The sequence below is a fragment of the Sinomicrobium halophytocola genome (genome assembly GCF_052983395.1).
The window spans coordinates 57672-115342 of record NZ_JBRKIT010000023.1 but is presented as its reverse complement, the minus strand read 5'-3'; the positions used below and the strand labels follow the sequence as shown (position 1 = coordinate 115342).

49 protein-coding genes (2 of these 49 cut by a window edge) are annotated in these 57671 nt (G+C 43.2%); 37 read left to right on the top strand and 12 right to left on the bottom strand.

Features of this window, described 5'->3' with window-relative positions; all coding sequences use genetic code 11:
• The 3 genes from ACVBDY_RS07805 to ACVBDY_RS07795 form a co-directional block, all read right to left on the bottom strand.
• Window positions 1–1597 carry the 5' portion of an ABC transporter ATP-binding protein gene (locus ACVBDY_RS07805; RefSeq protein WP_447174907.1) on the bottom strand. It extends 242 nt beyond the left edge of the window, so 1597 of the gene's 1839 nt are visible here — the first part of the coding sequence; it begins with the start codon at window positions 1595–1597; its stop codon lies beyond the left edge, outside the window.
• An 86-nt stretch (window positions 1598–1683) separates the two neighbouring features.
• Window positions 1684–1974, bottom strand: a complete 291-nt coding sequence (locus ACVBDY_RS07800) for a hypothetical protein (protein ID WP_447174906.1) — start codon at window positions 1972–1974, stop codon at window positions 1684–1686.
• 99 nt (window positions 1975–2073) lie between these two features.
• Window positions 2074–2661, bottom strand: a complete 588-nt coding sequence (locus ACVBDY_RS07795; RefSeq protein WP_447174905.1) for an NUDIX hydrolase — start codon at window positions 2659–2661, stop codon at window positions 2074–2076.
• An 8-nt stretch (window positions 2662–2669) separates the two neighbouring features.
• On the opposite strand from ACVBDY_RS07795, the gene pyrE reads away from it, so the two are divergent.
• Both pyrE and ACVBDY_RS07785 read left to right on the top strand, forming a co-directional pair.
• A complete protein-coding gene (gene pyrE, locus ACVBDY_RS07790) occupies window positions 2670–3323 on the top strand; it encodes an orotate phosphoribosyltransferase (RefSeq protein WP_447174904.1) in 654 nt (217 codons plus the stop codon).
• 81 nt (window positions 3324–3404) lie between these two features.
• On the top strand, window positions 3405–3797 hold the full coding sequence (locus tag ACVBDY_RS07785) for an SRPBCC family protein (protein ID WP_447174903.1): 393 nt from the start codon (window positions 3405–3407) through the stop codon (window positions 3795–3797).
• Window positions 3798–3884: 87 nt separating this feature from the next.
• Here ACVBDY_RS07785 and ACVBDY_RS07780 read toward each other — a convergent pair whose 3' ends face one another.
• Complete coding sequence (locus ACVBDY_RS07780; RefSeq protein ID WP_447174902.1) at window positions 3885–4616, bottom strand: biotin--[acetyl-CoA-carboxylase] ligase; 732 nt, start codon at window positions 4614–4616, stop codon at window positions 3885–3887.
• A 179-nt stretch (window positions 4617–4795) separates the two neighbouring features.
• On the opposite strand from ACVBDY_RS07780, the gene rsfS reads away from it, so the two are divergent.
• From rsfS to ACVBDY_RS07750, 6 genes are all read left to right on the top strand, one after another.
• Window positions 4796–5167, top strand: a complete 372-nt coding sequence (gene rsfS / locus ACVBDY_RS07775; protein ID WP_447174901.1) for a ribosome silencing factor — start codon at window positions 4796–4798, stop codon at window positions 5165–5167.
• A 30-nt stretch (window positions 5168–5197) separates the two neighbouring features.
• Window positions 5198–7138, top strand: coding sequence for an ATP-dependent zinc metalloprotease FtsH (ftsH, locus tag ACVBDY_RS07770; RefSeq protein ID WP_447174900.1), 1941 nt, complete (start codon window positions 5198–5200; stop codon window positions 7136–7138).
• A 147-nt stretch (window positions 7139–7285) separates the two neighbouring features.
• Window positions 7286–7894 (top strand): LUD domain-containing protein, encoded by a 609-nt coding sequence (locus ACVBDY_RS07765; protein ID WP_447174899.1) that lies wholly within the window; start codon window positions 7286–7288, stop codon window positions 7892–7894.
• 1 nt (window position 7895) lies between these two features.
• Entirely contained in the window at window positions 7896–8708 is an 813-nt protein-coding gene (locus ACVBDY_RS07760; protein ID WP_447174898.1) for a phosphatidate cytidylyltransferase, read from the top strand.
• Window positions 8698–9363 (top strand): phosphatidylserine decarboxylase family protein, encoded by a 666-nt coding sequence (locus ACVBDY_RS07755; protein WP_447174897.1) that lies wholly within the window; start codon window positions 8698–8700, stop codon window positions 9361–9363. The genes ACVBDY_RS07760 and ACVBDY_RS07755 overlap by 11 nt, the downstream gene beginning before the upstream one ends.
• A 111-nt stretch (window positions 9364–9474) precedes the next feature.
• Window positions 9475–9738, top strand: coding sequence for an acyl-CoA-binding protein (locus tag ACVBDY_RS07750; RefSeq protein WP_447174917.1), 264 nt, complete (start codon window positions 9475–9477; stop codon window positions 9736–9738).
• Window positions 9739–10316: 578 nt separating this feature from the next.
• Here ACVBDY_RS07750 and ACVBDY_RS07745 read toward each other — a convergent pair.
• Both ACVBDY_RS07745 and ACVBDY_RS07740 read right to left on the bottom strand, forming a co-directional pair.
• The gene (locus ACVBDY_RS07745) at window positions 10317–11612 is read right to left on the bottom strand and encodes an OmpA family protein (RefSeq protein ID WP_447174896.1); all 1296 of its coding nucleotides are present in this window, start codon (window positions 11610–11612) and stop codon (window positions 10317–10319) included.
• A 266-nt stretch (window positions 11613–11878) separates the two neighbouring features.
• Entirely contained in the window at window positions 11879–14518 is a 2640-nt protein-coding gene (locus ACVBDY_RS07740; RefSeq protein ID WP_447174895.1) for a valine--tRNA ligase, read from the bottom strand.
• A gap of 228 nt (window positions 14519–14746) precedes the next feature.
• Between ACVBDY_RS07740 and ACVBDY_RS07735 the strand changes: the two genes are divergently transcribed.
• Complete coding sequence (locus ACVBDY_RS07735) at window positions 14747–15133, top strand: DUF1573 domain-containing protein (RefSeq protein WP_447174894.1); 387 nt, start codon at window positions 14747–14749, stop codon at window positions 15131–15133.
• Window positions 15134–15206: 73 nt separating this feature from the next.
• On the opposite strand, the gene ACVBDY_RS07730 is transcribed toward ACVBDY_RS07735, so the two are convergent.
• Window positions 15207–16526 (bottom strand): aspartyl protease family protein, encoded by a 1320-nt coding sequence (locus ACVBDY_RS07730; RefSeq protein WP_447174893.1) that lies wholly within the window; start codon window positions 16524–16526, stop codon window positions 15207–15209.
• Between the two features lie 264 nt (window positions 16527–16790).
• Here ACVBDY_RS07730 and ACVBDY_RS07725 point away from each other — a divergent pair, with 264 nt between their 5' ends.
• The 11 genes from ACVBDY_RS07725 (at window position 16791) to ACVBDY_RS07675 (ending at window position 28585) form a co-directional block, all read left to right on the top strand.
• Complete coding sequence (locus tag ACVBDY_RS07725; protein WP_447174892.1) at window positions 16791–17987, top strand: pyridoxal phosphate-dependent aminotransferase; 1197 nt, start codon at window positions 16791–16793, stop codon at window positions 17985–17987.
• A 93-nt stretch (window positions 17988–18080) separates the two neighbouring features.
• Window positions 18081–19094, top strand: coding sequence for a UDP-N-acetylmuramate dehydrogenase (gene murB, locus ACVBDY_RS07720; RefSeq protein ID WP_447174891.1), 1014 nt, complete (start codon window positions 18081–18083; stop codon window positions 19092–19094).
• A gap of 301 nt (window positions 19095–19395) precedes the next feature.
• Window positions 19396–19932 (top strand): RNA polymerase sigma factor, encoded by a 537-nt coding sequence (locus ACVBDY_RS07715; RefSeq protein WP_447174890.1) that lies wholly within the window; start codon window positions 19396–19398, stop codon window positions 19930–19932.
• An 84-nt stretch (window positions 19933–20016) separates the two neighbouring features.
• Complete coding sequence (locus ACVBDY_RS07710) at window positions 20017–20778, top strand: anti-sigma factor domain-containing protein (RefSeq protein WP_447174889.1); 762 nt, start codon at window positions 20017–20019, stop codon at window positions 20776–20778.
• A 146-nt stretch (window positions 20779–20924) separates the two neighbouring features.
• Window positions 20925–21131, top strand: a complete 207-nt coding sequence (locus ACVBDY_RS07705) for a membrane or secreted protein (protein WP_447174888.1) — start codon at window positions 20925–20927, stop codon at window positions 21129–21131.
• A gap of 24 nt (window positions 21132–21155) precedes the next feature.
• The gene (locus ACVBDY_RS07700) at window positions 21156–22256 is read left to right on the top strand and encodes a glycosyltransferase (protein WP_447174887.1); all 1101 of its coding nucleotides are present in this window, start codon (window positions 21156–21158) and stop codon (window positions 22254–22256) included.
• A complete protein-coding gene (locus ACVBDY_RS07695) occupies window positions 22247–22816 on the top strand; it encodes an RNA polymerase sigma factor (protein WP_447174886.1) in 570 nt (189 codons plus the stop codon). The genes ACVBDY_RS07700 and ACVBDY_RS07695 overlap by 10 nt, the downstream gene beginning before the upstream one ends.
• Window positions 22809–24026, top strand: a complete 1218-nt coding sequence (locus tag ACVBDY_RS07690; protein ID WP_447174885.1) for an Nramp family divalent metal transporter — start codon at window positions 22809–22811, stop codon at window positions 24024–24026. Before ACVBDY_RS07695 ends, ACVBDY_RS07690 begins: the two co-directional genes overlap by 8 nt.
• Window positions 24027–24174: 148 nt before the next feature.
• Window positions 24175–25050, top strand: coding sequence for a lipoyl synthase (gene lipA / locus ACVBDY_RS07685; RefSeq protein ID WP_447174884.1), 876 nt, complete (start codon window positions 24175–24177; stop codon window positions 25048–25050).
• A 155-nt stretch (window positions 25051–25205) separates the two neighbouring features.
• Window positions 25206–26237 (top strand): type I glyceraldehyde-3-phosphate dehydrogenase, encoded by a 1032-nt coding sequence (gap, locus tag ACVBDY_RS07680; protein WP_447174883.1) that lies wholly within the window; start codon window positions 25206–25208, stop codon window positions 26235–26237.
• 119 nt (window positions 26238–26356) lie between these two features.
• Complete coding sequence (locus ACVBDY_RS07675; protein WP_447174882.1) at window positions 26357–28585, top strand: ATP-binding protein; 2229 nt, start codon at window positions 26357–26359, stop codon at window positions 28583–28585.
• A 26-nt stretch (window positions 28586–28611) separates the two neighbouring features.
• On the opposite strand, the gene lpxK is transcribed toward ACVBDY_RS07675, so the two are convergent.
• Complete coding sequence (gene lpxK, locus ACVBDY_RS07670) at window positions 28612–29619, bottom strand: tetraacyldisaccharide 4'-kinase (protein ID WP_447174881.1); 1008 nt, start codon at window positions 29617–29619, stop codon at window positions 28612–28614.
• Between the two features lie 195 nt (window positions 29620–29814).
• On the opposite strand from lpxK, the gene ACVBDY_RS07665 reads away from it, so the two are divergent.
• The 3 genes from ACVBDY_RS07665 to ACVBDY_RS07655 all read left to right on the top strand — a co-directional run bounded on the left by ACVBDY_RS07665 (window position 29815) and on the right by ACVBDY_RS07655 (window position 32322).
• Window positions 29815–30930, top strand: coding sequence for a Nif3-like dinuclear metal center hexameric protein (locus tag ACVBDY_RS07665; protein WP_447174880.1), 1116 nt, complete (start codon window positions 29815–29817; stop codon window positions 30928–30930).
• Window positions 30931–30933: 3 nt separating this feature from the next.
• Window positions 30934–31713, top strand: coding sequence for a zinc ribbon domain-containing protein (locus ACVBDY_RS07660; RefSeq protein WP_447174879.1), 780 nt, complete (start codon window positions 30934–30936; stop codon window positions 31711–31713).
• A gap of 228 nt (window positions 31714–31941) precedes the next feature.
• Window positions 31942–32322, top strand: coding sequence for a VOC family protein (locus ACVBDY_RS07655; RefSeq protein WP_447174916.1), 381 nt, complete (start codon window positions 31942–31944; stop codon window positions 32320–32322).
• A 78-nt stretch (window positions 32323–32400) separates the two neighbouring features.
• On the opposite strand, the gene ACVBDY_RS07650 is transcribed toward ACVBDY_RS07655, so the two are convergent.
• Both ACVBDY_RS07650 and ACVBDY_RS07645 read right to left on the bottom strand, forming a co-directional pair.
• Complete coding sequence (locus ACVBDY_RS07650) at window positions 32401–37269, bottom strand: endonuclease (RefSeq protein WP_447174878.1); 4869 nt, start codon at window positions 37267–37269, stop codon at window positions 32401–32403.
• A gap of 317 nt (window positions 37270–37586) precedes the next feature.
• Window positions 37587–38561 (bottom strand): GlxA family transcriptional regulator, encoded by a 975-nt coding sequence (locus ACVBDY_RS07645; protein ID WP_447174877.1) that lies wholly within the window; start codon window positions 38559–38561, stop codon window positions 37587–37589.
• A 326-nt stretch (window positions 38562–38887) separates the two neighbouring features.
• Here ACVBDY_RS07645 and ACVBDY_RS07640 point away from each other — a divergent pair, with 326 nt between their 5' ends.
• The 6 genes from ACVBDY_RS07640 to ACVBDY_RS07615 all read left to right on the top strand — a co-directional run bounded on the left by ACVBDY_RS07640 (window position 38888) and on the right by ACVBDY_RS07615 (window position 43617).
• Window positions 38888–39346, top strand: coding sequence for an SRPBCC family protein (locus ACVBDY_RS07640; protein WP_447174876.1), 459 nt, complete (start codon window positions 38888–38890; stop codon window positions 39344–39346).
• Between the two features lie 13 nt (window positions 39347–39359).
• On the top strand, window positions 39360–39695 hold the full coding sequence (locus ACVBDY_RS07635; RefSeq protein ID WP_447174875.1) for a hypothetical protein: 336 nt from the start codon (window positions 39360–39362) through the stop codon (window positions 39693–39695).
• Between the two features lie 59 nt (window positions 39696–39754).
• On the top strand, window positions 39755–39988 hold the full coding sequence (locus tag ACVBDY_RS07630) for a hypothetical protein (protein WP_447174874.1): 234 nt from the start codon (window positions 39755–39757) through the stop codon (window positions 39986–39988).
• Window positions 39989–40160: 172 nt separating this feature from the next.
• A complete protein-coding gene (locus ACVBDY_RS07625; RefSeq protein WP_447174873.1) occupies window positions 40161–41300 on the top strand; it encodes a M23 family metallopeptidase in 1140 nt (379 codons plus the stop codon).
• Between the two features lie 75 nt (window positions 41301–41375).
• A complete protein-coding gene (locus ACVBDY_RS07620; protein WP_447174872.1) occupies window positions 41376–42074 on the top strand; it encodes a lycopene cyclase domain-containing protein in 699 nt (232 codons plus the stop codon).
• 238 nt (window positions 42075–42312) lie between these two features.
• Window positions 42313–43617, top strand: a complete 1305-nt coding sequence (locus ACVBDY_RS07615; protein ID WP_447174871.1) for a retropepsin-like aspartic protease — start codon at window positions 42313–42315, stop codon at window positions 43615–43617.
• 25 nt (window positions 43618–43642) lie between these two features.
• Here ACVBDY_RS07615 and ACVBDY_RS07610 read toward each other — a convergent pair whose 3' ends face one another.
• The gene (locus ACVBDY_RS07610; protein ID WP_447174870.1) at window positions 43643–44383 is read right to left on the bottom strand and encodes a tetratricopeptide repeat protein; all 741 of its coding nucleotides are present in this window, start codon (window positions 44381–44383) and stop codon (window positions 43643–43645) included.
• A gap of 2 nt (window positions 44384–44385) precedes the next feature.
• Window positions 44386–44970, bottom strand: a complete 585-nt coding sequence (locus tag ACVBDY_RS07605) for an RNA polymerase sigma factor (protein ID WP_447174869.1) — start codon at window positions 44968–44970, stop codon at window positions 44386–44388.
• Between the two features lie 139 nt (window positions 44971–45109).
• Between ACVBDY_RS07605 and ACVBDY_RS07600 the strand changes: the two genes are divergently transcribed.
• The 8 genes from ACVBDY_RS07600 to ACVBDY_RS07565 all read left to right on the top strand — a co-directional run.
• Window positions 45110–45553: a hypothetical protein gene (locus ACVBDY_RS07600; protein WP_447174868.1), complete on the top strand. Its 444-nt coding sequence runs from the start codon at window positions 45110–45112 to the stop codon at window positions 45551–45553.
• Between the two features lie 67 nt (window positions 45554–45620).
• Window positions 45621–46613: a hypothetical protein gene (locus tag ACVBDY_RS07595; protein WP_447174867.1), complete on the top strand. Its 993-nt coding sequence runs from the start codon at window positions 45621–45623 to the stop codon at window positions 46611–46613.
• A 195-nt stretch (window positions 46614–46808) separates the two neighbouring features.
• Window positions 46809–47774, top strand: a complete 966-nt coding sequence (locus tag ACVBDY_RS07590; RefSeq protein WP_447174866.1) for a hypothetical protein — start codon at window positions 46809–46811, stop codon at window positions 47772–47774.
• 164 nt (window positions 47775–47938) lie between these two features.
• On the top strand, window positions 47939–49906 hold the full coding sequence (locus ACVBDY_RS07585) for a PKD domain-containing protein (protein ID WP_447174865.1): 1968 nt from the start codon (window positions 47939–47941) through the stop codon (window positions 49904–49906).
• 49 nt (window positions 49907–49955) lie between these two features.
• Window positions 49956–52559 (top strand): CHAT domain-containing protein, encoded by a 2604-nt coding sequence (locus tag ACVBDY_RS07580; protein ID WP_447174864.1) that lies wholly within the window; start codon window positions 49956–49958, stop codon window positions 52557–52559.
• 308 nt (window positions 52560–52867) lie between these two features.
• Window positions 52868–54289, top strand: coding sequence for an AraC family transcriptional regulator (locus ACVBDY_RS07575; protein WP_447174863.1), 1422 nt, complete (start codon window positions 52868–52870; stop codon window positions 54287–54289).
• A 437-nt stretch (window positions 54290–54726) separates the two neighbouring features.
• Window positions 54727–56082 (top strand): sugar porter family MFS transporter, encoded by a 1356-nt coding sequence (locus ACVBDY_RS07570; protein ID WP_447174862.1) that lies wholly within the window; start codon window positions 54727–54729, stop codon window positions 56080–56082.
• A 65-nt stretch (window positions 56083–56147) separates the two neighbouring features.
• Window positions 56148–57671, top strand: partial view of a glycoside hydrolase family 32 protein gene (locus ACVBDY_RS07565; protein WP_447174861.1) — the 5' portion only. It continues 84 nt past the right edge of the window; only the first 1524 of its 1608 coding nucleotides appear in the window; it begins with the start codon at window positions 56148–56150; its stop codon lies off the right edge, out of view.

The following is a 57671-nucleotide window of genomic DNA, read 5'->3' as shown; positions in this document are numbered from 1 at the left end:
CCAGGATAGCAATTTTAGCATCTTTCATATATGCCCTGGCCAGCGCTATTTTTTGCCATTGTCCACCGGAGAGGTCCAGTCCGTCCGTAAACCTGCGTCCTAGTTTCTGATCGTATTTTCCGGGAAGGGAAGCGATAACCTGGTCGGCCAGGCTTTGCTCGGCAGCGTTAAATATCCGGTCATGATTATGTACTTCTTCTATATTACCCACAGCTATATTTTCTCCTGCCGAAAAATTATACTTTACAAAATCCTGGAAGATCACTCCGAAAAGTCCCTGGTATGCTTCTTTGGAAAATTCCCGGACATCGGTTCCGTCCAGTAATATTTGTCCTTTTACCGGCTCGTAAAACCGGAGGGCAAGTTTTATGAGCGTGGTCTTCCCTGCGCCGTTCTCCCCTACAAAGGCCAGTTTCCGGTTCGCGGGAACTTTAAAACTCACTCCTTTCAGCACATATTCTTCCCTTCCCGGGTATTTAAACCACACATCCACAAACTCCAGCCCCTGGTGAATAACATCCGGAACGGGGATCGTTGTTCCCGGATCATCGGAAGCAGTTTCCAGATCCAGAAAATCAAAATAGTCTTTTAAGTACAGGGAGCTTTCCGTAATCTGGCTGAACCGAAAAAAAATGTTCTGCAACTGGCTTCGCAACCGGTTAAAGGACCCGGAAAGGAAGGTGAGATCACCAACCGTAAGCACACCTGCAACCACACGGATAATGATCAGTACGAAGGCACCGTAATAAGAGAATACCCCCAGCATATTAAAAGCCCCTCCCCACAGGTTCCTCCGGATGGCAAGCCTACGGGTTACTTTATAATAAGCGTCCGAAAGTTTCTTAAAACGGTCTGCTATATACGCCGTAAGACCGAACAACTTTACCTCTTTGGCCGTAATGTCACTGGCACCTACATAACGCAGGTCATCCAGTTCCCGCCGTTCGGTCGTCCAGCCACGTGCAAGGGAATAGCTTTTCTGGCTGAACTTTATTTCGTTGAGGAAGGCCGGTATAACCGCGAGGATGAGAAGTGCTATAAGCCAAGGCTCGAATACGGTAAGGGCTGTTATCAGGGAAATCACCGTGATACTGTCCTGCAACTGGGCCATAATATTGGACATCAGCGATACTCTTCCCACAGTTTGCCGGCGTGCTCTTTCGAGTTTATCATAAAAGTCGGCATCTTCCAATTGACTCAGTTCAATTTCCGCGGTTTTATTGATGATTTCTACGGATGATTTATTGGAATAAAGGTCTCCTATTAACGTATCTGTCAGGTTTGTAGCCCTGCTGATCAGGTCGGAAATCACTGCCAGCCCCAGTTCTATGGCAACCAATACCCAAAGTCTCCCGAAATCCTTATCGGTAGCATCGATTTGCAGAACAACTTCATCCAATATTAACTTGCCGACCCACAAGAGAAGCACCGGAATGGCCGAATTGACAATACGGGCCAGTATATTGGCATAAAAAAACCCGGGAGACACCTCACGTATCTTCCCGAAAAATCTCGGAAGATACTGGAGGGAACCCAGGCGTTCTTTCCACCCTATTTTAGATGTACCGGAATCGGTAATGGACTTTTTCTGAGGCATGCTTTTATGTTTTACCCGATAAATTTAGGGTTTTTGACCATCTTGCCTTCGACATCCGTTACTTTTTATCCGGCAAACCGGATCATCTATTGTTTTTTCCAGGGTTTTCTGTTCTTGTATTTAGGACCGGTGAGGTCGTCCCTCTTCTTTCGTGTAACCACTTTTTGGGTCGTCTCTTCCTTTTGCCATATTTTACTGTTTTTGGCTTTGGGCCCCGTTACAGTCTCTCTTTCGGGAGTATGGTACACTTTTATGTCCTTAAACTCTTTGTTCCACACTTTTTTATTCTTGACTTTTGGTCCGGTGTCAGCACTCTGCTGACCGTAAGAAACAGACATAACAAGTGCCGCACACATTAAAATTAATGTATTTTTCATGATTTCTGTTTTTTGTGTATACTGCAAAAATAAATATTAAAAAACAGGTTTTTACTAAAAAATACATAAAATTTAACCCTGAAAATGAGAATATGCCTATTAAATAGAAAACAAGGACTTTATGTTTGCATACGAATTTTGAAGTGCTTCGGATACCTCTTCAGGGCTCTTCCATTCGACCTTTTCGATACCCTCTTCGCATTGCGCTTTAAACTTTCCTGTAAAGGTACTGCTCATAGCATACCAATAGGTCTCTTTTAGCTTATAAACACCATTTCTTTTGAAAATATGGTAAGTCTTTTGTAATAAAGGTCCGAGCTTTAATTTTTTGATACCGGTTTCCTCTTCCACTTCTCTTATTGCCGCTTCCTCAATAGACTCTTTTTTTTCCAGCTTGCCTTTAGGCAGGTCCCATTTTCCATTTCTGTAAATAAACAGTACTTCGTTTTTCGCATTGGTCACCAACCCTCCGGCAGCTACCACAAGTGGCAGTTTTTCCAGGAGTTTCTGCAGCAACTGTTCCTCTTGCGGATAGTATAAATGGGCTGATTCCATTTCCCCTTTATTGAGTTGCCTTATAACTTCTTCTATACTTACACTTTCCAGTAAAAACGATTTATGTTTTACCTCTTTCGTAAGTATATTTGTTAAAATAATTGGATAATCATTTACAAAAACTTCATACATTTGTCACCATGGTTTTAGACAAAAATACCGCTAAGAAAACAGCAGAACTTTTGTTGCAAATTAATGCAATAAAATTGAATCCTAAAAATCCTTTTACATGGGCTTCGGGATGGAAATCACCTATTTATTGTGACAACAGGATCTCCTTATCTTTTCCACCTATCCGCAACTTCATCCGCGAAAACATGGCAAAGCAGATCGAGGAACATTACGGTAGGCCCGATGTTATTGCCGGAGTAGCTACCGGAGCCATTGGGATAGGCATACTGGTAGCGGAATCCCTGGGACTCCCTTTCGTATATGTGAGACCGGAGCCAAAAAATCACGGGAGACAAAACCAGATAGAGGGATTTCTGGATCATGCCCAAAACGTTGTGGTGGTGGAAGACCTTATCAGCACCGGAAAAAGTAGTCTCAATGCGGTAGAAGCACTCAGGGAACAGGGTGCGAATGTTAAAGGCATGATCGCTATTTTCTCTTACGGATTTGATATTGCCGTCAAGAATTTCGAAGAAAAACAGGTGCACCTCACCACCTTGAGCAACTATGAATACCTGCTGGAACAAGCGAAGGAAACCAACTATATCAGTGAAAGCGAACACCATACCCTGAAGGAATGGCGGACCAATCCGGCAGAATGGAAATCGACAGCGGTAAAATAGTTTTTTTCGGGAAAACACTATAATCGTAAGGACGGCACATAATTTGCATACAAAACATATTTACACTAACACAACTTGCACATGCATATAGAAAGTCCGAAAACAACAGTAAATAAATCTCAGGAAGAACTTTTTTATTTCCTCTCCGACGTAAAAAATTTTGAAACACTGATGCCGGAAAACACCAGTATGTTTGAAGTACTGACCGAAAAAAAATTCGCTTTCGCACTCAAAGGAATGCCGGAAATAACTCTGGACATAAAAGAGAAGAACGAGTTTGACCGTATAGTTCTCGGATCCGGCAGTAGTAAACTATCTTTTACATTAACGGCAGACATCCAGACGATAGAAACCGACAAAAGTGAAGTAACCCTTATCTTCGAAGGCGAATTCAATGCTATGATGGGAATGATGATAAAAGGCCCTATAACCAACTTTATCGGCACCCTTACGGAGAATATGGGGAAGTTGTGAAAAAGCTGGAAGCCGGAAGCACGGAGTACGAAGTTGTATATCCGGAGAATTATTTTACTCCATGCTTCGTGCTCCGTGCTTCCGGCTTCAATACAACAGCTTCACTTCTTTCAGGTCATATTCCTTTTGTATTTCATCTTCCTGCCTTATAATCAGCTTCCCTGTTTCCGAGATACCTTTGATAAACCCCATAAACAATACGCCTTCGCTATCGGTAAAAGTTGACGGCTTGTCCCGGCGAAAAAGACTTCCCTCATACTGAGATTTTAATTCCTCAAGATTGCGGTCTACCAAAAATTTCTCGCTGATCTGCAACTCCTTTACTATTTGATGCATCAGTTCGTCGAGATTGTATGTAACTCCTGTAATAAGCTTTAACGAACCGGCATTGGGCAACCCGTTGAAATTTGTCTGGTTGACATTGAGCCCCATACCTATGACAGCCGCATTCAGCTCCCCCTTTTTTATAATACTTTCAATAAGAACCCCGCACACCTTCTGGTTAGCTGACAAAATGTCGTTAGGCCATTTAATTTTCAGTCGCGGTACACCGAATTTTTTCAGGGCACGGACAATAGCCAGCGATGTGGCCATACTCAGGCAGAATATTTCTTCTTTACGGATACAGGATATCTTCTTGTATACACTAAATGTCAGGTTTTTACCGGACTCCGAGCTCCACGATGTTCCCATCTGCCCCCTCCCCATGGTTTGCTCTCGTGTAACAACCACCGTATAATCCTGTAAAATCCCCGAAGTACTTAATTCTTTTAAATAAGAATTCGTAGAATCAATGGCATTAAGTTTGATAATATGCATACGGAATACAAATGTTCTGTTAAATAGAATAGTTAAAGAAACAAAAAAGTAATAACTTTGCGAAAATAACCAATATCCGAAGGCCTCGCCTCTGGCAATTAGGCAAAACGGGCGGGATAGCTTACATCATATGTAAGACAGTATGAGGCCCGGATGCAAATTTAAACACATGAAAGTTAATGGCAAAAAAGAATAGTAGCGCAGATCAACTCATTGCAATAATCTTGAAAGGGATAGAGGATGTTAAAGGAAAGGATATAAATATACTGGATTTAAGAGAGATTGAGAACACGGTTTGTGACTACTTCATCATCTGCAACGGTACTTCCAATACCCAGGTAAATGCCATCGTAAATTCCATCCAGAAAACAGTAAGTAAGGAAATCAAAGATAAGCCATGGCATGTAGAAGGTACGGACAATGCCGAATGGGTACTCATGGACTACGTAAACGTAGTAGTACATGTTTTCCAGAAGCACATTCGCGAATACTACGACATTGAAGGTCTTTGGGGTGATGCAAAAGTGACCGCCGTTCCAACCGATTATTAATGAATATTTTTAGACAAAGACAAATAATTAATGGCAAAAGACAACCCGAATAATAAAAAACCGAGATTCAGTTCGTACTGGATTTATGCAATCATTTTGTTTGTGATTATCGGAGTTAACCTGTTTTCAGGGGGAAGTAGCTGGCAAAAACTTACAGCCACCACCCCTTCCGAATTACAGGAATTTCTCAAAAACGGTGACGTAGAAAAAGTACTTATTATTACCAATACAAGACAGGCCAAGGTATTTCTTAACAAAGATGCTATGGCCAAGGAAGTGCATAAAGACGTAGGAGACAACTCCCTGCTTCCTGCTTCCGGATCTTCTCCTCAATACGAGGTGAAATTCGGTGATCTTCAGAATTTTGAGAACGAAATAAAAAAGACTATAAAGGACAACAACCTGCCAACCGTCATCGGTTATGACCAGGAGTCCAACCTTTTCGGAGATTTTATCATTACCCTGCTGCCTTTCATTCTTATCATAGGGATATGGATATTCCTGATGCGCAGAATGGCGGGAGGCGGCGCCGGAGGTGCCGGCGGACAGATCTTCAATATAGGTAAATCCAAAGCAAGACTTTTCGACGAAAAGACAGAGACCAAAGTAACTTTCAAAGATGTTGCCGGTCTCGAAGGAGCTAAAGAAGAAGTCCAGGAAATTGTGGAATTCCTTAGAAATCCTGACAAATACACCTCTCTCGGAGGAAAAATCCCTAAAGGAGCTCTGCTCGTCGGGTCACCTGGTACTGGTAAAACCCTTCTTGCCAAAGCTGTTGCAGGAGAGGCTAAAGTACCTTTCTTCTCCCTTTCCGGTTCCGATTTTGTGGAAATGTTCGTCGGCGTGGGTGCATCCAGGGTAAGAGACCTGTTTAAACAGGCTAAGGACAAATCGCCTGCTATCATCTTTATCGATGAGATCGATGCCATCGGAAGGGCCAGGGGGAAAAATAATTTCACCGGTTCCAACGACGAACGCGAAAATACCCTGAACCAACTGTTAACGGAAATGGACGGTTTTGACACCAACACAAATGTTATTGTCCTTGCCGCTACCAACCGTGCTGATGTTCTGGATAAAGCGCTTATGCGCGCAGGAAGGTTTGACAGACAGATTTTCGTGGACCTTCCGGACATCAGGGAACGAAAAGAAATTTTTGAAGTCCACCTCAGACCTATAAAAACATCAGAGGCTCTTGACCTGGAATTCCTGGCCAAGCAAACCCCCGGTTTTTCCGGAGCGGATATCGCCAATGTGTGTAACGAAGCGGCCCTTATTGCTGCACGAAAAGGCAAAAAAGCGGTAGACAAACAAGACTTCCTGGATGCCGTAGATCGTATCATAGGTGGTCTGGAGAAGAAAAACAAGATCATAACCCCGGAAGAGAAAAAAACCATAGCCTTCCACGAAGCCGGTCATGCCACCGTAAGCTGGATGCTGGAACATGCCGCTCCTCTGGTAAAAGTAACTATTGTTCCAAGAGGTCAGTCCCTCGGTGCTGCCTGGTATCTCCCCGAAGAACGTCTGATCGTTCGTCCGGAGCAAATGCTGGATGAAATGTGTGCTGCATTAGGAGGACGGGCTGCAGAAAAAGTAATATTCGGTAAGATCTCCACAGGCGCTCTCAGCGACCTGGAAAAGGTAACCAAACAAGCTAAAGCCATGGTGACCATCTACGGACTTAACGACAAGATAGGAAACCTGACTTATTACGATTCCAGCGGACAGAGCGAATATGGTTTTACCAAACCCTATAGTGAAGAGACCGCCATAGTCATAGACCAGGAGATCTCCAACATCATAGAAGAGCAATATACAAGAGCCGTAAAGTTGCTGTCCGAAAACAAGGACAAGCTAACGGAACTCGCGGATAGACTGCTTGAAAAAGAGGTTATCTTTAAAGATGATCTTGAGAGAATTTTCGGCAGACGTCCTTATCAAAAAGAGGAAGAAGGAATTATAGAAAAGTAATCTTCAACCAAAATATTTCTACCCCTGCCGGCTTGAGAACAACAAGCCGGCAATGTTGTTTTAAATAACAGGTAAAGCAAGGATTTCTCAAAGAATATTTTTAACTTTACATAAAAATAAAAGGCACTTTTTTCCGTTGAATATTGAATGAAGCTATTTAAGAAGATTTTAGACATTATAAACAAACCGCATCCTGACGACGATCCTATTGCGGAAAGAGGTAAGTTTATGCCTAATATTGATCTTCCCGTAGACGAAAAATTCACCATTAACTTTAAAAAGAACGGAGGTAAATTTATTTATTGCGACTCTATCGAAGAAATTTACGAAAGTTTTCAAAGTATACTTACAGAGAATAACTGGAATGATAAAAAAATATTCTGTATAAACGCCAAACTAAAAGAAAAGTTTGAAAAACTCGGGGGGGAGTTTTCCTCCAGCTTTCAGGGAAGTTCCGCTTTTATAACTACTTGCGAAAACCTCGTTGCTGATAATGGGGCTATACTCATCAGTTCCAATCAAATAGGAGAGCTCAAACTGCACGACCTTCCGGATAATTTAATACTTTTCGCCACCACCAGCCAACTCGTAAATACTATAGGAGAAGGCCTGAGGGGCATTAAAAATAAAAACAAGGACCATATACCAACCAACATCACTACAATAAAACACTTCAATATACAGGGAGAAAAGAACTTTCTTAACTACGGAAGTAATTCAAAAAACCTATATTTGCTCCTTCTCGAAGATTTGTAGAATGAAAGACCTTCTCACTCGTTCCATTACGGGAATCCTTTATGTATTCCTGTTGTTGTCGGCAGTGTTTTTAAGCAGTGATGCCTTTGATTTCCTCTTCCTGTCTTTCGGGTTGATATGCATCTATGAATTTAAAAAACTCATTAAGCTAAGCGGTTATTATATTTTCATTGCCTTCCTGTTACTATGGTGGCTGTTTGTACACCTCGTACAAAGGGAAGCAGCGATCTTTTTTCTGCTCTCCATTACCCTTGTGGTGAACTTTTTTTTAATTGCCTTCCTTTATTCCGGTAAGCAATTGAAGAATATACAGGAGCTACATAAATTTATCATCACGCTCTTTTATATAGGGGCCGGATGTATTTTCCTGACCATGATCCCCTATCACAATCACAATAATCCTTTTGCCAAGTTCGTAATAATTGGTATTTTTATATTAATATGGATAAATGATACCTTTGCATATCTGGTAGGAAGAAGTATAGGACGAACGAAGCTATTTCCCAGCATATCCCCTAACAAAACCATAGAGGGTTTCATTGGGGGAATGATTTTCTCTCTGGTAGCGGCATATATAATTGCGCTGTACAACAAGGATCTCAGTACTGTACAATGGATCATTCTTTCGCTGGTAGTGGTAACCACAGGGACCCTGGGGGATCTTATAGAATCCAAATTCAAACGGCTTGCAGGAGTAAAAGACAGCGGAGCCATACTACCGGGGCACGGAGGCCTGCTTGATCGGTTAGACAGCATTATATTCCTTGCTCCTTTTACATATTTGACTTTACAACTTTTTATCTATGTTTCATAAAGAAGGACATAAAATCATCATCATTACCTTTTTGGTTGTCGTTGGTATTATCCTGCTTGCAGAATATTTTATTCCTGTAGTATGGTTACAATTTCCCGTACAAGTTGCCGCTATTATACTGCTGTTTCTTATACTCCAGTTTTTCCGAAACCCGAAACGAAAGGCATCACAAAATGATGATTATATCATTGCCCCGGTAGATGGCAAAGTTGTAGTTATAGAAGAAGTTTACGAAAAAGAGTATTTTAAAGACAAAAGAATACAGGTTTCCATATTCATGTCCCCCATAAATGTCCATGTGACCCGCTACGCGCTGGGAGGTGAAGTAGTTTACAGCAAGTACCATCCCGGAAAATACCTGGTAGCCTGGCACCCGAAATCATCAGAAGAGAACGAAAGGACCTCTGTAGTGGTTAAGAATGCGGTTTGGGGAGAAGTAATGTACAAACAAATAGCAGGTGCCATGGCCAAGCGCATCGTTAATTACGCTGCAGAAGGCTCTTTAGCTGTTCAAGGTGCTGATGCCGGCTTTATCAAATTTGGCTCCCGTGTAGACCTTTTATTACCTTTAGATACTAAAATAAAAATAAACCTTCACCAAAAGGTCAAGGGAGGGATTGATATTATAGCAGAAAAGCCGACTACCTCACAGTAGACCCATAAGACATCAGATAAAAAAATTTGACCGCAAACGTCGAAACATCTCGAATCTCACTTAGTGAGTAAAAAGTCAAATCAAACAGTATTGCTACAATTAATTGTCAAAATGACCGAAGAAGCATTAAATAAAGCTTTTGAAGAGGCTGTCGAACTCGTTAATAGCTATACCGAACCTCTACCCGCAGATTTCCTTTTACGGCTCTATGCGTATTACAAAATAGCGAACAAGAATTACGACAACCCAGGGAGCCGAAAACCTCTAATCAACGCATTTAAGGCTAATGCCCTTTTTCAGGCCAGGAACATAACGGAAAGAGAGGCAAAAGAAAAATATATAGCACTGGTGATGGCTCAGTTAAAAGAGGAATAAAAAGAGCATTTTAACACGTCAATCAATGAAAACGCCTTATTTTTCCTTTCTGCCACTCTCCACATAATCAAATACCTCATCTATGCTATGCATAATTAATTCCCTTTTGAAGTATTTTTGAAATACAATTAATCTTCCCGACAATTTCATATAATCCAAAGGAGAGTCCTCAAATCAGATTTAAAAGTCTGTGGTATTGCATGTAGTGCAGGTGGTTTTGACATGACTTATATCTACCCATAGCTAGAAGGCGCACTAATCCATTTGATTATAATAATGTCGGTATTCAGGTACCGATTATTAGTTTCTTCATAAGAGCATTAGCATCGGGTACTTCTCCCGCTCTATTTGTTGGAAGCTTAAACGCCTAATAACTAGAAGAAAAAATACACTTCTATACCTAATAGCATTGAATAAAAGCACTTTTTACAGAGTATCAGATCTTCATATACGACCATTTTCAATTCGAACGATTGCTAAACTGTTTGTTAACATCCATCAAGGCTTTATAGAATCTGGAAAAAGAAAACCGCCGGGGATTGCCCGGCGGTTTGTCTATTATCTTATTTAAGATTTTATTACTTCAATTTGAAAGTAACTCTTCTCACGATTTGACGTGCATTAGCAGAGCTCTTATCTACAGTGTCATCTACACCCATTCCTTTATAAGAAAGTCTGGATTCCTGAACACCTGAAGCAACCAGTATGTCATATACTGCTTTTGCTCTTCTTTCGGAAAGGGAACTATTAAATTCTCCATCTCCTCCGATCTCGTCAGCATATCCAAGCAATTCAGCTTGTGCAGACTGATTCTCGTTCATGTACTTAATCAGGTAATTGATCGCGTCGAAAGAATATACGGCTGGTTTGCTGCTGGAGAATCCGAAGTATACATTTACGTATCCGTCGTTCAGTAATTTCTTCACAGGGTCTCCACCACCTTGAAGACCATCCAGGCTTTCTTTGGAAGCGTAACGCATGTCAAGAGAACTCTCCAGATCATCCGGAATTCCGTTTTCGTTCAGATCATTTGCTTTACCGTATCGGTCAACAGATACTCCTGTAGGAGTGTTCGGCTCTTGATCGAGATAATCCGGCACACCGTCTCTGTCAGTATCCTGAAGCATCGCCTCAATATCGTCTACACGAACTGCAAGGTTATCCAATGCTTCGTTCTCTCTCAAATACCAGTCAGCATGTTGTTTTGCTTTTCCAAGATAGAACGAAATACCAACAGTTGCATTAAGCATGATACCGTCAAAACCACGCACTGAACTTTTTCTCGTACCATCAAACGTATAATTCTGACGACTGTGTGCTAATGTGGTAAAATCGGCATTCAACACTACCCGGTCACTGAGTTTTACCTGTCCTGTCAAACCAGCGATCCAGTTCATCATCTGATCGTGATCATCAGAGATAGGTCCCTGATCGGGACGCAATTGAGAGTATCCTGCTCCGGCATGTCCCAAAAGGTTAAAAGTCTTGGTCCACGTTTCCCAGTTCATGATCCTACCCAAGTTAGCAACTCCCTGCAAACTTACCCGGTAGTAATTGGTTTCGAAATCATTGGAATCTTCATCACTTTGAAAATTGTCATAACCGAAATCCAGTTTCAAACCGAATTTTTCGTTGAACATGTATCGAGCACCAAGATCGAGATGAAGAAAGTCAGGAGTGTTGGTGAAATATCCTCCAGCTAAAGGTCTGGCTGGCTTATTAACACCTCCGTTAACCTCAATAGACCATTTATTAAAATTGTCCTGAGCCATGACATCTGTAGTCTCCGATTCCTCGGAAGTATTCATCTCCTGCGCAGTCATACCTGTAGCAAATAATCCCACACAAAGCGATGTAAACATTAATTTTTTCATAATCATAATCAAGTGTTTAGTAAAAAAATTTTCTTAAATACTGTTTCCTAAATATACAAATGTTAGTGCGAATGTAATACAGTTTTCTCAAAATTTAATAACTTTTTTCATCTTTTTTTGACATACTGCCCTTTCGATAACGTCAATAAAAAAGCACAACTGCAAATAAATAACTGTATATCAAAACATTACCATTTACAAAGTGTTAAATTACATAATTCGCAATATACAATATATTACAAACACAGAAAGAAGGAATTTTCTTATTAAATATTTAGATTTGATAAACTTTCCTTTATTGTAGTGATTTTAGCAATTGCATCCGCTTCCTTTTGCCTCTCTACAGCCACCACCTTTTCCGGGGCGTTGTTCACAAAACGTTCGTTAGCCAGTTTTCCTCTTACCGATTTGAGAAACCCTTCTACATAAGACAATTCTTCCCGGAGCTTCCTGATCTCACTTTCCACATCTACCGAACCTGCTACAGGGATAAAGTATTCATTTACCCCTACACGGAAAGACATACTGCCCTCGACCTTTTCCACCTTACAATGAATTCCGGTAATGTTTCCCAGTTTTTTTATCACCTCATCCAGGCCATCCGAAAAATCAGATCCGTCTCCGGTGGTATAGAGTTCTAATTCATCTTTAAAAGGGATGTTTTTATCCTTTCTAACCGTCCGGATTCCGGATATAACTTCGGTAATCACAGAAAAGCCTTCAAGGAGTGACTCGTTTAGTTTTTCGGGTTTCGGCCAGGTTGATACGATCAATGCCTCATCCCGGTTTCTGTTCTCCATATGTTGCCATATTTCCTCAGACAGGAATGGCATGAAAGGATGCAATATTTTGAGGTTCTCTTCGAAAAGCGCTATAACCTGTTCATAAGTATCTTTACTTATAGGCATACCATAGGCCGGTTTTACCATTTCCAGAAACCAGGAACAGAAATCATCCCAAATGAGTTTATAGGTTGCCATCAGGGCGTCCGATATCCTGTATTTAGCAAAGTGATCTTCAATTTCTGCCAGTGTTTGCCCCAATTTTGAACTGTACCAACGTACTGCCACTTCCGAAACTTTGGTAGGTGCGGCAGTATCCGAGATTTCCCACCCTTTTACCAGGCGAAAAGCATTCCATATTTTATTTGCAAAACCTCTACCCTGCTGACAAAGGGCCTCGTCAAACAGTAAATCGTTCCCTGCTGCAGAACTGAGCAACAACCCAACCCTAACTCCGTCTGCACCGTAATCGGAAATAAGTTTGAGAGCATCAGGTGAATTCCCCAGAGATTTTGACATTTTCCTCCGTTGGCTATCTCTTACCAGTCCGGTGAGGTATACATTAGTAAAAGGCTTTTCATCCCGGTACTCATAGCCGGACATGATCATCCTCGCCACCCAGAAAAACAGGATATCCGGTCCGGTCACCAGATCATTCGTGGGATAGTAATACCTGATTTCCTCGTTTTCCGGATCTAATATCCCTCCGAACACGCTCATTGGCCACAGCCAGGAAGAAAACCAGGTATCCAGTACATCCGGATCCTGAATAATATCCGAAAGACCCAGAGATGCATTACCCGATTTTTCACGGGCAAGTTTCAAAGCCTCTTTTTCATTCTCGGCAACAACAAAATCCTCTTTACCTGCTCCGTAATAATAGGCAGGTACCTGTTGCCCCCACCATAATTGCCGGGAAATATTCCAATCCCGGATGTTTTCCATCCAGTGCCTGTATGTATTTTCAAACTTTTTCGGGAAAAGCTTTATTTCATTATCTTCCAGGACAGCTTTTAATGCGGGCTTTGCCAGCTCCTCCATCCTTAAAAACCATTGATCGGAAAGCCTGGGCTCTATAACCGCCTTGGTTCTTTCGGAAGTTCCCACCTTATTGACATGAGTTTCTGTTTTTACCAGGTATCCCTTGTCTTCCAGTTCCCGTGCTATTTCTTTTCGAACCACAAAACGGTCCTTACCTTCGTAATGAAGTCCGTAATGATTGAGCGAAGCATCTTCATTAAAAATATCGATCACTTCCAGTCCGTGTTTATCCCCCAGGTTCTTATCATTAACATCATGTGCCGGGGTTACTTTAAGACATCCCGTCCCAAATTCCATATCCACATATTCATCTTCGATTATAGGTATGACGCGGTTACAAATAGGCACTATAACTTTTTTCCCTTTCAGATGGGCATAACGTTCATCATTCGGATTGATGCAAACAGCAGTATCCCCGAGTATGGTTTCCGGGCGGGTAGTAGCAATAATTACTTTTTCATCCTCACCTTCAATCGTATATGCCAGATAGTAGAGGAGTCCTTGTCTTTCCTCGTGAATAACTTCCTCATCGGACAGGGTAGTCTTCGCTTCCGGGTCCCAGTTCACCATACGATACCCTCTATAAATAAGCCCTTTGTTATATAAATCTACAAATATCTTTATCACAGAAGCTGACATATCGTCATCCATGGTAAACTTGGTGCGATCCCAATCACAGGAAGCTCCCAGTTTTTTTAATTGCTCCAGAATAATTCCGCCATGTTCACGGGTCCATTCCCAGGCCTGCTCCAGGAATTCTTCCCTGCTGAGGTCGGACTTTTTAATGCCTTTTTCCTTCAGTCTACCTACAACTTTAGCTTCCGTAGCTATAGAAGCGTGGTCTGTTCCGGGAACCCAGCAAGCATTAAAACCTTTGAGGCGCGCCCTGCGTATCAAAACATCCTGTATGGTGTTATTGAGCATATGTCCCATATGCAACACACCCGTAACATTAGGAGGGGGAATTACAATAGTATAAGGTTCTCTTTCATCGGGTTCCGAATGGAAATAACCGTTTTCTAACCAGTATTCATACCATTTTCCCTCTACTTTTGCAGCGTCGTATTTTGATGGAATATTCATTTTTTGGAACGATTTTTGACTTTAATTGGCAAAAGTAGTTATATCTGCAGGATTATAAAAGCCCGTCAATCAAAGAAAATGACGGCTAAAGGGTATTCACCCGACAAGTAAATAGGGTGATAAATTTTGCAGAAGAAGAAAAAGTGTTTATTTTTAGCGCTTGTTACAAACTTAAAAGTTACAAAAACAGGTTGTTTTCTCAGGAAAACGACCACAAATTCAAAGCTTATGAAAAAGTTAGCATTGTTTCTGTTCGTAAGTACGTTTGCCCTGGCCGTACACGCACAAGAAAAAGTAGCGAAAATCGATTTTAAGGAAGACACCATAGACTACGGGGAAATCGCCCAGGGAAGTAACGGCCTGCGCGTTTTTGAATTTACCAATACCGGGAATGCCCCGTTGGTTATTTCAAACGTATCCAGCTCTTGCGGATGTACGGTACCAAAATGGACTTCAAACCCTGTGCAACCGGGGGAAAAAGGGACCATTGAAGTAAAATACGACACAAAAAGAGTAGGCCCTATCCGAAAAACCGTAACCGTGTCTTCCAATGCAGAAACACCAACTATTGCCTTAAAGATTAAAGGTAAAGTACTGGGAGGGAACAGCAAATAATATCACTATTTCCTTTACAAATGTTGAACAGGCCCCTGAAAAGGGGCTTTGTTATTCTATATGATACCAAAAACTAAAGTACTTTCTTAAGCTCAAAAGTAAATCGCATACTATTGTCTTCCCTTTGCACTATCAACCTTATTTTTTTACCGGGCTTTACATTCAGCATTTCCGTAACTTCGGGAAGCGAATGTTTATGGGTCGATTTCCCGTTTACGGATAAAATAATATCTCCCGTCCGCAATCCGGCCAAAAACGCAGGACTCCCTTCTCTTATTTCAACAATCTCAAAAGCGGGGTGAAGTGCATATTTAAAGAATCTGTCCAGTTGTATTTCTACACCTTCACTTCCCGTATTTTCTGATCTCCCCCTCTTTATTCCCGATTCCAGCTCCTTAACCACCCGGATTCCGTTGTGTTGCAATTCTATTCCGCTCATATTGTATTTGAAAGGCTCTCTGAAATACCTGTTCCGCCGAAGTGTTATTTTTCGTTCCCCGTAATCCAGTGTCACATTAAAACGCTTTAATACTTCTGCCCCCAGGCTACCATCCCTTTCATTGAGGTTTTGCAGATGTTGTATGGAGACAGAATCAGGGAACGCTACCTTTGCTTCTTCAAGTTCAAATTGTCCCAACTGTAATTTTTCCACTCTTGCTCTATCCCCGTAAATACTTCCGCTAAGTCCCCTTCCGAGAAAATCTTCAAAATGATTTTCGGGGGTAACAAGTCCTTCATCCTCCTTTCTGAAAAGCCAGAGTGCATCACTACTACCGGAATCTATAAGCAATTTCACTTCTACGTTATTCAGGCCGTTTAAATCTACTGCCGCCTTTAAATACGGTTTATTGTGAATGATGTCCAACGGAAAAGTCTGACATTTTCTACAAGTATCATGCTCGTGAGTTCCGGGACGATAGAATCTTATTCTTTTACGTGCATAATTAATTTCCACCACAAAATCACGGAAGAGCTCAAAACCGATAATACCATGTATGGGTATACCCAGGCGTGGCGCAAAATTAATCTCCTGGTCAAGTATCAGGTAAATGTCTTCGTTGTAATTGACAATATCCTTTTTTATCCTGAAAATATTATTTTTTGCCTTGTAGGCTTTTATGGCCTCACCCCCCCCAAGCCCCCTGATGTAAATTACTTCCGTATTTTTCAGCTTCAGGGAATCTGCAGAGCTAAGGTCAAATAATATCGGTTTGTTAACTCCCGTATCCAATATGAACGACAGTTCCACCCCATTAATCTCCACAGGCAATACAACAAGATTACTAATAAGCCGGAACCTGACGGAATGATAATCCTTGTCGGAAGACAAGCTAAAATTCGACTGGGCAGGAGAGGAAATACAAAAAAACAACACTGAAAAAACGATCAGCATTGCTTTTTTATCAATATTTAGTATAAAAAAATGCATAATACTAATATACGCATAAGTTTTATTTTCTAATAATACATCCAAACCGTATTAAAAATTAAAGAACAATAATATTCGGTCCGGCGGATAACAGCTAAAAATTATTTCGCAAATTTGCATAGCCGGATCGTAAAGGAAGATCAGAGCACCAGGGCTTTAATAACATGCACGATAGCATTTCATCATCCCGTTCCGGCGCTTAAACATTAAACTAACACAGTAAATATTATGCCAGCAATCTCCGATAAAGGCAGACTTATGCCGGAGTCACCCATACGTAAATTGGTGCCCTATGCTGAAGAGGCAAAGAAGCAGGGACGTAAAGTATATCATCTGAACATCGGTCAACCCGATATTAAAACCCCTAAAGTAGCCCTGGATGCGGTAAAGAACAATGCCATAGAGATCCTGGAATATGCCAGGAGCGAAGGTTCTGAGCAGTATCGTGAAAAGTTAGCTGAATACTATAGGGACAAAGGAATTGATATTACTGCCGGAGAGATTATTGTTACCACCGGTGGCTCCGAGGCGCTTTTGTTCGCTTTGGGAACTGTTGCTGATTACGGTGACGAAGTTATCATACCCGAGCCTTTCTATGCCAACTACAATGGTTTTGCTACGGCTTCCGGTGTAAAGGTAGTTCCGGTGGTTTCTTCCATAGAAGACAATTTCGCTCTTCCTCCGATTGAGGAATTCGAAAAACTCATCACCCCGAAAACCAGGGCTATACTGATCTGTAATCCGGGTAACCCTACCGGTTATCTCTACTCCAAAGAAGAGATCCGCAAACTTGCCGCAATCGTTAAAAAACATAATTTATTCCTGATATCGGATGAAGTATACAGGGAATTTACATATGATAACGCAGAGCACTATTCCATAATGCGGGAAGAAGGGATAGCGGAAAATGCCATAATGATCGATTCCGTTTCCAAACGATACAGTATGTGCGGGGCCAGAATAGGCTGCCTGGTATCGCGGAACAAAGAAGTAATCTCAACCGTGCTGAAATTCGCCCAGGCCCGGCTCTCATCCCCCACTTATGCTCAAATAGCCAGTGAAGCCGCCCTGATGACCCCACAACATTATTTTGACGATGTCATTGAAGAATATGTGTCCAGAAGAAACCTGTTGGTCAGTGAACTGGAAAAAATAGAAGGCGTACGTGTAGCCAGACCAAAAGGTGCATTTTACTGCATTGCCGAACTCCCCGTAAATAATACAGATGATTTTGCGCGGTGGTTGCTGGAAAGTTTTCAATGGAAGAACCAAACAGTCATGGTGGCTCCCGCTGCAGGATTCTATTCCACACCCGGAATGGGAACCGACCAGGTGCGTATTGCCTATGTCCTCAAGAAAGAAGATCTCATTGAGGCGGTGAATATACTGAAAGAAGCCCTTAAAGTATATCCGGACAAAAAATAACAAAAATATACGGACGGCTGATCCTACGGATATTCCGGTCTTTTTAGCCGTCCTTATTTACAGCAACTACGGACCTCTTGAACCAAAGATAAAGTGAACATTCAACAAAATATATCCCTCAGAAAATATAACACTTTCGGTATTGATGTCCGTGCCAGGTATTTTACTTCCGTATCCGATACGGCAGAACTTCTGAAAATCATTGAAGATCCGGGTTACCCGGACAGATTTATTCTGGGAGGAGGAAGCAACATCCTCCTGACCCGCGACCTGGAAATCCTGGTCATCCATATGAAAATAAAAGGGATTACAGTCTTACAAGAAGATGAAAACCAGGTATTGATCAGGGCCGGAGCCGGTGAAAACTGGCATGATTTTGTCTTATGGACGCTGGACAGAAATTACGGGGGATTGGAAAATCTCTCCCTCATACCAGGAAATGTAGGCACTGCCCCAATTCAGAATATAGGGGCCTATGGTGTAGAGCTTAAGGATGTTTTTGAATCATGTGAAGCTGTAGAGGTCCGTTCCGGAAAACGCAAAACGTTCACGGGTCAGGATTGTCGTTTCGGCTACAGGGATTCCATTTTCAAACAGGAAGCCAAAGGAAAGTATATCATTACAAACGTCACCTTCCGGCTTTCAAAAAACGACCACGACTTACATACCGGCTATGGCGCCATAAAAGACCTTCTCGAAGAGCGGGGCATTGCAATACCCTCTATACAGGATGTATCCGATGCCGTAATAGCCATTCGGAAGAGCAAACTTCCCGACCCGGCGGAAATCGGAAATTCCGGGAGCTTTTTCAAAAACCCGGTCATTACGGTGGCCGATTATGAAAAACTAAAAACAATATACCCGGAAATACCAGGCTACAACATCTCCGAAAACCAGACAAAGGTCCCTGCGGGATGGCTTATCGAACAATGTGGTTTTAAAGGTAAAAGATACGGTGACGCCGGTGTACACGCAAAACAGGCACTCGTCCTGGTGAATTACGGGAATGCCTCCGGTATAGAGATATGGCAATTAGCCCAAATGATACTGGCGGCCGTTAAAGATAAATTCGGCATTTCACTGGAACCCGAAGTAAACGTTTTATAAATGAACTCGTTTAAAAATTTTTAATTGAAGCGGGGTCAATAATAAAAACCTCACCGGCTTTAAAAAGACCGGAGAGGTTTTCCGCCGGTATGACTAACCCTTTCCATACCGGATATAAGATATAACAACTATTTTGTAAATTCATATTTCAGGCACATCTTCCCCCGTAAGCCTTATAAGAAAAATAGTCTTGCCTCTTACAAAGAGCTGTCCATAATTTTAATAACTTTGAATGGCCTCATTCTTATATACGAAATAACCAGGTGTACCGGATGTCATGTACCAAAAAAATACCAAGGCAATGTCTTCTTTATTAGAAATCAACATCATGAATCTGCTCATTGAAAAAGATGAGAAAGGCATGACTATGCTCTACAATTACTATGGAGATGCCCTTTACGGCATCGCATATAAAATAACCCGTGATGAGGAACTGGCCAAAGATGTTCTGCAGGAAGGCCTGATGAAAATATGGAAAAAAGCACATACCTACAATGCGGAAAAGGCCCGGCTCTTTACCTGGATGTACCGGATTATCCGAAATACGGCCATAGACAAAGTCCGAAATGCGAACATAAAAGAAGAACAGGAAATCCAACTGGATATTTCTAACGTATATAATATAGGTATTGACGCGATAAAACCTGAATATATGGACATTCAGAAACATATCGCATCATTGGATGAAAAATACCAAATAATTCTGGAAGCCCTGTTTTTTAAGGGGATGACACAGCAGGAAGCCAGTGAAATACTGGATGTTCCATTAGGCACCGTTAAATCCCGGCTAAAAATCGGCCTTCGTGAACTCAGAAAAATTTTTAATGCGAATATTTAATTTTCACTTTTTACATCTGCCGGGAAAATCCATACACCTCCCATAATACGGGTGTAATTTACGGACAGTCAAAAGACCGAGAAAATGAACAATGATATTAAAGCCATGCTGGAAAGTGATATGCTGGAAAGATACCTTATAGGTTCTACGTCACCTGAAGAAAACTACGAGATCGAGGAAAATATAGCCCGGTACCCGGAGATTAAAAGAAAATATACCGAATTACAGGAAGACCTGGAAAATTATACCAGGTCATTTTCAAGACCTGCCCCCATACAGGTTAAAAAAAATGTTATGAGGTCCATCCGCAAGGATAAGAAAAAAAACAAGCCCTGGTATTTCAATGCGGCAGCGGTCATTGCAATTGTCTTTTGTACTTCCACTATAGTATTGCTCTATCAGAACAAATTATTACTCAGTAAAAACGGACTGGTAAACGAAGAGATCGCCGCACTTAAAAGTGATATCCTGAATACCAATTCCAAACTGGACGATGTAAAAAATCAGTTCCTTATACTCAACAATCCCAAAACCCAGAAATATGTCCTCCAGGGAAACCGCAGGGCCAAAAATCTGAAAACGGTAGCTTACATTGACCCCGTGGAAAAACTATCCATGATCAATGTAGTTTCCCTTCCCGAACTTCCGGAAGAACAGGTGTTCCAGATGTGGGCAGAAATTAATGGTGAAATGATCAGTCTTGGTATTTTGGAAAACGCACAAAACAAGTTGTTGTCCATTCCTTTCCGGGAAGGAGCCAAGAGTTACAATATCACCATAGAACCCAAAGGAGGAAATATCAATGCAACCGAAGAAAATATGGTAGCCAGTATTTACCTCAGATAGCCTAAAACCTAAAACGATCAACAGAAATTATTTTTCGAGAAAGACAAGGAGAAAGACAGTGGAATTACGCATCATTCAACCCGGATAATTCGTTATTCAATATTTTGTTTTGTAACTTTGTAGTAGAATAAATAAAGATTGCTACGATGAAATTAGTTTTGCTTACCATAGGTTTACTAGCCCTAGCATTTGCAGGAATAGCCATAAAAATATGGGCAAAGAAAGATGGCAAGTTCGCAGGGACCTGTGCCAGCCAGAGCCCTTTTTTGAATAAATCGGGCGAAGCTTGCAGTTTTTGTGGAAAAATGCCGGACGAACAGGAATGCAGGGACCCGAAAGTACAACAAAACTAATGCAGCAGGATACTGATACTGCCTATGGTAATAACTTTACTCTCCTTGTTTGCAGGAAGCACAGGTGTCCTCGTCATTTATTATATAGTATTCGGAAAACTGGCTTTTTCCGGTAGATCTTTACGACAAGGGAACCCGGTTCCGGTCTCCGTTATTATACGAACGAAAAACAATGCCGATATTCTGCGGCAAACCCTTCCTTCCGTTCTGGCCCAGGATCATCCGTATTTTCAGGTTGTCCTTGTCAACGATGCTTCTTCCGATCATACACTCGAAGTCATAGAGGAATTTGCAGAACGATATCAAAATATAAAAATAGTCAACGTCGTAAACAACGAAGCTTTTTGGGGCAAGAAAAAATATGCCCTCACCCTTGGGATCAAAGCCGCTAAAAACAATCTTCTGGTATTTATCGAAGATAATTATGTACCGCTTTCCAATATATGGTTGCGGGAGATCAGTCAGCATTACTCCGAAGAAAAAACTGTTATTCTAGGCTACAGCACTGTAAAAAGGAAGAAGAATGTATTTTCTAATGCATTGATTCGTTTCGATAATTGGTTCCATTCCGTAAAATACCTTTCATTTGCAACAGTCGGACTTCCGTATTCCGGTTCCCAAAAAAACCTGGCTTTCCATAAAAGCGCATTTTACCAGGTAAACGGGTTTATCAGCCACATGAATATGAAAAACGGGGAAGACGAACTTTTTATAAATGAAGTCTCTACAGCAAAAAATACGATTGTGTGCACCGCCAAGGCAGCATGCACGGAATCTGTTACAACACCTTCGGTTTCCCAATGGATAAAACAAAAACGGGAAGGTTTTTATGTTTTCCGCAATTTTAAACTGAGGGACCGGATAGTACTCAACCTTTATTACATAATGCAGTTGCTTTTCTGGTTATTACCTGTTCCGTTGATACTACTAGGAGCAAACTCCACACCGCTCCTGGTTCTCATTTTCCTTAAATGGGTAGTTCAGTATACGATCATGGCAAAGCTGACCCGAAAATTTGGTGAAAAAGGATTTATATGGCTTCTTCCTCTGTACGAAGCCGCTCTTATTAGTGTGCAATTTTATATCTTTATAACAAGTTTCAGAAAAAGTACACGTTGGAAATAACCTCAGAATTTATCAGAGAAAACATAGAAAAGGCCCGTGAAGGTAATCAAAAAGCCTTTAATTTCCTTTTAGATTATTACTGGAATGATATTTACGGCTTTCAGCTTATACGCACCAAAAATGAAAATGATGCGGAAGATATTACCATCCAGACATTTTCCAAGGCTTTTGACAGGATAGACACATTTGATAACAGCTACTCTTTTAAGACATGGCTGACGACCATTTCAAAAAATATTCACCTGGACCTGCTTCGAAAACGAAAATCAAGCCTGCTCCAGGCCACCTCTCGGGATGAAGACAAAGTTTACGATGTGCCGGACGATGCGCCCTCGGCAGAGGACAACCTGATTTACGAACAGAATCTCGCACAGTTAAAACGCTTTATAAAAAAATTAAAACCCCATTACCAGGATGTTATCAACCTCCGGTATTTCCGGGAACTGAGCTACCAGGAAATAGCATCGGAGCTCAACGAACCTCTTAATAATGTCAAGGTAAAATTACTTCGGGCACGAAAATTACTGGCTGAAATTATCCACAAAAGCAAGAATGTATAAGTATATCAAAAAGCTTGGCCCAGGCCTGTTATTTGCAGGGGCGGCAATAGGCGTATCTCACCTCGTACAATCCACAAGAGCTGGCGCAGATTTTGATTTCGGACTGATCTGGGCCCTTTTACTCGTGCATCTTTTTAAGTACCCTTTTTTTCAGTACGGACCCAGGTACACTCTTTCCACAGGCGAATGCCTGCTCGATGGCTATAAGAAACTCGGCACGCCTATCCTGGTAACGTATTTCATCCTCACTTTTGCAACAATGTTTACCATACAGACCGCCCTGACCATTGTTACGGCGGGTTTAGCCTCCACACTTTTCGGGATAACACAGAACATTATTTTATGGAGCGCCATAATTACGGCCCTATGTATGGTTATACTTATTTTAGGGAGATATAAACTTCTGGACAGTCTGATGAAAATTATTGTCCTAACCCTGACAATAAGCACTTGTGTCGCGGTTATTCTTGCTATTCCCGATACTTCCGTTCAACACACCTTTACCCAGATATTACCAAAAAGTGATGCCGGCATCGCCTTTCTCATTGCCTTCATGGGATGGATGCCCGCTCCTCTGGATATTTCTATATGGCATTCTCTCTGGGCCCTGGAGAAGAAAAAGAACATTCCGGGCTACAGCTTAAAAAATTCCATCACCGATTTTAACCTCGGCTACAGCAGTACCATAATTCTCGGCACACTGTTTATGGCATTGGGCGCATTGGTCATGTTCGGGTCCGGTAACACGTTCAGCAGCAATGCCACACTTTTCTCCGAACAACTTATATCCTTATACACCAAAAATCTGGGGGAAGCCGCCTACATACTCATTGCTGTGGCTGCCTTTACCACGATGTTCAGTACTACACTCACTACACTGGACGCTTCGCCAAGGGCCATGTCGTATACCACAAGATTATTACTCGGACAAAAAAGCAAACACTCCTATGCCATCTGGATGATAATACTCGCAGCAGGAACGATTGCCATATTGCTTTACTTCCTGTCGGAGATGAAGACCCTTATCGATATAGCCACTATCCTGTCATTCGTAACCGCACCTTTCTACGCGATTATCAATTTCCGGCTCATCTGTTCCTCCCATACCCCGGAACAGGATCGGCCGGGTGCTGTTCTCAAGGTCATCAGCTGGCTGGGAATTATCTTTTTGATAGGTTTTAGTCTTTGGTACACAATAACTCTTTTTTGAAAAATAAAGAACACATAGCACCCGGAATACCCACATCCTTCGCTAAAAAAATTGTGGATAACCCCGGAAAAACTACATTTCCACTTCCCGATCATCATACCCGTTACTTCATACTTCTTTTGTATCTTTGTAGTATAAAAACAGCGCTATGAGTGTAGAAACTGTTGCTAATGCGGCACCGCCGAAAGGCAAACCGAAATGGCTGCGTGTTAAGCTGCCTACAGGTAAAAAATATACGGAACTAAGGGGATTGGTAGATAAATATAAGCTAAACACCATATGCACATCCGGAAGTTGCCCGAATATGGGAGAATGTTGGGGTGAAGGCACGGCTACCTTTATGATCCTGGGGAATATTTGTACCAGGTCCTGTGGCTTCTGCGGGGTAAAAACCGGAAGACCGGAGACGATTGACTGGGAAGAGCCTGAAAAAGTAGCCCGTTCCATCAAATTAATGAACATTAAACATGCCGTTCTCACCTCCGTTGATCGGGATGACCTGAAAGATATGGGCTCTATCATATGGGCAGAGACCGTAAAAGCCGTGAGGCGAATGAACCCGGAAACCACGCTGGAAACCTTAATTCCGGATTTCCAGGGTGCGGAAAGAAACATCGACAGGATTGTCGAAGTTTCCCCCGAAGTAGTATCGCACAATATGGAAACCGTAAAAAGGCTCACTCGTGAAGTCCGTATTCAGGCCAAGTACGACCGAAGTCTTGCCGTATTAAAATACCTGAAAGACCAGGGAGTGAGAAGGACTAAATCCGGGATCATGCTCGGGCTGGGCGAAACCGAAGAGGAAGTTGTGGAGACCATGAAAGATCTCAGGGATGCACAGGTAGATGTAGTCACTATTGGCCAGTACCTGCAACCATCCAAAAAACACCTTCCGGTTAAGCAGTTTATTTTACCGGAGCAATTCGACAGGTTACGGGAAGCAGGCCTGGACATGGGATTCCGTCACGTAGAAAGTGGCGCCCTTGTAAGATCTTCTTATAAAGCGCACAAACATATCGATTAGGGCGATAACCTGAATTTGTTCAGCACAGGAATGTCTCCGCCCATGTGGAAGACAGATAGCTGTCGTATAAGGAAAGACCTTTTTCTGTAAACAGGTCCGTATGAACCGAACCGTAAAAAACAATCAAATCAAAAAAACACCCTTATTTCCAGGGTATGGATAGAATTAAAATAGCAATAAACGGCTTCGGGCGTATAGGCAGAACGGTATTTCGCCTGCTCCTGGATCACCCCGGTATAGAGGTGGTGGCCATCAACGACCTTGCGGACAGTAAAACGCTGAGCCATTTACTCAAATATGATAGTATACACGGTGTTCTGACCGATAAAGTAAGCTGTGATGCGAACTCCATTGTCGTCGGTGACAAACATTATCCGCTTCTCAACGTATCCGATATACAAAACCTGAACTGGACTCCTTTTCATCCGGATATTGTACTGGAATCTACAGGAAAGTACAAAAAAAGAGAACAGCTGGAATATCACATTAAAAACGGTGCTGAAAAAGTACTCCTTTCAGTGCCTCCGGAAGACGACCTGATAAAAATGATCGTCCTGGGGGTAAACGAACATATTCTCGACGGTTCGGAAGATATTGTATCCAATGCTTCGTGCACTACCAATAATGCCGCCCCGATGATAAAGGTCATTGATGAACTTTGTGGCATCGAACAGGCTTATATAACTACCGTACATTCTTACACATCGGACCAAAGTCTGCACGACCAGCCACACAGGGACCTCAGGCGGGCAAGGGCTGCTGCGCAATCCATCGTACCTACCACAACAGGCGCGGCAAAAGCTCTTACCAGTATTTTTCCAAAACTGAGCGATGTGATCGGAGGATGTGGTATCCGTGTTCCCGTACCGGACGGATCTTTAACCGACATTACCTTTAACGTCACAAAGGAAACCTCTATCGCGGAAATAAACGATGCTTTCCGGAAAGCGGCAAACAGTAGCCTGAAAGGTATTTTATCCTATACGGAAGACCCTATCGTGTCTATTGACGTGATAAATAACCCATATTCATGTATATTTGATGCACAAATGACCTCTGTTATCGGCAAAATGGTAAAGATCATTGGCTGGTATGACAACGAATACGGATACAGCAGCCGGATCATTGATCTGATCTTACACATCAGTCTGTTAAAGAGAAAAAATCAGGTACAAGGTGTCCGGTAAATTCTTTGGAGATATTGCACCTCTGTTTACAAATACCGAAAGGGATTCCGGCAAATTTTTAATCCGTTTAATTTTTGATTTTATGGAGAACCCCATTATATTTATGTGAATCTTTTGCCATGAAGGGACTCTCTTACTATTTTCTGGTCTTTTTGTTCCTGCTTCCGGGCTTCATATTCGGACATTACAGCAATGCTTCCGGAGATTCCATTGAAAATGCCATACAAAAAGTATATTACCACAAAAACAAATTTGATTTTGCACCTGCCATAAAAGAGCTGAAACATGCTGTGGACATGGCCGACACGATAAAACGGAAACGTTCGCATTATCTCTTTGAGTGCTATACCCTTTTTATACAACTATACCTGGATTTTGATCGGAACAATGATCTGCAGGTATACGAATTTCTCGGTGAGTCCCACCTCCACCCCAATCCCGAAGCCACCAAAGAAACCAGATTTTTGGCGCTCAAAGCACTGATAGCAGCCCGAAAAGGGAACTATCCCGATGCAACTTCCTTAATTTCCGAAGCGAAAGCAGCACTCCTTAATCAGAAGGAAGAAGACGCCCTGAGCCATGTTTTTTATTACGAAGCACAGGTATTTCTCGAACAGGGACAATATGACAAAGCGGCATCCATACTTCACAGGACTTTCCCTTTACAGGATGCTTTCGAACAAAAGTATATCAATGCCGGAATTCTTCTCGATCTCGCATTCGCATACCTGAAATTAAAAGAACCCGAAAAGGCGATGTCTTGTATTGAAAAAACTTCGCCACTAATACAAAATGCCGATTTTCCGAAGTTGAACCTTCGGAAAAACCTTCTCATGGCAGATATATTACTTATTCAGGGTAAAAAGCAGAAAGCCGCGGAATATGCCCGCCTGGCAGAAGCGCTCAAAGAAAAATATTTCAGTGCCCAGGCCATAGAAGAACGCAATAATATTGCCTATCAAAACACCTCGAATTTCAAAGACAGGGTCATCGAGCAGTACAAAACCGATGCACGTAAACAGGCGCGCCAGGTGAACATTGCAAAAATGATCTCCATATTCAGCTCGGTCCTCGTGATCGTCATTTTTATCCTTACGCTGTCCCTGTACCGAAACAATAAAATAAAACTCAAGACCAACAACCTGCTGCTCAAAAAAAATAGGGAATTGCAAGCTGCAAAGGAAGACGCGGAAAGCGCCCTGCAGGTCAAGGCAAGATTTCTCTCTACCGTAAGCCATGAACTGAGAACGCCTTTATATGCGGTAACCGGTCTCACCCATCTGTTACTGGAAGAAAACCCCAAAGACAGTCAGAAAGAATATCTCAACTCCCTCAAATTTTCGGGAGAATACCTGTTAAACTTCATAAACGACATTCTTCAGGTCAATAAATCGGAGGCCAATCAGCTTAAAGTCAAGAAGGTTCCTTTCAACCTCGAACAGATGCTCGTAAAGGTAGTAAGGTCTCTTGAACACTCGGCCAAAGAAAACAATAACACCATAGAATTAAACCTGGATAAAAATATTCCGCTTAAACTTATCGGGGACTCCCTCAAATTGTCACAGGTATTCATAAACCTTATTGGCAATGCCCTGAAATTTACGGAAAACGGCAAGGTAGCTATACGAGGGGAGATTGTGGAACGCAAAAAAGAAAATATTACGATCCATTTTGAAGTGCGTGACAACGGTATGGGTATAGAATCTGAAACCCTCCCGCTGATCTTTGACAGTTTTGCCCAGGGATCCACACAGATCAACCGGAAATACGGAGGAACAGGACTGGGGCTCACCATAGTTAAAAACCTCCTGAGCCTCATGGGAGGCGATATAAAGGTGGACAGCGCACCAGGCAAGGGAAGTACTTTTACTTTTGATCTCACCCTGGACAATGCAGACGATACAGAAGTCACCAATACTGTCTTATCGACTGTAGACGACGAATGGACAGAAGAAGAAATCATTTTTGATAACATTCATGTCCTTTTGGTCGAAGACAATAAAATAAACCAGGTCGTTACCAAGAAGATGCTGGCGAAGAAAAATATCACCTCAGAAGTTGCCAATAACGGTTACGAAGCCATCGACATGGCCAGGAACAATACCTACGATCTTATCCTTATGGACATCCATATGCCGGGGATCAGTGGCATCAAGGCAACGCAAGAGATCCGCAAATTCAACAAAAAAGTCCCTGTTGTAGCTCTCACCGCCATTTCGCTGGAAGACAATATGGATGCATTGTACAATGCAGGGTGTAACGATATCATTACCAAACCTTTCAAACCCCAGATATTCTACAAGAAGATAAAAAATAACCTCGATAAAAATGCGGGGAAAGCGGACTAAACGGATACACAGAACTCTTGTCTCTTTTAGTTCCCTTTCACATAGCTTCGCACCAGGTCATCAAATTTCTCCTGGTCTCCGAACAAAAAGACAGATTGTATTTCAATATAAAAAATCCCGTCAATTTTATCCTTCAGTCGCATAAAGTCCTTCTCCGTAGTCAGGATGTTTTTCTTTTTCCTTAATTCCTCCAGTTCATTTTCAGTAAAATCATGGTGATCCGGAAAATCGCAATGTTCAAAATCCAGGTCCCTACCCTTCAGGAACTCTACCAGTGGAATGGCTTTAGCTATCCCGGTTACGAGGGTGAAGCTGTGGTTTATCCAATCGGACAACAAAACAGTTTGTTCCAGGGAAGCGATACGTTCATGGTAAGCTATAGTGGTAAAAAAAATATGTTGGTATTTTTCCGGGGCCAGTAATTTTAAAATACCATTCTTTTGATCCGTACTCAAATCCTTCGGGCATTTGGTCACCACTATAATATCGGCTCGCCGGGCCTCCCTCCGGCTATCCCGGAGATTCCCTGCCGGCAGGAACATATCATTAACATACAAGTCATTAAAGGCCGTCAGCATAATATTAAGGCCGGCCTTCACCCTGCGATGCTGAAAAGCATCATCCAGAATAACCGTATCGGGAGGAGGTTGCAGGGCGAGGAGATTGTGTATACCGTTCACTCTGTCAGCATCTACAGCTACTGCTACATCATGAAATTTTTCGTGATACTGACAGGGTTCATCTCCCAGTTCCTCTACTCCCGTTTCCGGGCCTGCCAGGACAAATCCTTTTGATTTCCTTTTGTATCCCCTGCTCAGGGTCGCCATGTAAAAATCGGGAGTTAACAAGCGTACCAGGTATTCTACCATCGGTGTTTTTCCCGTTCCTCCCACACTCAGGTTCCCGACACAGATTACCGGGATATCAAAAGAAACGGAACGAAATATTCCCTTGTCATAAAAAAAATTCCTGACCTTTACTATCAACCCGTAAAGCAGGGAAAATGGCCAGAGTATTTTTCGGAGTTTTCGCATATCTTTTTTTTGGCAGGTAGTATGCAGGCCGGAAGAAAACATCACGTTTTGGCATGTATACCTGTTAACCTGTCTTTCGCATTACAAATAACGGTTAATTTTTTCACTTCCGGATAATCCCGATTTTTCACTGTATCTTTAGAACCTGTAAATTTGTACGGGAATCCCCTAATTGTTTAATATAAAAAAAACCACATGTACATTAAGGACGTCATAGACTGCCTGGAAGAACTTTCTCCGCTGGCCTATGCCGAAGATTTTGACAATACGGGCTTACTGGTTGGTAACCGGAACGATGAAGTAAGGGGTATACTTATTACCCATGATACCCTGGAAGAAATAGTGGACGAAGCTATAGAGAAAGACTGTAACCTCATCATAAGTTTTCATCCCATCATTTTTTCAGGCCTCAAAAAGCTTAATGGTTCTTCTTATGTGGAGCGTACGGTAATAAAAGCCATACGACACCATATTGCCATCTTTGCTATTCACACTGCCCTGGACAATACTTTTAACGGAGTCAATGCGGCGCTATGTGATGCATTAGGCTTACAAAACAGAAAAATATTGATCCCACAAAAGGGAACGGTAAAAAAATTACTGACTTTTGTTCCTGTAAACGACGCTGAACAGCTGCGGGAAGCCCTTTTCCATGCCGGCGCCGGAACTATCGGTAATTATAATAATTGTAGTTTTAACCTCGAAGGTACGGGGACTTTTCAGGGAGATGAAAACAGCAATCCTGTGATCGGTGAACAGGGAGTAACCCGTTACGAACCCGAAACCCAGATCGGCGTTACTTTTCCGAAACACCTGGAAGGTAAGGTCCTCAATGCCCTCTTCACCAATCATCCTTACGAAGAGGTTGCTTATGAAATTACTACCCTGGAAAACCATAATCAACACATTGGTATAGGCATGATCGGCGAGTTGGCAGAACCCGCAGAAGACGAAGAGTTTTTACTTCGGATAAAAGAAAAAATGCAACTGGCCTGTATACGCCATTCCGGCCTGTTGTACAAAAAAATAAGAAAAATTGCGGTGCTTGGCGGAAGCGGTGCTTTTGCCATTTCACATGCAAAAAAATCGGGAGCCGACATTTTTATTACGGGAGATGTTAAATATCACGAGTTTTACAAAGCCGAAAAACAAATGATTATTGCTGACATAGGGCACTATGAGAGTGAACAATATACAAAAAATCTTTTGTTTGAGCATCTTACGAAAAAAATTCATAATTTTGCACCTGCCTTACCAGAGGGTAAGGTGGTTTTATCAGAGTGCAATACAAATTCGATCAAGTATTTATAACCTATGGCAAAAAAAACCGACGCTACTGTAGAAGAGAAATTAAGAGCCTTGTATGATCTGCAGTTAATTGACTCCAGAATTGATGAAATAGCCAATGTGAGAGGAGAACTACCTCTCGAGGTAGAAGACCTGGAAGACGAAGTCGAAGGACTGAGGACACGGTTAGACAAACTGGGAGGAGAACAGGAAAACCTCACCCAGGAAATTGCCAATAAGAAAAACGCTATCGAAGAATCCAAGGGGCTGATTAAAAAATACACGGAGCAACAGAAAAATGTTCGTAACAACCGGGAATTTAACTCCTTGAGCAAAGAAATGGAATTCCAGGAACTGGAAATCCAGCTTTCTGAAAAGCAAATTAAGGAATTCAAGGTCCAGATCGAGCAGAAAAAAGAAGTGATCACAGAGACCAAAGAACGTCTTAAGGAACGTGAGAGTCATCTGAAACACAAGAAAGGAGAACTCGATGCTATCCTGGCCGAAACGGAAAAAGAAGAAAACACCCTCAAGGAAAAATCCAGAGAGTTCCAGGAACTTATTGATGACAGACTGGTAAAAGCATATGCACGTATTCGTGACAATGTGAAAAACGGACTTGCTGTAGTAGCTATAGAAAGAGGAGCTTCGGGAGGTTCTTTCTTTACTATTCCGCCACAGGTACAAATGGAAATCGCCGCACGAAAAAAAATCATCACCGATGAGCACAGTGGGCGTATCCTCGTAGACCCTGCCCTGGCCGATGAAGAAAGAAGCAAAATGGAAGAACTGTTCCAGTCTTTATAAAGACATACCGTATTTAAGTAATATAAAAGGCCGAAAGTTAACTTTCGGCTTTTTTTATTTCTACCGCTTTTGTCCGTTTTTTACTATCACACTAAAACGGTTATATGCAACTTTGCGTAACAACAAATCATCAGAGACATGAAAACCGTACTGACATTATTAGGCTTTATCTGTTTTATTACAAGTATTAACGCACAAAACCATTCCGTTATGAACACTAAACACAAAATGAAGTTAAACGCGGGTATAATAACCCAAAAACTGACAGAGACAAAAGAATTTTATACAGAAGTACTCGGATTCGGGGTAACTTTTGAAAATGATTTTTACCTCTTGCTACATACCCCGGACCACGAATCGGAAATAAGCTTCCTGATGCCGGACCACAGTTCGCAACAAGCTCTTTTTCATCCTGCCTTTGGCGGACAGGGCGTATACTTTACGATTGAGGTAGAAGACGTGGATAAAATTTATCGGGAACTCAAAGCAAAAGATATCCCTATCTCCATAGAACTGAGGGATGAACCCTGGGGAGACCGTCACTTTGCCATTAAGGACCCTAATGGCGTGGCCATAGACATTGTCCGTTATCAAGCCCCAGGGGAATAGCATAATGTAGCAACAAAAAATCCCCGGTAACCATCTGCTGTTTACCGGGGATCACTTTCTTCTTTTTCAAATATTCTCTTACAACTTCAGTATTTTCTTTGTGATCGCAGGATCTCCCCCGGCAGGCACTATCTTACAAATATAGATTCCCCTGCGGTAGCCGGAAAGGTTCAGTCCTATTTTATTAGAACCCGTATTGACAGACTTTTCTTCGGAGTATACCTGGTTACCTCTCTGGTCATAGAGTTGAACTATCACCGAAGTATCCGTATTGCTTTTCAGGACCACATAGGTGTTCCGCAATACCGGGTTGGGAAATATAAACACATCTGATATTCCAGGCTCGCCGGAATTGCCGCATGAACCTAGCGTAGCGCCTATCCTGAGTAATTGTTCCGCCGCTATTTCAGGTAAACAAAGTGTTTTTCCTTTATAACAAATCTGTATCTTATTAAAGAAACGGTCATTGCCACAAAGTATATCTTCCGCTTCCACTGTTATTTCCTGCGAGGCAGAACAACCGGCGGCATCGGTTACCGTAAAGGTGTACACCGTAGTTTCTTCGGGACTCACTGTAATACCGGCTTCCGTATCTCCGGTGCTCCACAAATAGGTATATTCTCCGGTTCCGCCGGAAACAGTGGCCGTTAGTACCGCAGACTCCGCGGGGCCGTATCCCGGATATACTTTCGTATCTCCTTCCAGGGTTATAAGCATGGCTTCCGGCTCCCCTATTTCCACTTCGGAAGAGATCTCAGCACCGTAAGCATCTGTTATGATCACCGAATATTCGCCTGCGGGAAGTCCGTTTATACCGGCCGTATCTCCTCCGTTACTCCACGTATAGGTATAAGGAGGTATTCCTCCGGAAACCTCTACAAAGGCCGTTCCGTCACTTTCTCCGTTGCAGGTTACGTCCGTAGCTTCTGTACTTACAACTTCCAGGGTAGCGTGCATCCGGAAGCGGGCCGAGACCGGAAAGTGGTCCGAAGTGGTATTGGAGTAGTTACTGCCGTAAAATTCGTACCCCACACGAGCCGACCCCTCCATAAAACTATTTTCCAGTTCGTTGGATATCATAATATGGTCTATCATATTTTCCCGGAATACATAGGAGCGGAAATTTTGGTCACTGAGCGTCGAAGATACCACACTATAACCGGCAGCATCGTTTACATAGGCTTCATAAGTGGTCACCGTGGTATTCACGTCATCCGCGACGGTTTCATCCACATCGTCATTAAAGTCTCCAAGCACTATGAGATTTGCATCCGCATACATGGCATCCAGGCTGTCTTTCAGCACTTCCACATCATATTTGCGCATATCATACCTGGACTGCGCACCGCTGCTACTATTAGCCCTGGCGTGAAGCGCAATAAAATTTATCTGCTCCGTTACTCCTTCAATAGTAACATTGGCTTTCATCAGGTACGGAAGACGTCCGCTGGCAAAAAAACGGGTAGGATCGTCCGGATATCCCACAAGGGCGCTATCGTCCCCTCCGTTATAATACGGATGTATACTGGCCAGCAAGGGTTTGGTTTCTACGGGGCTTATCACAGCCGTTCTATAAATAAATCCGACCTTTTGTTTAATACCGCTATCATTGGGATAAGAAGTATATTCGGACAATACGTAATCATAGCCGTCCATTTCGGTGACCATCTGGGCAAACAGGGTATCGTCGGATATTTCTTCCACGGCGATTACATCAGCATCCAATGCCATGAGGACTGCTTTAACGCTGTCTTTCTGAATCTGGTCGGAATCAGGGTCTCCGGATGGCGGCGCATTGGATTCGTCGCCAAACCACTCAATGTTCCAGGCCACTACATCAAGCGTCTGATCTTTGGGAATATCCAGATCATCCCCTTCCGGAACATATTCTTCTGCACAGGCAATATCGGTCCTCATACGGGGCAGCAGCTGGTAAACATCCTGAAACTTTCCGACTACACCGGTTATTTCCTCACAGCTCTCCGGTTGCGCCAATCCCACTATAGGCTCCACATCATTATCAATACGCAGTTCTCCCGAACCTTCCGTATCCGCAAGGATATAATTGGAGTTACCGAACAGCATATCGCCGGGAACGGGAAATGACACCCCGCTTATCCGTACGAGCTCTCCCGGGTGATTTCCCATTTCCGCCAGGCCGATCTCTACGGGTTCAATAGGGTTATTTGCAGGGCCGTGTCCCGTAACCAAAGTTACCGGGCTTATTTGCACCTGGTTGTTAAAGGCACTTCTCGTACCGGTAAGAGTTATAGAATCTCCTATCAGGAAAGTTCCGGCACCGTGTACGGACTGATCGAACACCGCTATACCTCCCGTACTGTCCTGAATATATGCCGACCCGGCAAACTGATCGGAAACCGTCAGCACTCCGGAAATAGTTACTGTAGTCCCATCCGCCACACTTCTGGCTTCAGCTACGGAAATCGGCTCCCTAGGCTCCGTGGTTCCTCCATTGGCAGTTCCGGGCGTAGGTAGTGCGGGAATATAAGTCGATGTGTTCCGGGCGCCTCCGGACCCATTGGGCATGCGTTGCAGGGAATGATTGTCCTTGTCTCCTTCTCCGGCTTCATCAACCTGTGGTTCGCCGGGATTCAGTAGAGTGAGTAATTCCTGATCGTCCGTATCATTCGTATCGTATGCAATAGCATCTACCAGGTTTTCGGTGGTCAATGGTGTACCGCTGGGAAAATCGGCAGCGGTACCGCTATATAAAGCTACTGCATCGGCACCATTCTGAAGGGTGTTACCCGGGAAAACGATGGACACATTAGGTACATTCTCGTTCCCCAGAACAAAATATCCATCCGTATTCGTACTATAACCCGTAAGGTCAAAAGCAGCGTAACTCTGATCATTGGAACCGTTGTAAAGAACCAGGACCATACCGTCAAGGGAAGTATTTCCCGTTCCGCCGTCATAGAGTTCTACAAATTCCATGGTATCCGTTCCCGGCGTATCGGAATCGATCTCATTAATCAACACATTCTCCGTTCCGGGGCCTGTGCTTCCATTAACTGTTCCGGGTGTAGGCAATGCCGCAACATAGGTGGATGTGTTCCGGGCACCTCCGGACCCATTGGGCATGCGTTGCAGGGAATGATTGTCCTTGTCTCCTTCTCCGGCTTCATCAACCTGCGGCTCGCCGGGATTTAGTAAAGTCAGTAATTCCTGGTCGTCCGTATCATTCGTGTCGTATGCAACAGCATCTATCAGGTTTTCGGTGGTCAACGGTGTACCGCTCGGAAAATCGGCAGCGGTACCGTTATATAAAGTTACTGCATCGGCGCCGTTCTGAAGGGTGTTACCCGGGAAAACGATGGATACATTAGATACATCTTCGTTACCCAGAACAAAATATCCATTCGTATTCGTGCTGTAACCCGTGAGGTCAAAAGCAGCGTAACTCTGATCGTTGGAACCGTTGTAAAGAACCAGGACCATACCGTCAAGGGAAGTATTTCCCGTTCCGCCATCATAGAGTTCTACAAATTCCATGGTGTCCGTTCCGGGAGTGTCAGCATCTATTTCGTTGATCAGAACTCCGGTTCTGTTGTCCTCTCCGTTACCGTTAGTTCCCCCTGGTGTAGGTGAAGCCGCACTATAGGAAGAGGTATTCCCAGCCCCTCCCGAACCGTCAGGCATACGTTGCAGGGAATGGTTATCTTTATCACCTGCTCCCGCCTCGTTCAGTTGTGGCTGGCCTGAATTCAGAAGTGTTAGCAATTGCTCATCATCCGAATCATCAGTATCATACACTACAGCATCAATGAGGTTTGCTGTGGTGAGCGCCGTACCATTCGGAAAGTCCGTTGCCGCACCGGTATACAGTGTTACCGCATCCGTACCGTTCTGAAGGGTATTGCCCGGAAAAACGACGGACACATTAGGCACATCCTCATTCCCCAAAACAAAATATCCTTCTGAATTGGTGCTATATCCCGTGAGATCAAAAACGGCATAACTCTGATCGTTGGAGCCATTATACAATACGACAACCATACCATCCAGGGAAGTGTTTCCTGTTCCACCGTCATAGAGCTCTATAAATTCCATAGTGTCTATCCCCGGTGTATCGGAATCGATCTCATTGATAAGAATATCCGCAGTAGGTGTGGGATCAGGGCTGTCCCCAAAACGGTTTTCTGCCTGAGGGCCACCCCAAACTGAAGTAGCAAAAGCAGGGTTATCAATAAACGGGTTGCGATTCCCTTGTAAGTTTTCCAGTATATTATTCCGGTTTATTTCGTATTGCGAAACCGGGTCTTCGGCATTCCATTCCAGGAAAATATCCATCATCTCGCTGCTGTAGGTCTGTGATCCCGTTCCTACGGCAGAAGGCAGACAACGATTTCCGTAACGGAGGTACATATACATCACCATCCGGGCAACATCGCCTTTCCATTCATCGCCGGGATACCAGGAATTACTCACTCTTCGCGCATTTCCGCTGGCATCGGCAAAAGGAAGATTTCCGCGATCTCCATTAAATCCGACATCTGAGGCCCGTAAATGATGTGCATCCGATCCGGGGCCGGAAGTTCCCAGGTTGGGATTACCGAGCGATTTGGCAAAGACATGCTCGCGGTTCCAGTCTCCCGTATTCCCTCCGTTATTATCCTTATCCCGTGTCCGGTCGGTCTTTATATTGCCGTCGTTATCGTTATAGCCGTAAAGCAGTAACACATTTTCCGGATTATCCGGATCAAGGTCCGTTTGTTTCAGTGCTTCCCATACTCCGGGAGTGTAACTCAGGTTGGTAGTATGGGTTTGTGTTATCAGGGTAACAAGTTCCGTTTTCAGGTTATTGCCCGTTTGGTTTACATCTGTCCCGTTATAGTAAGAAGGCACCTGTGCGAACAGTAAAAACCCTGGGCATAAAAGGGTTACAAACAGGAAAGATAATCTGGCAGCGTAGAGTTTCATCATATTTAGTGTTTTTTTAACATTATCAAAACTACTAATAATATCCCAAAACCCCTTGTTAAAGGGTAAGGTTTATCCTTAAAATAACATTCGCTTTACACGATCATTTCTACTTGTTTTAGAGGGATACCCAGAGTATCACGGCCAAAGTTTTAGGTCTGAAACCTAAACGTTAAGCCAGGCAACCCTGATCTTTAACTCATAATAACAATGCTTTAGCTGAAAAGGGATAAGATTTGACCAAAACAAGGATGTATTTAGGTAAATTAACCTCCCGTTTAAGCAAAATGATCTCCTTTTTAGTTAAAACGATTTCCTTTTTACGCGTTCAGCACCACCCCTTTGAACTTTTCACGATAAGCTACTGGCGTGGTCCCTGTGTCTCTTTTAAACAGTTTCCGGAATGATTTCTCATCCCGGTATCCTACATCCAGCATAATTTCCATGATGCCTTTATTGGTCTGTTCCAGCATTTTTTTAGCAGCTTCCAAACGTATCTTCTGAAGGTAAACTATCGGGGTAACCCCTGTCGCCTTTTTAAAGCGCCTGACCATGTTCCGGCGGCTGGAGGGGACTTCGTTTACAATTTCTTCAATGGTCTGTATCTCCGGGTACATTTCATTGATATACTGTTCAATTCCCTTTACCAGTTCGTCTCCGTGGTTGCGGTTGGGAGTAAACGTACCGTAGCAGGCCTGTTGTTCCCGGTCCATATCTATGGCAAACATCTTGGAGATATAAATAGCAGCCTCTATCCCACAATATTTTTTGATGAGATGAAGCATCAGGTGAAAGCTGTTGGTTGCTCCTCCACTGGTGTAGACACCCCCGTCTTCGGTGAGTATTTCCCGGGCCTGTAACAAAACATTCGGGAAACTGTTGGCAAAGGCAGTGGTGGCGTTGATATGCGTAGTCGCCTTTCTTCCGTTCAACAATCCCGATGCCCCTAAAAGGAAAGCCCCGGTACAAAAACTGGCGATCTCAACACCTTGTCTGTGCTGTTCATGCAGCCACAGGATGATATCACGGTTATCCCCTATCAGCGTCCTGATGTCTTCCGAAGCAAAGGCAGGGATCAGGACCAGGTCCGTACGGTCCACCTCGGTTACGGGCCTTGTCGTAAATTCACTATACCGGTCTTTATAATGTTCATCCGCACCATAAAGCAATTGGATATCAAAGAAAGGAGGCGCACCCGCTTCCGTAAAATACCGGTTTACCGACTGGAAAACATCCAGCATGGCGGCCACGCTGAGCAGGCGGTGATGGGAGGTCAATAGAATTGATAGTTTCATTGGGATATTTGGTTTTTATATAGATGTTTCGGGTATAAAGTTTTACACGTATTCACATATGACCATCCCTCTTAATTGTAACACAAACAATTAAACTACAGGGACTTATTTTTAAAAAAATCTTATGAAACAAGCCTTTAAAGATACAATTTTGTCCCGAATCCCCCTATAAAATGGCTTTATAAGCTCCTTAAAAACAAATATAACAAGCTAATTTAGCAATAAGTATTATTTAGGGAGCAGGGCCAGGAAGTTTCCTGATGAATACAAACATAGATTTACTCCCGATACCCAGTAGAAAGATAGATTACGAATAGAAAACAAATATGAAGAACAACTCAAAAACACCATCGGTTATGGCAGATATAGAGCACATCAATTACATTAAAGCACCTGTTTCCGAAGTGTATACCGCACTCACCACAGTAAAGGGCTTATCAGAGGTGTGGACGCAAAAACTGAAAGTACGGCCGGAGGAAGGCTATACCAACGAATTTGATTTTGACGACGACTACGCAACCAAAATGAAAGTGGTGCATCTAACAGAGCACAGCAAGATCGTATGGAATTGTGTGGAATCCGATCCGGAGTGGGTCGGCACTTCATTGATATTCGATCTTACTGAAAAAGACGGTGTAACCGCCGTGATACTTAAGCATACAGACTGGAGAAAAGTGACGGAATTCTACCGCTGGTGTAATTATAACTGGGGAATGTTCCTGCTGAGCCTGAAAGGATATTGCGAAGACGGAAAAGGCTTACCGTTCCAGGAACGCAAATTTTAAAAAACCGCCTGCTATGCCCATAGCCCATTGTTTTGTAAAGCGAAAGAATATCCCGCAAACTCTGCTGGATTCTATAGTCAGGGAATGGGGCATGCGTATCGGGGTAGCAGAAAAGGATATATGCGTAAACCTGGTCAGCGATTTTATACAAGCCGGGAAGTCCTTTGAGGTTATGGTAAACCTCTACCTTCCCACCCTGTGGGCCGAAGAAGATATCCTTAACATACAACAAAACCTGCTGGAAATCCTGTCGGAAAACCTCCGTGTCGGGAAGAAAGATATTTTTATTATGACTTCCATGATCCGGCCGGGCCATGTTGTGGAAGACGGACAAACTATCCGGTGGTAACCTGTAACATTTTTCTTAAAACCCGGACTAATGAGGTATATCCCAAAAAAAGAATAACTATGCCCGTATACAATTTTGAATCTACCGTGGAAATTTTCCGTACCGATGTGCGGGATGAAATCATGGCTGACAAAGTGGTTTCCGTGCTACTCGATAATTTTCCGGAAGCTACCATCAACTTCGACCTGGAAGATTGCGACCGGATATTGCGCATAGAGGACATCCGTATAGATACGGAAAAGGTGAAGAACATTCTGCATACCTACCAGATACATGTAGAATTGATCTTTTAAAATCCGGTGTTAACCTCCATCGATTGAAAATCCATGCACATACATTGTTGCATGTTTACAGATTGAATTCTGCAAAAAAGACAGCTTAAAGAAGTACAAAGTATATAGCTATAGTAATTTAAGTATATTAGTCATCATAAATCCCACAAAGACGGAAGATACAATTAATGCTATGGCTCCACGAATAAAAGGATTATACCGGGCATTATTTATTCTACTTCCCGGAATACTTTTCGGACAGGAATATGTGCAAACCCCGGATATACGTATCGGGTACCAGCCGGAAATTGTTATCATAGCCGGTAAACCCACGGTTTATTACGAATTGCACATCACCAATTTTTCCGACAGTCCCATACAATTTACCCGGCTGGATATCACGGAACAACCGGACAGTATCCCCGTATTCTCCATAACAGGTGATGAATGGCAGTTTCGGCATAAAACAGCAGGCACGGCAGAACCACTTACGGACAATGTATTACCACCAGGAGGGGCCAGTGTTATTTTTATGGAATTTATCCTGCCTTCCACAATAAAAAATAAATCCCTAATACACTACTTTCGGTTTATACATCCGGGGGATACCCAAACCAAACCGGTTTCCTTCACCGGTCCGGTACTTGAACCCCGGGAAACTACAGTTATCCTGGGCCCACCGCTATGTGGCGGCCCCTGGACTGCGATCTACAGTCCGGACTGGGCACGCGGACACCGCAGAGTGTTCTATACCGAAAGAGGAAAAGCGCGGATACCGGGGCGTTTTGCCATTGACTTTATGCAAACGGACAGTAAAGGTAAACTTGTAAAGGGCGATAAAGACCAGGTAAAAAATTGGTACGGATACGGCGCTGATGTACTTGCTGTTGCAGACGGTACGGTAGCATCAGCCAGGGATGACTTTTCGGAAAGTGCTACCATTTCAGAACATCCCAAATACCCTGCGGGTAAGGCTACCGGAAATTATGTCTCCCTGAATATCAGCAAGGATCGTTATGTCTTCTATGAACACCTGAAACCGGGAAGCATCCGGGTAAGGCTGGGACAAAAAGTTAAAAAAGGTGAAGTTATTGCTTCACTCGGTTTTACCGGACAGTCCACAGGGCCTCACCTGCACCTGCATGTGGCCGATACCGACTCACCTTTGGGAGCGGAAGGTCTTCCCTTTTTGTTTGAACACTTTTCCCTTCTTGGCCAATATAATGTTTTTTCGCGCTTCGGAAAAATGCCCTGGGACCCTGCAAAAAAAGATTCGAAACAGGTAAAATACCGGGAAAGACCGGCTCCCAACGCCGTTATCAGGTTTCATTAAGAAAATGAAAAATTTTCTGATGTAAAGCAAATTTGTTAACTTTATCGATATCAGACCAACCATTATTACACCTCCATGGATCAATATATCTATTTGTTCATTTCCGTGTTTTTATGTGTGCCCTGGATTATTTTCTTTCGTTCCAGGCCCGATTTAAGAAGAAAAATACTAAAAGCAAGTCTAATAGGAGGCTTTGCAGGATTGATCGCGGAATTCTGGTATTTCCGCGACTACTGGCGCCCTCCTTCCTCAGTTGGTTCTGCCACTGTTTCCCCGGAGGATTTTTTGTTCGGCTTCTTTGTTACGGGGCTGGCCGTATCTGTGTATGACGTGGTTTTCCGAAAAACGGTTTCCAACGGGGAGCGACGCAGGAAAAAACACTTTACCTCTCTTTTTCTGACGGGGGTCGGAGCCCTTTTTCTTTTCAACAACTTGCTGGGGTTCCATTCCATTTTTGTCAGTTCCATTTCCTTTATTATCTTTTCAATAATAATGGTTACTGTCCGAAAAGACCTGTGGAGACCTTTACTGGCCTCCGGAATACTTATCCTGCTGCTCATCATTCCGGTTTACGCGATCATTTTTAACCTCATATCACCCACTTACTGGGATTCATACGGACTGTTGTCCGGAACTCCCTACGGAGCCACTATCCTGGGAAACATCCCGTTAACTGAACTGCTGTGGTATTTCTCCTGGGGATGTATGGCAGGCATAGCCTACGATTTTGCATCGGGGAAAAAGAAAACCGCCCTATTCAGGTCTGAAAAATAAGCCATTGTACCTATAGAATTTCGCTATTTTTCCGGACTTTTACCTTTGTGCCCCACTTTTTAATACAATCGCCAATGAAAATTCTCTGCATTTTGGAGAAAAGGACGTAAGACTATTTAGTCTTGTGATACAGAAAGAATACCGGATTATATGTCATTCAAAATTAGCAGTAATAATTGTTTGAGATTTTGTCCATAATTTAGCTGACAAACCCCATAATTCACTAAAAAACAACAACATGAATACTCCCCTCCCTTCCTGTAAGTGGGCTATTATAATCTTCCTTATTTTTTCAACGCTGACAACTTTTGCCCAGGTGGAACTTAAAAAAGACAAAGAACTTTATCTTAAAATTGATTCCTTGATCAATGCAAAGGACTATTTCCGAGCCCGGAAAATATATTCGGAAAACACGAACCGTCTCTCCCAACTCCACAAACTGAAAACCGGATTCTTCCTGAATAATGTATTTAATCGTCCGGATTCATCCATCCATAAGATGAACCTTCTCTTGGGCAAGTACGGCTCCGAAATTCCCGATAGTCTTAAATTCAGGATACTTTCCATAGGTCATGTCAATTATTCCAAATTATACGATTATAAAAAAGCAAAAGAAACGCTGTCCCTTTTACTTTCGGAATATACAGACCGTATGACAGGCGAAGAAGAGGAGGATTACAGAAATACCCTGGCCATCTGGTCAGCGCTGGAAGGGCAGCCAAAACAGAAAATCGAAATGAACAGCACCGTAAACCTGAAAATTTCCCGGGACAAGGCACAACTGCAGAACCTGTTGGTGTCTCTGGATTCCGAAGAACAGTATTTTGTTTTTGATACCGGGGCCAACCTGTCTACTATTACCGAAACGGCTGCCAAACGTTTCGGCCTGAAACTACTTGATGGCACCATAAATGTAGATGCTATTACCGGGCACCAGATCAAGTCAAGGATCGCAATCGCCCCGAAACTACACCTTGGCAGCCTGACGATCTGCAATGCGGTTTTTCTGGTATTCCCCGACGAAGCACTGGCCTTTCCGCAGATAGATTACCAGATACACGGTATCATAGGCTTTCCGGTTATTGAGGGTATGAAAGAAATACAGATTACCCGGGAAGACAGGTTTATCGTGCCCCTGGAACAAACATCCGGTAAAGAAAGAAATCTCGCTATAGATTTTCTGACCCCTCTCATTTACCTGAAAGACAAAACAGGTACGGGCACCTATTCCCTGGACACCGGGGCCATGAGCAGTATGCTGTACAACACGTATTACGAAAAAAATGAGAGCCTGCTGAATAAAAATTATGAAGAAACAGACGTCACTATAGGCGGAGCAGGGGGCCTTATTACCAAAAGAGGAATGTATATCTCTTTCTTGCCGGAAGTGGGAAACAAACAGGTTACTATGGACTCGATCATCGTTCTGAAAGAAGCCCTCAAACCCGACAACCATTACCTCGGTAATATCGGGCAGGACCTCATTGGTAATTTTGAAAAAGTAACCTTTAACTTTAACGATATGTTCATACGTTTCGACTGACCGAAACGCTGTGATTGGTCATAGGCTATTCCGGCAATCTTTTCAACAGTTTTTGAGCTTCAGCATACCTGTCGGTATCTTCCGGGACCTGTTCCAGTATTCCGGCACAGGCCTCATAATCTTTTTGCTTGAGTTTGCTCAATGCTCGATACCACATGGCCTCCGTACGGAATACGGAACGCGAATCCATTAATGCGGAAAACCCGGTATCCGCTTCTTCATACCGCCCCAGTTCTACAAGAGATACGGCATAATAAAGCGATATTTCCGCATTGGTCCCGTCCGCTTTCAGTATATCTTCGAATAAGACAGACGCTTTCTCGTAATCTCCTGCATTAAAAGCGGTTTCCGCCTGCTGCAATAGTGTATTCCCCTCTCCCCTCATCGCAAGGCTCAACTGCGGGTAATCCGCATAATCTTCATAAACCGGTATACTTATTCTACGCGAAAAGAAAATCCCCAGTATTACCAGCACACTCGCAGCCACGGCTATCTGCCAGAGCTTCAGCTTACGTAAACCCTTACGGGGCTCCATATCTTTAAGAAAGTATTCTTTCGATATATCCGATACCTTATTCCGGAAGGTCTCCGTATCTTCTAATTTACCAAATGTACGGTCGAGATAAGCCGATGCTTCCTTATACAGCGTCAAAGATTCCTTTAATTCGTCGTCATATCGCAAACGCTCTTCCAGTTTCTGCTTTTCCTCCTCGGAAAGTGTACCGGAAACATAGTCCTCAAATAAAATGTAGTCTTGCTCTTCCATCGTCAGGAGGATTTTATTTTTTCATATTCGGGTGACCGGCGGATCATTTCGGTTAGCTTTCCGATGCAAAGTGATTTCTTCTTTCGGGCGTAAGCATAGGTTATACTCAGTGCTTCCGCTACCTCTTCCATCGATTTTAAACGGAAAGATGTTTGCAGCAACTCCCTGCACACCTTACCGAGACGATTAAACATTACGGTGAAAAGCTCTTCTTTTTCACTGAAAATATCTGCTTCCATAACCAGTTCTTCCGCACCTTCGTCCTTATATACGTTTTCATCACCTGTTGTTACCTCCCTCCCGGAAGATTTTTTTAACCGGTTCAGCCATTTCCTTTTGCATAGCAGAAAAAAATAAGCATCGAACGGGCAACTGAGCTGCAGGCCTTTATCCCTCGCCTGGTTGTAAATAATAACCAACACCTCCTGGATAATATCTTCCGCATCATTGCTATTTCCGCTGTTGTTACGAATGTAATGCACCACTTTGGGTACAAACCTGTCATAAATAGACTGTATAACCAATGCATTGTGTTGCAACAGCCCGTCTATATACTTCTGGTCTTCATGTATTTTACTTTCCGCCATACCAACAGAATTACCGAACTAAAATAAAAAAGTTTTCGCAGAGGGGTAACAAAATAACGGGCTATTTGATATAAAGATGAAACAGAGAAAGAGTTGCACTCAAAAAAAAGAAATTATCAAAACCCAAAAACAGTACGTTATGAGAAATTCAATTTTAATTATCGCAATCGCAGTATTTACTTTTTTGAATGTAAATGCCGCAAATAAAAAAATGACCTTAAGCACTTCAGCCGAAGTTGCGGAAATCATAAAAGACCATATTACAAAAGTTTATGATTGGTCTGTAAAAACAGATAAAGGTGTGTATAAAGGAACTTCACCAAATACGGAACATGCCAACACTATGATAGCCATGGTATGCCGGGGAGAGTTTGTCATAGAAAAGGAAATAGTAAGCTTTTATGTGCCGGAAAACGAAGCAAAAAACAATGAAAAGAGAAATTATTTCTGGGAAGTTGAAACAGCTACCGGATATGCAAAAGGTTATGCTTCAACCGAAGATTACGCTCATAAAATGATTGCTCTCGTCGCTTCCGGTGAAGTCATTATGTCCAAAATAATTTTCAGTCAGCCAAGACAATAACCTCCGAAGATCACCGAGTTTAAAAATCCTATAAGAAAATAAAATATTAATCCAAAAAGAAGAAATCATGAAAAATGTAAAAACACCATTGGCCATTTTAGTTCTGTCAGCACTTCTGTTCACAGGTTGTTCCCTGAGCGATGACGAAGGGATCACCCCCATAGAAGAACCCCCATTCGATCCTCCGACAGCCGAGGCGTTTAACAGTTTGAGGGACGCTGCCCTGCAAGACCGGTTACAGACTGCCCAGTTCAATGCGGAAGACGGTATTACTTTCACTTCGGAAAACGGGGTAACCCTGAATATATTTCCCGGATGCCTTACGCTCGACGGGGATGCGGTTACCGGCGAAGTAGACCTGGAATTTATGGAATTTTTCGAAAAGGAAAATATGCTCCCGGCCAACAAGCCTACAATGGGACTCACTCCGGAAGGTGACAAAGCGCTTCTTATATCCGGAGGAGAATTCTATGTAAATGTCACCCAAAACGGGGAAGCACTGGAATCCGGCTGCAACATGCAAATGACAATCCCGGCAGACCTGACCGGAGGGCCGGACCAGGATATGACCCTTTGGGCAGGAACCATAGACGATGACGGCAACCTGGAATGGGATGAAACAGGAGATAACGACAACGGACAGGACAACGGTGTATTTGCGGAAGGCGACCAGTATTTCGCGTTCTTCGGGGAATTCGGCTGGACCAATGTAGACCGTTTTTACAACGATCCGAGACCCAAAACCACATTGCAGGTGCAGGTCCCGGAAGGTTTCACCAATGAAAATTGTGCCGTATACCTCTCTTATGACGGTGAGGGAAATGCCCTGGCCCTGTTAGACACTTTCGATGCCAATACGGGTACCTTTTCAGAACATTACGGACAGATCCCGGTGGGATTGGAAATGCACGTCATCTTTGTCACCGAGGAAGACGACCAATGGCGATACGCTATCCAGGGAGTCACCGTGGGCGAGAACGATATTTACACGTTTACGCTCGAAGATACGACCACAGGCAGCGAAGAAGACCTGGTCGATGCCATAAGCGCACTGCCGTAAAAATATATCTGGTTTTTTAGGTTTGTTCATGCAGAAATCCCGCCCTGTCCGATCAAAGGTTGCGGGATTTTCTTTTTATTGCAACACCCCCTGTGTCAATTACTTTCATATTCACTGCCCGCTTATCCTTTTTATCTCATTCCGGATACAAACTTTTTCGCTACATTTGAGACACCAGCCAAAACCACCGATGTTATGAAATTCGCATCATTTCTGCATTTTTTTTCGTTGTTCCTGCTGTTATCCGGCTGTAACCGGGACACCTGTTGCGATGAGCCCCTGCAGGAAATGAACTTCGAAGCTCCGGCGCCACAGGAATTCATTAACCTGCAGGAAACCGCCCGGGAAACGCTTTCCACTAATATAATCTTTCAGGCAGAACAGGGACTGGAACATACTTCCGACAACGGTACGATGATCATCATACCCCAGGGCTGCTTTACCTCAGCGGATGGCCTACCCGTTGATGGAGATATAACCCTGGAATTTATAGAATTGTACGACCGTAATGATATGCTGGTTGTCAACAGGCCTTCCATGGGGCAGATAAACGAACAAATCAGATCGCTTCTCATAGGCGAAGGGTTCTTTTATCTCAACCTTACCCGGGACGGACAACAGATAATAAGTGACTGTGGAATACAGATACGCGTTCCCGTTTCCCGAACCGGCGATGCCGCAGAGGATATCTTCCTTTGGGAAGGTCCGGAAAATGCAAATGGTAGTTTCTCCTGGAATCTGTATACGGAAGGTGAATTTTTTACGGAAAATGGTTATTATGTGACCTATGTTTCCGGCAACGGATGGAAAGGCATCGCCCATACAGCAAACTATCCCGGAGGAAAAACGGGTATACAAGTATTGGCAAGCGATGGGTATAATGGTGAAAATGCTGCCGTTTACCTTGCTTATGCCGATGAAAAACATGGGATTGCACAACTTTACTGGGACAACAAAACATCCATGTTTACAGATCCTTACCGACAATTTTTCCCGGACCAAGACATACACCTGTTGTTTATCTCCGCAGAAGGTGAACAATGGCGCTATGCCGTAAAAAGCGTAACTGCAGAAGCAGACAAGATATACACCATAGCCCATAGCGAAACAAGCACGGCAACCCTCGCAGAGCTGCTGTCGGTCATAGCCGAACTTCCCTAACCTACTTTTGTTTTCCGGATACAAAAAAAATAAGACAATAACGGGTAACAATTAAAAAGTCTTCCGGATATAAATACAAAGAATATGATATAACAGCCCTGGAGAAGGCTTTATAAAAAGGGCAAGCCCTGGTTTTTAAAATCTTTTATAAATGAAATAATCATATGCGGATTTTTACCTCTTTAATTTTTATCATTGTATTCCGGTCCGCTTTCGCTCAGGAAACACACATTGTCGATACCTTGCAACGTACCGCTATTTTCGATTACCATATATCAGGCAACACGGTAGATCTCGTCCCCATGCCCCCGGCCCTTATACAGATCGCCGGAGCTCCCAAGGCCTATTATTCCTATTTCTGGGAATTCGGGGATGGTGACTTCAGCCGGAACAAAGAACCGAAACACCACTATAAAAAAGAAGGAGAATACGAAGTAAACCTATGGGTGACCAACCATTACGACAACGGAGAAACACCCGCCACCCGTCCGCAGAAAATAAAAATTGATAAGGTTACGGAAACCTATAAAGGCGAAGCTTCAATGGAAGACTACCTTACCCTGCAAAGAAACCGGGAGCCTGTCCCGGCAGAAGATATTGTAGTTGTGCTCAGCTATAAAAATCCCAAAGAATATGTTACAAGCGGTAAATTATATCTTTTTTATAATGAACTGAAATACAAGGCGGATAATTTCGAACTTACGGATACCCGTACTTACCACGGAGAAAAGATCCGAACGGGTGAAGATTTTGTTCATACCGGTAATGTGATGCAGGATGGCGCTCTGCTGGCCTCCGCCGAAAAAGAAATGCTTTACCTGAGACAACAATGGCAGGACAGCACAGAAAAAATCAACCTTCCTTTGACCCTGGAAGAGTCCAAAGCCTATTACAAAGACTGGAGTATCCTGGAATTTGACGGAATGTCTCCTAATGAAGAACGAAATATCTTTTTCACACTTCGTACCACTCCCGAAATGTTAAAGGACACCAGTGCTATTATTACCGTTAGGAGCATTTATGTTCCCGACGAAAATTATGACAATCACAAAGTAAAGGAAATGGAGATGGAGATCGTTACCTCCCACGATCCCAACAGAATGTCTTCCAACGCCACTATTATGAACTATCGCCTGGTACGGTTCAAGACCTTTAGGTTCAAAACAAGATTTCAGAACAATGGTGAGGGCCCTGCCCGGACCATACGCCTGGAAACCGATATTCCCGATATGTTTGACAAAAGTACGCTGGAGATTGAGGACCTCTATCCCGAATGTCCCGTTTGCCCGAAAGAAGAAAACATCACTTACAGTTGCATTGACACTACCTTTACCGAAAAAAAGGCTGTTTTCACCTTCAAAAATATTTATCTTCCGGGTAGCGAACAGAAAAACGTACAGGAATACGATTCAACCAAAGGCTTTGTAAAATACCGTATAAAACTGGCTAAGGATTTTCACAAAAAGAAAACCAAAAGCCGGACAGCCATTTATTTTGATAAGAATGAACCTATTATTACCAATTACGCCACCACCCGCTTTCTCCCTGGTATTTCCGTCGGTGCCAAGGCCGGTTACATGATAAGCCCGGACCTTGACAATCATCGCGAATATTTTGCAGGTGTTACCATTTCACCATATAAATCCTATCGGGGTTACCTTCAGGCTGAACTTATGGTCTCGGCGGCGTCTTTTGACGAAGTAAAACGGTTCACGGATGAGGTTGTAAACGATAATGGTTTTACGGACTCTTATGATATGGAATCGCTTAACGAATACCGGAACATATCGTTATATCTCGTCCCGGTATCCTACAGGTACAACCTCAACAATTACCTTGCTGTCGGCACCGGGATACAGCTCAAAACCGACCTGAGCAGCAGGCACTGTATTACCGATACCGGAGCGTACTCGCTCCTCATCCCCTCCGAAGGTGTCGATTTTCGTGACGACACCAAAGATTTTATCACACAAACAGAAACCACGAGATCGTTCACCAATTTCCAGACCGGGGTTTTTGTGGGATTCACTGCAGGATTTGCCAGGATAGGTCCGAGTATCGGCGCACGGTATGTCTATAATTTCAATGCCCCTAACAGCCAGGTACAACTCTATGCCATATGGAAGTTCTAATGTCCCGTAACGCTATGGGGCAGTATTGTTCAACACAAAAACATCCGGCGTGAAAAAAAAATTACTTTTATTGGTTTGTTTCCTGTCATTCCTTCCGTTACAAGCACAGCTTACGGACAGTATATACCACACCGTGGACAGGCTGACGAAAGACCCTGCCCCGCATATTTTCGACCGGCTGGAGGAAAAAGCATCCGCTTTTGAAAAACAAGCGGTCACTCCCGGCGAGCATACAGCCATGCTTATACTCCGCTGTAATATGGGATATCATTACCGGAAATCGGGAATGTCACAAAAGGCTATTGCCTGTTACGAAAGCGCCTGGAAAAACTATCAGGATCATCAACTGGCCGATTACGACATTATAGAATATTGCCTGAAGCCACTTGGTAACCTTTATACGATATCCGGAAATTTTACCCAGGCCGAAAATACTATAAAATCTTATTTATTTCTCGCCGAAGAACAGGGAAACCAGGCCCAGAGAATTGCTGCAGTTCTCAATCTGTCGGTAGTATACCACAATACCGGAAATTTTCGCACGGCTATCCGGTTATTGGAGGAAGATCTCAAAACTACGATTCCGGATGCAAAACAAAAAGCTTTACTACTCAACAATCTTGCTACCAATTATTTTGCCCTGGAAGAATATGAAAAAGCGGAAGCCATCCTGCAACAGGCAACACAGACAAACCCGGAAATCACTTCGCCTATGTACCGCAATATGGCCCAGCTTGCCAAAAGCCGGGATCAGGTAACATTGACACAACAATACCTCGATCTCGCAGAAAAAGCCATGCGGGAACAACCATTCCGGGCAAGGGATATCGCCCGCCTATACGTAGAAAAATCCGAGTTATTTATCGTAAATGGCGATACGATACAGGCCCGGAAACTTCTTTACACAGCCCTTGATTTTCTTTTACCAAATCATAATAAGGACTCGTTGCCCAACAGGGAAAGACTATATCCCGAAAATACATTGATCGCCATTTTTGATGCCCTAGCTTCGTTGGAGAACGACTTGGAAGCTACCCTTGACTATTACGAACTTAGTTTTTATGTAACCGGATTACTGCAGAAACAAATCATATCGCAGGAAACAAAAATCCTACACAGCACCGGGAACCGGATACGGAGTGAAAAATGTATAGACCTACTCTACAATGCCTATAAAAACACGGATAATGATCGTTATCTCGAAAGGGCCTTCTTCTATGCGGAACGAAGTAAAGCCTCTGCCTTAAAAGATGCCATTTCTCAAAAATCAATGGCAGAAAAATTTCCGGGGAACTCTCTTCTCCCGGAAGAAAGCACCCTGTCTTCTATCCGTGAAAATACCATAAACAAACTGGTACGTGCACAACTCACCGGGAAAGGACAGGATTCCGTCCGTTCATATACAGAAACCTTGAACCGGCTCAACCTGGAGCTGAAATCACTCCGCCATAAAATCGATGAAAAATACCCTGAAACTCCCTTTTCCGGTATATCCGTTCCCCTGTTACAGGATAAACTGAAAAATGACAAGGCCAATATGATCGTATATTTTTCCGGAAAACAACACCTGTATACCTTTGTCTTTAGTAGAAATGGCGCTGAACTATACAGAAAAGACAATACAAGTGCACTCCGGGAAGATATACGTCACTTCATTTCTTTCTTTGATGATCCTTCCCGTATAAATAATAACGTAACAGCTTATAGCCGGAGTGCTTACCAGGTATACCGTTCCCTGTTTCCTTCCGAAATACTCAATACCGAGTACCTGGTTATCGTACCGGACGGATTACTTGGTTTTATTCCTTTTGAAGCCTTATTGATTGAGCCTGCGCAAAGCGATAACTATAACCGGATGCCTTTCCTGGTAAAACGGCAAAAAATGGTATATCAAACCTCGGCAGATTTATATCTCAGGGAATACCAGTATGCCGAAAAAGAAAAACTTCTGGGTATTTTCCCTGTTTTTGAAAATACTCCCATGGAGTTGCGATATTCCGAAGAAGAAGCGGAAAGCATAAGGTGCATAACCGACGCAGATATTCTAATCGGAAAAGATGCCACCAAAGCCAATTTCCTGGAAAAAGCCGGAAATTATGATATTATTCACCTTTCCACTCACGCCAGTGGGGGAAATTTTGTAATTCCCGCAAACATTGAATTCCGGGATGATGTAATGTTACTTCACGAATTATATGGCTTACAACTAAAACCCGCCCTTGTAGTACTGAGCGCCTGCGAAACCGGTATCGGGAAATTACAGCGCGGTGAAGGGGCTATAAGTCTCGCACGCGGTTTTCGGTACGCAGGGGCTAACAGACTGCTGTTCTCTTTGTGGAAAGTGAATGACCGGGCCACCTCCCGGATTATGACATTGTTTTATCAAAACTACGAAAAATACGCCTCCGCTTCTGCTGCAAACCATCAATCCAAAATAGATTACCTGGACGACAAAGAAGTCCCCCTGGCCCAAAAATCGCCCTATTACTGGAGCGGGTTCGTATATTACGGAAATATACAGCACGAAAAACTCCCGGCTTCTTCCCAAATTATTGTTTCGGGCACCTTGATAGCGCTGCTTTGCACAACACTTTTCATCGAATTTTACCGGAGGAAAAAAAGAAAAAGACACAGATCAGCCCGGGGAAAATAAAAACCGGCTATGTATATAAAAATCATGAAATCCGCAATCCGGGCTTCACAAGTGGTGTTAATTTTATAAATTGGCAGAAAATATCGGCTTCTTATTAAAACCAGCCACGAATACACGAATGATTTTCAGAAAACCAATCCCATTATCCGTGAATCAGTGGCTGAAATTTAAAAAAACGATAGTAACAGTCCTTTTTCAACGCAATGCCAATTTCCGGGAACCCTCATATAATCCGCTATTGTCACATTTTTGCCTATATCCTGCTAACGGGCATTGTTTTCTCCTGTTCCGGATTTAAGGAAAAAAATATGGTAAAGATCGGTTTCTCCCAGGGTATGACCACCGACGACTGGAGGAAACAAATGAATAAATCCATGAAGCTGGAAGCCTCCCTGCACGACAACGTGGAGCTGACCATACTGGATGCCGATGACAATGTAAAGAAACAGCTAACGGATATCGAAGCGCTTATCCGCGACCAATCGGACATTATCATTGTTTCCCCCATACAATCCCAGCCCCTTACCGCAGTGGTGGAACGGTCCGTAAAAGCCGGTATTCCGGTTATTGTTATAGACCGGAAGATAGAGAACGAAAGCTATACCGCATATCTCGGCGCGGACAATATAGAGGTGGGGAGGAACGCAGGACGTTATATAGCCTCCGGTATTCCCTATAAAGAAGGAAAAATAAAAATCGTTGAGATAAAAGGGCTTAAAGGATCTTCCCCTGCCCATGAAAGAAGCCTGGGATTTGGGCAGATCATAAACCGGTTTGAAAAACTGGAGACCGTTGCTGCTATAGACGGCAACTGGGAAAGCGAATCGGTAAAAGAACCTTTGCGAAATATCCTGGAAGAGCATAAAGATATCGATTATGTATTCTCCCACAACGACCGCATGGCGCTCAGTGCCTGGGAAGTGGCCCGGGAAAAAGGCGTAGAAAATAAAATAAAATTTATAGGGGTCGACGGGCTCAACACTTTGAACGGTGGTATACAACTCGTTCAGGACAAAGTATTACAAGCTACCATTTTTTATCCTACGGGTGGGAACGAAGCCATAAAGCTCGCCCTTAAAGTCCTCCGGAACGACCCTGTTTCCAAGAACAACATACTAAGTACCACAGTCATAGATTCCGTAAACGCGGATATTATGAAAAACCAATTGGACAAGATTGACCGACAACAGGCAAGTATCGAAAACCAGTTGCAAAAACTTTCGGAACAGGAGAAGAAATACGCCACCCAAACCAATCTTATCAAAATACTGACTTTTTTCCTGGTACTTATTCTTTCCCTCGCCCTTTACAGTATTTATTCTACCTATGTTATCAGTAAAAAGAAAAAGCTGCTGGAACTGCAAAGTGAAAAGATCACCCTGCAACAAAACGAAATAGAAAAGATCGTCGGGCAGGAATTCCGTACCAGGCTGGACACCATCATAGAACAACACCTGGATAATCCGCAATTTACAGTAGAAGAGCTTGCCCGTAGACTAAACCTGTCTCGCGTACAACTCTACCGCAAAATAAAAGGGATGTTCGGTGTGAGTGTCAATGAATATATCAGTAGTATAAGACTTGAAAAATCTAGGGAAATGCTTCGCCAGACTTCCCTGAACATAGCCGAAATAGCCTATGCCTGCGGGTTTTCCTCTCCCAATTATTTCTCCACTTCATTTAAGAACAAGTACGGTATCACCCCGAAAGAATATAAGAACAGTCTTTAAAATCCGGGTAATTATCGAATGTTTATAAGGAAAGAGAGCCCAAAAGCTTATATCACGATAAACAATCTTCCGTATCCGGACGCATAATACGATTATACCCGAGATACTCCTATAAAAATAGCAGACCGGATTGGTAATATCCCTTTATTACCGCCTTTTTGTCCGGGGATTTAATTTCTTATCATCCGGGGCAGCGTTTTGTTGAAGAACCATACTGTTAACCCGGTGTTAAAACCATGTAACCTCAGTATAATTTCTGTTACCTGAGTATAACTATATCGTTATCGTAAAGAATTTGCAAAAAACAAATCCATTGATTTGCAGCATATTAAAAAAATAAAGCTCAAGAAAATCAAAAACGAAATGATTTGAAACATCACTAAAATAAAACACCGGTTTTTAAGAATAGTTTAGCATTCATCACAATAAATTAAAAGATGAATAAAATTATTCTTTGGTCGATTACGGCAGCATTGGCCGGTTTTTTATTCGGTTTCGATACGGTAGTTATATCCGGCGCTGATAAGCAATTGCAATTACTGTGGAACTCTTCCGATGCTTTTCACGGTTCCGTAGTCATGGCCATGGCTTTGTGGGGTACGGTAGTCGGCGCATTGTTCGGCGGGATTCCCACGAACCGGATAGGAAGAAAAGACACCCTTATATTAATAGGTTTCCTTTATTTGATATCTTCTGTTGGATCTGCCCTGGCCTACGATCCTCATACTTTTGCATTTTTCCGTTTCATAGGCGGACTAGGTGTAGGGGCCTCCACTATTGCCGCGCCCGCTTACGTATCGGAAATTGCCCCGGCCAGGAAAAGGGGGCAATTAGTATCTCTGTACCAATTCAATATTGTACTGGGCATACTCATCGCCTTTATTTCCAATTACCTGCTCAGCGATGCCGGTGAGAATTCGTGGCGCTGGATGATGGGTGTCGAAGCCTTTCCTTCGCTGATATATCTACTCTTTGCCTTTAACCTGCCCAAAAGCCCGAGATGGCTCATTTCCAGGAAACAAACGGAACGTGCAAAAGCCATCTTGAGACTCATTGATCCTAACAGCGACGCCGACCGTTTGGTTAAAAAAATACAGGAAGGAGCGGCAACTATCAGTTCCGGCGAGACCATATTCATGAAAAAATACAGGTTTCCCCTTATCCTCGCCTTCCTCATTGCCATGTTTAACCAATTCTCCGGCATTAACGCTTTTCTTTATTACGCCCCGCGGATATTCGAAGAAGCCGGCCTTGAACAGAACACCGCCCTGCTGAGCAGCGTGGGGATAGGTGTGGTAAACCTGTTGTTTACACTGGCAGGGGTAATGCTCATAGACAAACTGGGTAGAAAGACCTTGTTATTATATGGCTCATTCGGCTATATTTTTTCCCTTTCCATGGTAACCGCCTCATTTTATTTCAACTGGGGCGGACTATCGGTTCCTCTCTCCCTCTTTGTCTTTATAGCATCGCATGCCATTGGACAAGGAGCGGTAATATGGGTGTATATATCCGAGATATTTCCCAATCACCTGCGTCCCGCCGGACAGGCCTTTGGATCGTCCGTCCACTGGATCCTCGCGGCGATCATCCCCTCCCTGATACCCATGCTTTTTGCTACTGTGGGCTCATGGCCGGTTTTTATGTTCTTTACGGTAATGATGGTCCTGCAACTCCTGTTCGTATGGTTTGTCATGCCCGAAACCAAGGGGATCTCGCTGGAGAAAATACAATCCCGGCTAAAAATTAAAGACAAAACCCCGGCGATAAACCTCAAACATTCCCGGGAATGATCGTGCATTACAAGCCCCGGATCGCAATACTAAAATAACGCTTTAAATAATCAATCCCAGTAATTATGAAAAACACACTAAAAAACAAGGTGATGATACTGACAGCTTCCCTGTTCGTTCTCATCGCCTGCGGTCAGAAAAACGGAGAAAAGGAAACAACAGATCCCAAAAGTCCGGTTCTCAGTGAAGAAGAACTCTACAGACCTGACTTCCATTTCACGCCCAAAGAAAAGTGGATGAATGACCCTAACGGCATGTTTTATTACAACGGGTATTATCACTTGTTCTTTCAGCACTATCCGGACTCCACCGTCTGGGGGCCCATGCACTGGGGACACGCGGTAAGTACGGACCTGCTAAACTGGAAAGAACTTCCGATAGCCCTCTACCCTGACGAATCGGGCTATATCTTTTCGGGAAGTGCCGTGGTAGACCATGAAAACACTTCCGGCTTCGGAGAAAACGGGGCTCCTCCCGTAATAGCCATGTACACCATTCACAACCCGGAAAAAAGGGATAACGACCAGATCGATGTAGAATCCCAGGGTATCGCCTACAGTACGGACGAAGGGATGACCTGGACGAAGTACCAGGGCAACCCGGTCATTGAAAACCCGGGCATACGGGATTTTCGTGACCCTAAAATAGTACGCGATACCATACGCAATCAATGGGTCATGGTGCTTGCCGCCCAGGACCGGGCCAAATTTTACCGTTCCGACAACCTGAAAGACTGGGAATTCCTTTCGGATTTCGGTGTGGAAACGGGTGGTCACGGTGGCGTTTGGGAATGCCCGGACTTTTTCCCGATGACCGTGGAAGACACAGGCGAAACCAAATGGGTACTGATCCAGAGTGTCAACCCCGGAGGACCGAATGGCGGTTCGGCTACCCAGTATTTTATAGGCGATTTTGACGGTACGACCTTTATTTTAGATCCCGGGTTTGAAGCCGAATTAAATAAAAGAAAAGCCTTTTGGATCGACTACGGCAAAGACAACTATGCCGGGGTCACCTGGTCTGGCATTCCGGATAGTGACGGCAGGAAACTCTTTATCGGGTGGATGTCCAACTGGGAGTATGCCCAGCAGGTACCTACCACCGCCTGGCGCAGCGCTATGACTGTTCCCAGGGAACTTCTCCTGGCTAAAAACGGCACTTCCTATCAACTCACGTCAAAACCGGTAAAGGAATTAAAAAACTTCCGTTCAAAAGCATTCAGAAAAAAGGATATAGCCCTGGATACTCCTTTCGTGTATAATAAGGAGAATGGTCCCGGACTCAGCAGTACAGAAATCCACCTGAGCCTGGAAAAAATAGGTAAACAAACCTTCACATTCCAATTGTACAACACCGTCGGAGATACGCTTTCCTTTGGTCTCGACAATACAAAAAAGGAGTTCTTTATCGACCGGAAGCAGGCCGGACAAACGGATTTTTCCGGAAAATTTGCCGGAAAAATAGCTGTTGCTCCGAGATTCTCCGGTTCGGATACACTAAATGTACATATTGTATTGGACAAAACTTCTATCGAGATATTTTACGATGACGGTAGCGTGGTCATGACAGAAATATTTTTCCCGAAAGCC

Excerpts from the sequence above, each read along its gene's own strand:
- ACVBDY_RS07800 (WP_447174906.1), bottom strand. The coding sequence starts at position 1,974 with ATGAAAAATACATTAATTTTAATGTGTGCGGCACTTGTTATGTCTGTT.
- ACVBDY_RS07795 (WP_447174905.1), bottom strand. The coding sequence starts at position 2,661 with ATGTATGAAGTTTTTGTAAATGATTATCCAATTATTTTAACAAATATA.
- pyrE (WP_447174904.1), top strand. The coding sequence starts at position 2,670 with ATGGTTTTAGACAAAAATACCGCTAAGAAAACAGCAGAACTTTTGTTG.
- ACVBDY_RS07785 (WP_447174903.1), top strand. The coding sequence starts at position 3,405 with ATGCATATAGAAAGTCCGAAAACAACAGTAAATAAATCTCAGGAAGAA.
- ACVBDY_RS07780 (WP_447174902.1), bottom strand. The coding sequence starts at position 4,616 with ATGCATATTATCAAACTTAATGCCATTGATTCTACGAATTCTTATTTA.
- rsfS (WP_447174901.1), top strand. The coding sequence starts at position 4,796 with ATGGCAAAAAAGAATAGTAGCGCAGATCAACTCATTGCAATAATCTTG.
- ftsH (WP_447174900.1), top strand. The coding sequence starts at position 5,198 with ATGGCAAAAGACAACCCGAATAATAAAAAACCGAGATTCAGTTCGTAC.
- ACVBDY_RS07765 (WP_447174899.1), top strand. The coding sequence starts at position 7,286 with ATGAAGCTATTTAAGAAGATTTTAGACATTATAAACAAACCGCATCCT.
- ACVBDY_RS07760 (WP_447174898.1), top strand. The coding sequence starts at position 7,896 with ATGAAAGACCTTCTCACTCGTTCCATTACGGGAATCCTTTATGTATTC.
- ACVBDY_RS07755 (WP_447174897.1), top strand. The coding sequence starts at position 8,698 with ATGTTTCATAAAGAAGGACATAAAATCATCATCATTACCTTTTTGGTT.
- ACVBDY_RS07750 (WP_447174917.1), top strand. The coding sequence starts at position 9,475 with ATGACCGAAGAAGCATTAAATAAAGCTTTTGAAGAGGCTGTCGAACTC.
- ACVBDY_RS07745 (WP_447174896.1), bottom strand. The coding sequence starts at position 11,612 with ATGAAAAAATTAATGTTTACATCGCTTTGTGTGGGATTATTTGCTACA.
- ACVBDY_RS07740 (WP_447174895.1), bottom strand. The coding sequence starts at position 14,518 with ATGAATATTCCATCAAAATACGACGCTGCAAAAGTAGAGGGAAAATGG.
- ACVBDY_RS07735 (WP_447174894.1), top strand. The coding sequence starts at position 14,747 with ATGAAAAAGTTAGCATTGTTTCTGTTCGTAAGTACGTTTGCCCTGGCC.
- ACVBDY_RS07730 (WP_447174893.1), bottom strand. The coding sequence starts at position 16,526 with ATGCTGATCGTTTTTTCAGTGTTGTTTTTTTGTATTTCCTCTCCTGCC.
- ACVBDY_RS07725 (WP_447174892.1), top strand. The coding sequence starts at position 16,791 with ATGCCAGCAATCTCCGATAAAGGCAGACTTATGCCGGAGTCACCCATA.
- ACVBDY_RS07715 (WP_447174890.1), top strand. The coding sequence starts at position 19,396 with ATGTCTTCTTTATTAGAAATCAACATCATGAATCTGCTCATTGAAAAA.
- ACVBDY_RS07710 (WP_447174889.1), top strand. The coding sequence starts at position 20,017 with ATGAACAATGATATTAAAGCCATGCTGGAAAGTGATATGCTGGAAAGA.
- ACVBDY_RS07705 (WP_447174888.1), top strand. The coding sequence starts at position 20,925 with ATGAAATTAGTTTTGCTTACCATAGGTTTACTAGCCCTAGCATTTGCA.
- ACVBDY_RS07700 (WP_447174887.1), top strand. The coding sequence starts at position 21,156 with ATGGTAATAACTTTACTCTCCTTGTTTGCAGGAAGCACAGGTGTCCTC.
- ACVBDY_RS07690 (WP_447174885.1), top strand. The coding sequence starts at position 22,809 with ATGTATAAGTATATCAAAAAGCTTGGCCCAGGCCTGTTATTTGCAGGG.
- lipA (WP_447174884.1), top strand. The coding sequence starts at position 24,175 with ATGAGTGTAGAAACTGTTGCTAATGCGGCACCGCCGAAAGGCAAACCG.
- gap (WP_447174883.1), top strand. The coding sequence starts at position 25,206 with ATGGATAGAATTAAAATAGCAATAAACGGCTTCGGGCGTATAGGCAGA.
- ACVBDY_RS07675 (WP_447174882.1), top strand. The coding sequence starts at position 26,357 with ATGAAGGGACTCTCTTACTATTTTCTGGTCTTTTTGTTCCTGCTTCCG.
- lpxK (WP_447174881.1), bottom strand. The coding sequence starts at position 29,619 with ATGCGAAAACTCCGAAAAATACTCTGGCCATTTTCCCTGCTTTACGGG.
- ACVBDY_RS07665 (WP_447174880.1), top strand. The coding sequence starts at position 29,815 with ATGTACATTAAGGACGTCATAGACTGCCTGGAAGAACTTTCTCCGCTG.
- ACVBDY_RS07660 (WP_447174879.1), top strand. The coding sequence starts at position 30,934 with ATGGCAAAAAAAACCGACGCTACTGTAGAAGAGAAATTAAGAGCCTTG.
- ACVBDY_RS07655 (WP_447174916.1), top strand. The coding sequence starts at position 31,942 with ATGAAGTTAAACGCGGGTATAATAACCCAAAAACTGACAGAGACAAAA.
- ACVBDY_RS07650 (WP_447174878.1), bottom strand. The coding sequence starts at position 37,269 with ATGATGAAACTCTACGCTGCCAGATTATCTTTCCTGTTTGTAACCCTT.
- ACVBDY_RS07645 (WP_447174877.1), bottom strand. The coding sequence starts at position 38,561 with ATGAAACTATCAATTCTATTGACCTCCCATCACCGCCTGCTCAGCGTG.
- ACVBDY_RS07640 (WP_447174876.1), top strand. The coding sequence starts at position 38,888 with ATGAAGAACAACTCAAAAACACCATCGGTTATGGCAGATATAGAGCAC.
- ACVBDY_RS07635 (WP_447174875.1), top strand. The coding sequence starts at position 39,360 with ATGCCCATAGCCCATTGTTTTGTAAAGCGAAAGAATATCCCGCAAACT.
- ACVBDY_RS07630 (WP_447174874.1), top strand. The coding sequence starts at position 39,755 with ATGCCCGTATACAATTTTGAATCTACCGTGGAAATTTTCCGTACCGAT.
- ACVBDY_RS07625 (WP_447174873.1), top strand. The coding sequence starts at position 40,161 with ATGGCTCCACGAATAAAAGGATTATACCGGGCATTATTTATTCTACTT.
- ACVBDY_RS07620 (WP_447174872.1), top strand. The coding sequence starts at position 41,376 with ATGGATCAATATATCTATTTGTTCATTTCCGTGTTTTTATGTGTGCCC.
- ACVBDY_RS07615 (WP_447174871.1), top strand. The coding sequence starts at position 42,313 with ATGAATACTCCCCTCCCTTCCTGTAAGTGGGCTATTATAATCTTCCTT.
- ACVBDY_RS07610 (WP_447174870.1), bottom strand. The coding sequence starts at position 44,383 with ATGGAAGAGCAAGACTACATTTTATTTGAGGACTATGTTTCCGGTACA.
- ACVBDY_RS07605 (WP_447174869.1), bottom strand. The coding sequence starts at position 44,970 with ATGGCGGAAAGTAAAATACATGAAGACCAGAAGTATATAGACGGGCTG.
- ACVBDY_RS07600 (WP_447174868.1), top strand. The coding sequence starts at position 45,110 with ATGAGAAATTCAATTTTAATTATCGCAATCGCAGTATTTACTTTTTTG.
- ACVBDY_RS07595 (WP_447174867.1), top strand. The coding sequence starts at position 45,621 with ATGAAAAATGTAAAAACACCATTGGCCATTTTAGTTCTGTCAGCACTT.
- ACVBDY_RS07590 (WP_447174866.1), top strand. The coding sequence starts at position 46,809 with ATGAAATTCGCATCATTTCTGCATTTTTTTTCGTTGTTCCTGCTGTTA.
- ACVBDY_RS07585 (WP_447174865.1), top strand. The coding sequence starts at position 47,939 with ATGCGGATTTTTACCTCTTTAATTTTTATCATTGTATTCCGGTCCGCT.
- ACVBDY_RS07575 (WP_447174863.1), top strand. The coding sequence starts at position 52,868 with ATGGTAAAGATCGGTTTCTCCCAGGGTATGACCACCGACGACTGGAGG.
- ACVBDY_RS07570 (WP_447174862.1), top strand. The coding sequence starts at position 54,727 with ATGAATAAAATTATTCTTTGGTCGATTACGGCAGCATTGGCCGGTTTT.